The 55,777-nt window shown below is 42.4% G+C and carries 69 protein-coding genes and 9 pseudogenes (2 of these 78 only partly in view); 64 read left to right on the top strand and 14 right to left on the bottom strand.

All coding sequences use genetic code 11. From position 1 onward, the window contains the following. A protein-coding gene (locus M2444_RS24220; protein WP_094869058.1) for a D-alanyl-D-alanine carboxypeptidase family protein crosses the window boundary here: on the top strand, nt 1-816 show its 3' portion. It extends 504 nt beyond the left edge of the window; only the last 816 of its 1,320 coding nucleotides appear in the window; its start codon lies beyond the left edge, outside the window; its stop codon occupies nt 814-816. 188 nt (nt 817-1,004) lie between these two features. Beyond that, on the top strand, nt 1,005-2,873 hold the full coding sequence (gene asnB / locus M2444_RS24225) for an asparagine synthase (glutamine-hydrolyzing) (protein ID WP_094869059.1): 1,869 nt from the start codon (nt 1,005-1,007) through the stop codon (nt 2,871-2,873). A gap of 12 nt (nt 2,874-2,885) precedes the next feature. On the opposite strand, the gene M2444_RS24230 is transcribed toward asnB, so the two are convergent. Next, nucleotides 2,886-4,289 (bottom strand): sensor histidine kinase, encoded by a 1,404-nt coding sequence (locus M2444_RS24230; RefSeq protein ID WP_094869060.1) that lies wholly within the window; start codon nt 4,287-4,289, stop codon nt 2,886-2,888. Then, complete coding sequence (locus tag M2444_RS24235) at nt 4,276-5,034, bottom strand: response regulator transcription factor (RefSeq protein ID WP_256989722.1); 759 nt, start codon at nt 5,032-5,034, stop codon at nt 4,276-4,278. Before M2444_RS24235 ends, M2444_RS24230 begins: the two co-directional genes overlap by 14 nt. Before the next feature lie 211 nt (nt 5,035-5,245). Between M2444_RS24235 and M2444_RS24240 the strand changes: the two genes are divergently transcribed. The 19 genes and pseudogenes from M2444_RS24240 to M2444_RS24330 all read left to right on the top strand — a co-directional run bounded on the left by M2444_RS24240 (nt 5,246) and on the right by M2444_RS24330 (nt 18,076). Further along, nucleotides 5,246-6,610: an MATE family efflux transporter gene (locus M2444_RS24240; protein ID WP_256989732.1), complete on the top strand. Its 1,365-nt coding sequence runs from the start codon at nt 5,246-5,248 to the stop codon at nt 6,608-6,610. A 28-nt stretch (nt 6,611-6,638) separates the two neighbouring features. Then, nucleotides 6,639-7,283, top strand: coding sequence for a TVP38/TMEM64 family protein (locus tag M2444_RS24245; RefSeq protein WP_179281523.1), 645 nt, complete (start codon nt 6,639-6,641; stop codon nt 7,281-7,283). Between the two features lie 57 nt (nt 7,284-7,340). Continuing rightward, entirely contained in the window at nt 7,341-8,339 is a 999-nt protein-coding gene (locus M2444_RS24250; RefSeq protein WP_280788248.1) for a tagatose 1,6-diphosphate aldolase, read from the top strand. A gap of 121 nt (nt 8,340-8,460) precedes the next feature. Beyond that, nucleotides 8,461-8,811 (top strand): TraX family protein, encoded by a 351-nt coding sequence (locus tag M2444_RS24255; protein ID WP_218832583.1) that lies wholly within the window; start codon nt 8,461-8,463, stop codon nt 8,809-8,811. Further along, the gene (locus M2444_RS24260) at nt 8,726-9,181 is read left to right on the top strand and encodes a conjugal transfer protein TraX (protein ID WP_256989723.1); all 456 of its coding nucleotides are present in this window, start codon (nt 8,726-8,728) and stop codon (nt 9,179-9,181) included. Before M2444_RS24255 ends, M2444_RS24260 begins: the two co-directional genes overlap by 86 nt. Nucleotides 9,182-9,290: 109 nt before the next feature. Further along, entirely contained in the window at nt 9,291-10,388 is a 1,098-nt protein-coding gene (locus M2444_RS24265) for a M15 family metallopeptidase domain-containing protein (protein WP_094869063.1), read from the top strand. 119 nt (nt 10,389-10,507) lie between these two features. Next, nucleotides 10,508-10,819: a metal-sensing transcriptional repressor gene (locus M2444_RS24270; RefSeq protein ID WP_094869064.1), complete on the top strand. Its 312-nt coding sequence runs from the start codon at nt 10,508-10,510 to the stop codon at nt 10,817-10,819. 221 nt (nt 10,820-11,040) lie between these two features. Beyond that, a pseudogene (locus tag M2444_RS24275) lies at nt 11,041-11,382 on the top strand (tyrosine-type recombinase/integrase); the annotation flags it as partial. Nucleotides 11,383-11,873: 491 nt separating this feature from the next. Continuing rightward, nucleotides 11,874-12,299: a hypothetical protein gene (locus M2444_RS24280; protein ID WP_280788239.1), complete on the top strand. Its 426-nt coding sequence runs from the start codon at nt 11,874-11,876 to the stop codon at nt 12,297-12,299. 30 nt (nt 12,300-12,329) lie between these two features. Next, the gene (locus M2444_RS24285; protein WP_280788240.1) at nt 12,330-12,497 is read left to right on the top strand and encodes a hypothetical protein; all 168 of its coding nucleotides are present in this window, start codon (nt 12,330-12,332) and stop codon (nt 12,495-12,497) included. 29 nt (nt 12,498-12,526) lie between these two features. Further along, the gene (locus M2444_RS24290; RefSeq protein ID WP_094875854.1) at nt 12,527-12,769 is read left to right on the top strand and encodes a hypothetical protein; all 243 of its coding nucleotides are present in this window, start codon (nt 12,527-12,529) and stop codon (nt 12,767-12,769) included. Between the two features lie 54 nt (nt 12,770-12,823). After that, a complete protein-coding gene (locus M2444_RS24295) occupies nt 12,824-13,276 on the top strand; it encodes a hypothetical protein (RefSeq protein WP_280788241.1) in 453 nt (150 codons plus the stop codon). A 430-nt stretch (nt 13,277-13,706) separates the two neighbouring features. Then, entirely contained in the window at nt 13,707-14,141 is a 435-nt protein-coding gene (locus tag M2444_RS24300; RefSeq protein WP_280788242.1) for a hypothetical protein, read from the top strand. Between the two features lie 654 nt (nt 14,142-14,795). After that, nucleotides 14,796-15,059, top strand: coding sequence for a hypothetical protein (locus tag M2444_RS24305; RefSeq protein WP_038696131.1), 264 nt, complete (start codon nt 14,796-14,798; stop codon nt 15,057-15,059). 66 nt (nt 15,060-15,125) lie between these two features. Further along, complete coding sequence (locus tag M2444_RS24310; RefSeq protein ID WP_038696133.1) at nt 15,126-15,833, top strand: response regulator transcription factor; 708 nt, start codon at nt 15,126-15,128, stop codon at nt 15,831-15,833. A 7-nt stretch (nt 15,834-15,840) separates the two neighbouring features. Further along, nucleotides 15,841-17,175 (top strand): sensor histidine kinase, encoded by a 1,335-nt coding sequence (locus M2444_RS24315; protein WP_232380837.1) that lies wholly within the window; start codon nt 15,841-15,843, stop codon nt 17,173-17,175. Nucleotides 17,176-17,189: 14 nt separating this feature from the next. Further along, nucleotides 17,190-17,408 carry an SHOCT domain-containing protein gene (locus M2444_RS24320; protein ID WP_038696135.1) on the top strand — a complete coding sequence of 73 codons (219 nt, stop codon included), beginning with the start codon at nt 17,190-17,192 and terminating at the stop codon, nt 17,406-17,408. Nucleotides 17,409-17,571: 163 nt separating this feature from the next. Further along, on the top strand, nt 17,572-17,793 hold the full coding sequence (locus tag M2444_RS24325; RefSeq protein ID WP_038696137.1) for a hypothetical protein: 222 nt from the start codon (nt 17,572-17,574) through the stop codon (nt 17,791-17,793). Nucleotides 17,794-17,875: 82 nt separating this feature from the next. Next, nucleotides 17,876-18,076, top strand: a complete 201-nt coding sequence (locus M2444_RS24330) for a hypothetical protein (RefSeq protein WP_038696140.1) — start codon at nt 17,876-17,878, stop codon at nt 18,074-18,076. Between the two features lie 518 nt (nt 18,077-18,594). Here M2444_RS24330 and M2444_RS24335 read toward each other — a convergent pair. After that, nucleotides 18,595-19,068, bottom strand: a complete 474-nt coding sequence (locus M2444_RS24335; protein WP_038696142.1) for a ferritin-like domain-containing protein — start codon at nt 19,066-19,068, stop codon at nt 18,595-18,597. Between the two features lie 172 nt (nt 19,069-19,240). Between M2444_RS24335 and M2444_RS24340 the strand changes: the two genes are divergently transcribed. The 7 genes and pseudogenes from M2444_RS24340 to gshAB all read left to right on the top strand — a co-directional run bounded on the left by M2444_RS24340 (nt 19,241) and on the right by gshAB (nt 25,935). Beyond that, nucleotides 19,241-19,363, top strand: coding sequence for a hypothetical protein (locus M2444_RS24340; protein WP_280788243.1), 123 nt, complete (start codon nt 19,241-19,243; stop codon nt 19,361-19,363). A gap of 771 nt (nt 19,364-20,134) precedes the next feature. After that, on the top strand, nt 20,135-20,494 hold the full coding sequence (locus M2444_RS24345; RefSeq protein ID WP_038696144.1) for an ArsR/SmtB family transcription factor: 360 nt from the start codon (nt 20,135-20,137) through the stop codon (nt 20,492-20,494). 130 nt (nt 20,495-20,624) lie between these two features. Continuing rightward, complete coding sequence (locus M2444_RS24350; protein WP_218917545.1) at nt 20,625-21,062, top strand: permease; 438 nt, start codon at nt 20,625-20,627, stop codon at nt 21,060-21,062. Nucleotides 21,063-21,080: 18 nt separating this feature from the next. Then, nucleotides 21,081-21,299, top strand: a pseudogene (locus M2444_RS24355) (glutamate synthase); the annotation flags it as partial. A 63-nt stretch (nt 21,300-21,362) separates the two neighbouring features. Further along, a pseudogene (locus M2444_RS24360) lies at nt 21,363-22,078 on the top strand (NAD(P)/FAD-dependent oxidoreductase). A gap of 160 nt (nt 22,079-22,238) precedes the next feature. Further along, nucleotides 22,239-23,582 (top strand): MATE family efflux transporter, encoded by a 1,344-nt coding sequence (locus M2444_RS24365; RefSeq protein ID WP_038696148.1) that lies wholly within the window; start codon nt 22,239-22,241, stop codon nt 23,580-23,582. 25 nt (nt 23,583-23,607) lie between these two features. After that, complete coding sequence (gshAB, locus tag M2444_RS24370) at nt 23,608-25,935, top strand: bifunctional glutamate--cysteine ligase GshA/glutathione synthetase GshB (RefSeq protein ID WP_038696150.1); 2,328 nt, start codon at nt 23,608-23,610, stop codon at nt 25,933-25,935. A 178-nt stretch (nt 25,936-26,113) separates the two neighbouring features. Here the strand turns inward: gshAB and M2444_RS24375 are convergent. Next, a pseudogene (locus M2444_RS24375) lies at nt 26,114-26,224 on the bottom strand (N-acetyltransferase family protein); the annotation flags it as partial. On the opposite strand from M2444_RS24375, the pseudogene pstB reads away from it, so the two are divergent. The 6 genes and pseudogenes from pstB to M2444_RS24405 all read left to right on the top strand — a co-directional run. Further along, nucleotides 26,222-26,419, top strand: a pseudogene (gene pstB / locus M2444_RS33635) (phosphate ABC transporter ATP-binding protein); the annotation flags it as partial. The pseudogenes M2444_RS24375 and pstB overlap by 3 nt on opposite strands. Nucleotides 26,420-26,511: 92 nt before the next feature. Then, nucleotides 26,512-26,775 carry a hypothetical protein gene (locus tag M2444_RS24385; protein WP_038696152.1) on the top strand — a complete coding sequence of 88 codons (264 nt, stop codon included), beginning with the start codon at nt 26,512-26,514 and terminating at the stop codon, nt 26,773-26,775. 67 nt (nt 26,776-26,842) lie between these two features. Then, entirely contained in the window at nt 26,843-27,550 is a 708-nt protein-coding gene (locus tag M2444_RS24390; RefSeq protein WP_054940680.1) for a response regulator transcription factor, read from the top strand. Then, nucleotides 27,540-28,892, top strand: coding sequence for a sensor histidine kinase (locus M2444_RS24395; protein ID WP_038696154.1), 1,353 nt, complete (start codon nt 27,540-27,542; stop codon nt 28,890-28,892). Before M2444_RS24390 ends, M2444_RS24395 begins: the two co-directional genes overlap by 11 nt. Before the next feature lie 14 nt (nt 28,893-28,906). Next, nucleotides 28,907-29,125, top strand: a complete 219-nt coding sequence (locus M2444_RS24400) for an SHOCT domain-containing protein (RefSeq protein ID WP_052098472.1) — start codon at nt 28,907-28,909, stop codon at nt 29,123-29,125. Nucleotides 29,126-29,292: 167 nt separating this feature from the next. Next, nucleotides 29,293-29,484 (top strand): hypothetical protein, encoded by a 192-nt coding sequence (locus M2444_RS24405; RefSeq protein WP_038696158.1) that lies wholly within the window; start codon nt 29,293-29,295, stop codon nt 29,482-29,484. Nucleotides 29,485-29,663: 179 nt separating this feature from the next. On the opposite strand, the pseudogene M2444_RS24410 reads toward M2444_RS24405, so the two are convergent. Continuing rightward, nucleotides 29,664-31,586: pseudogene (locus tag M2444_RS24410) on the bottom strand (FAD-dependent oxidoreductase); the annotation flags it as partial. 2 nt (nt 31,587-31,588) lie between these two features. Then, entirely contained in the window at nt 31,589-31,870 is a 282-nt protein-coding gene (locus M2444_RS24415) for an ArsR/SmtB family transcription factor (RefSeq protein ID WP_038696160.1), read from the bottom strand. A gap of 320 nt (nt 31,871-32,190) precedes the next feature. Between M2444_RS24415 and M2444_RS24420 the strand changes: the two are divergent. Further along, nucleotides 32,191-32,292, top strand: a pseudogene (locus M2444_RS24420) (sulfurtransferase TusA family protein); the annotation flags it as partial. 369 nt (nt 32,293-32,661) lie between these two features. Here the strand turns inward: M2444_RS24420 and M2444_RS24425 are convergent. Further along, the gene (locus M2444_RS24425; protein ID WP_052098476.1) at nt 32,662-32,940 is read right to left on the bottom strand and encodes a ferritin family protein; all 279 of its coding nucleotides are present in this window, start codon (nt 32,938-32,940) and stop codon (nt 32,662-32,664) included. 465 nt (nt 32,941-33,405) lie between these two features. Between M2444_RS24425 and M2444_RS24430 the strand changes: the two genes are divergently transcribed. From M2444_RS24430 to M2444_RS24490, 13 genes are all read left to right on the top strand, one after another. Further along, nucleotides 33,406-33,963 (top strand): sulfurtransferase TusA family protein, encoded by a 558-nt coding sequence (locus M2444_RS24430; RefSeq protein ID WP_038700920.1) that lies wholly within the window; start codon nt 33,406-33,408, stop codon nt 33,961-33,963. Nucleotides 33,964-34,010: 47 nt separating this feature from the next. Further along, a complete protein-coding gene (locus tag M2444_RS24435) occupies nt 34,011-34,406 on the top strand; it encodes a DsrE/DsrF/DrsH-like family protein (RefSeq protein WP_038696162.1) in 396 nt (131 codons plus the stop codon). 19 nt (nt 34,407-34,425) lie between these two features. After that, nucleotides 34,426-35,574 (top strand): MBL fold metallo-hydrolase, encoded by a 1,149-nt coding sequence (locus tag M2444_RS24440; RefSeq protein WP_038696164.1) that lies wholly within the window; start codon nt 34,426-34,428, stop codon nt 35,572-35,574. Nucleotides 35,575-35,590: 16 nt separating this feature from the next. After that, on the top strand, nt 35,591-35,818 hold the full coding sequence (locus M2444_RS24445; RefSeq protein WP_038696166.1) for a sulfurtransferase TusA family protein: 228 nt from the start codon (nt 35,591-35,593) through the stop codon (nt 35,816-35,818). A gap of 302 nt (nt 35,819-36,120) precedes the next feature. After that, entirely contained in the window at nt 36,121-36,909 is a 789-nt protein-coding gene (locus M2444_RS24450; RefSeq protein ID WP_038696168.1) for a sulfite exporter TauE/SafE family protein, read from the top strand. Nucleotides 36,910-37,001: 92 nt separating this feature from the next. Then, nucleotides 37,002-37,475: a DsrE/DsrF/DrsH-like family protein gene (locus M2444_RS24455; RefSeq protein ID WP_038696170.1), complete on the top strand. Its 474-nt coding sequence runs from the start codon at nt 37,002-37,004 to the stop codon at nt 37,473-37,475. Nucleotides 37,476-37,546: 71 nt separating this feature from the next. Continuing rightward, nucleotides 37,547-37,816 (top strand): metal-sensitive transcriptional regulator, encoded by a 270-nt coding sequence (locus tag M2444_RS24460; protein WP_038696171.1) that lies wholly within the window; start codon nt 37,547-37,549, stop codon nt 37,814-37,816. Nucleotides 37,817-37,863: 47 nt separating this feature from the next. Then, nucleotides 37,864-38,172: a rhodanese-like domain-containing protein gene (locus M2444_RS24465; protein WP_038696172.1), complete on the top strand. Its 309-nt coding sequence runs from the start codon at nt 37,864-37,866 to the stop codon at nt 38,170-38,172. A 206-nt stretch (nt 38,173-38,378) separates the two neighbouring features. Continuing rightward, the gene (locus M2444_RS24470) at nt 38,379-38,696 is read left to right on the top strand and encodes a rhodanese-like domain-containing protein (RefSeq protein ID WP_038696173.1); all 318 of its coding nucleotides are present in this window, start codon (nt 38,379-38,381) and stop codon (nt 38,694-38,696) included. A gap of 30 nt (nt 38,697-38,726) precedes the next feature. After that, entirely contained in the window at nt 38,727-39,122 is a 396-nt protein-coding gene (locus tag M2444_RS24475) for a rhodanese-like domain-containing protein (RefSeq protein WP_052098478.1), read from the top strand. A gap of 10 nt (nt 39,123-39,132) precedes the next feature. Then, nucleotides 39,133-39,504 carry a rhodanese-like domain-containing protein gene (locus tag M2444_RS24480; protein ID WP_038696174.1) on the top strand — a complete coding sequence of 124 codons (372 nt, stop codon included), beginning with the start codon at nt 39,133-39,135 and terminating at the stop codon, nt 39,502-39,504. Nucleotides 39,505-39,621: 117 nt separating this feature from the next. After that, entirely contained in the window at nt 39,622-40,311 is a 690-nt protein-coding gene (locus M2444_RS24485; RefSeq protein WP_232380839.1) for a response regulator transcription factor, read from the top strand. Continuing rightward, complete coding sequence (locus tag M2444_RS24490; RefSeq protein ID WP_052098479.1) at nt 40,298-41,377, top strand: sensor histidine kinase; 1,080 nt, start codon at nt 40,298-40,300, stop codon at nt 41,375-41,377. The genes M2444_RS24485 and M2444_RS24490 overlap by 14 nt, the downstream gene beginning before the upstream one ends. Nucleotides 41,378-41,476: 99 nt before the next feature. Here M2444_RS24490 and M2444_RS24495 read toward each other — a convergent pair whose 3' ends face one another. After that, nucleotides 41,477-42,916, bottom strand: a complete 1,440-nt coding sequence (locus M2444_RS24495) for a bifunctional metallophosphatase/5'-nucleotidase (protein ID WP_038696179.1) — start codon at nt 42,914-42,916, stop codon at nt 41,477-41,479. Nucleotides 42,917-43,254: 338 nt separating this feature from the next. Between M2444_RS24495 and M2444_RS24500 the strand changes: the two genes are divergently transcribed. Continuing rightward, nucleotides 43,255-43,614: a TlpA disulfide reductase family protein gene (locus M2444_RS24500; protein ID WP_052098480.1), complete on the top strand. Its 360-nt coding sequence runs from the start codon at nt 43,255-43,257 to the stop codon at nt 43,612-43,614. Between the two features lie 256 nt (nt 43,615-43,870). Here M2444_RS24500 and M2444_RS24505 read toward each other — a convergent pair whose 3' ends face one another. From M2444_RS24505 to M2444_RS24515, 3 genes are read right to left on the bottom strand one after another with little or no spacing between them, the layout of a single operon-like run. Then, complete coding sequence (locus tag M2444_RS24505; protein ID WP_082451808.1) at nt 43,871-44,101, bottom strand: 5'-nucleotidase C-terminal domain-containing protein; 231 nt, start codon at nt 44,099-44,101, stop codon at nt 43,871-43,873. A 45-nt stretch (nt 44,102-44,146) separates the two neighbouring features. Continuing rightward, nucleotides 44,147-44,917 carry a bifunctional metallophosphatase/5'-nucleotidase gene (locus M2444_RS24510; RefSeq protein WP_052098482.1) on the bottom strand — a complete coding sequence of 257 codons (771 nt, stop codon included), beginning with the start codon at nt 44,915-44,917 and terminating at the stop codon, nt 44,147-44,149. Beyond that, a complete protein-coding gene (locus M2444_RS24515; protein ID WP_280788244.1) occupies nt 44,872-45,084 on the bottom strand; it encodes a hypothetical protein in 213 nt (70 codons plus the stop codon). The genes M2444_RS24510 and M2444_RS24515 overlap by 46 nt, the downstream gene beginning before the upstream one ends. Nucleotides 45,085-45,291: 207 nt before the next feature. On the opposite strand from M2444_RS24515, the gene M2444_RS24520 reads away from it, so the two are divergent. The 15 genes and pseudogenes from M2444_RS24520 to M2444_RS24585 all read left to right on the top strand — a co-directional run bounded on the left by M2444_RS24520 (nt 45,292) and on the right by M2444_RS24585 (nt 54,202). Next, on the top strand, nt 45,292-46,962 hold the full coding sequence (locus M2444_RS24520; protein ID WP_052098483.1) for an FAD-dependent oxidoreductase: 1,671 nt from the start codon (nt 45,292-45,294) through the stop codon (nt 46,960-46,962). 111 nt (nt 46,963-47,073) lie between these two features. After that, complete coding sequence (locus M2444_RS24525) at nt 47,074-47,739, top strand: hypothetical protein (protein WP_038696181.1); 666 nt, start codon at nt 47,074-47,076, stop codon at nt 47,737-47,739. Next, nucleotides 47,740-48,465: a cytochrome c biogenesis CcdA family protein gene (locus M2444_RS24530; RefSeq protein WP_082451809.1), complete on the top strand. Its 726-nt coding sequence runs from the start codon at nt 47,740-47,742 to the stop codon at nt 48,463-48,465. 15 nt (nt 48,466-48,480) lie between these two features. Beyond that, nucleotides 48,481-49,035, top strand: coding sequence for a TlpA family protein disulfide reductase (locus tag M2444_RS24535; RefSeq protein ID WP_038696183.1), 555 nt, complete (start codon nt 48,481-48,483; stop codon nt 49,033-49,035). Nucleotides 49,036-49,052: 17 nt separating this feature from the next. Further along, nucleotides 49,053-49,328, top strand: coding sequence for a thioredoxin domain-containing protein (locus M2444_RS24540; protein ID WP_038696185.1), 276 nt, complete (start codon nt 49,053-49,055; stop codon nt 49,326-49,328). A 99-nt stretch (nt 49,329-49,427) separates the two neighbouring features. Beyond that, nucleotides 49,428-49,700: a GerMN domain-containing protein gene (locus M2444_RS24545; RefSeq protein WP_038696187.1), complete on the top strand. Its 273-nt coding sequence runs from the start codon at nt 49,428-49,430 to the stop codon at nt 49,698-49,700. A gap of 87 nt (nt 49,701-49,787) precedes the next feature. Continuing rightward, nucleotides 49,788-50,111 carry a thioredoxin gene (trxA, locus tag M2444_RS24550; RefSeq protein ID WP_038696189.1) on the top strand — a complete coding sequence of 108 codons (324 nt, stop codon included), beginning with the start codon at nt 49,788-49,790 and terminating at the stop codon, nt 50,109-50,111. Between the two features lie 165 nt (nt 50,112-50,276). Then, nucleotides 50,277-50,642 (top strand): annotated as a pseudogene (locus tag M2444_RS24555) (sulfite exporter TauE/SafE family protein); the annotation flags it as partial. Nucleotides 50,643-50,740: 98 nt separating this feature from the next. Then, nucleotides 50,741-51,010 carry a metal-sensitive transcriptional regulator gene (locus tag M2444_RS24560; protein WP_038696191.1) on the top strand — a complete coding sequence of 90 codons (270 nt, stop codon included), beginning with the start codon at nt 50,741-50,743 and terminating at the stop codon, nt 51,008-51,010. A gap of 171 nt (nt 51,011-51,181) precedes the next feature. Further along, nucleotides 51,182-52,534 carry an IS4 family transposase gene (locus M2444_RS24565; RefSeq protein ID WP_038696193.1) on the top strand — a complete coding sequence of 451 codons (1,353 nt, stop codon included), beginning with the start codon at nt 51,182-51,184 and terminating at the stop codon, nt 52,532-52,534. Between the two features lie 33 nt (nt 52,535-52,567). Beyond that, a complete protein-coding gene (locus tag M2444_RS24570; RefSeq protein ID WP_038696195.1) occupies nt 52,568-52,885 on the top strand; it encodes a rhodanese-like domain-containing protein in 318 nt (105 codons plus the stop codon). Beyond that, nucleotides 52,878-53,072, top strand: coding sequence for a hypothetical protein (locus M2444_RS24575; protein WP_280788245.1), 195 nt, complete (start codon nt 52,878-52,880; stop codon nt 53,070-53,072). Before M2444_RS24570 ends, M2444_RS24575 begins: the two co-directional genes overlap by 8 nt. Continuing rightward, a complete protein-coding gene (locus tag M2444_RS33640; RefSeq protein WP_481857530.1) occupies nt 52,993-53,382 on the top strand; it encodes a rhodanese-like domain-containing protein in 390 nt (129 codons plus the stop codon). The genes M2444_RS24575 and M2444_RS33640 overlap by 80 nt, the downstream gene beginning before the upstream one ends. After that, nucleotides 53,360-53,746 (top strand): rhodanese-like domain-containing protein, encoded by a 387-nt coding sequence (locus M2444_RS24580; protein WP_038700931.1) that lies wholly within the window; start codon nt 53,360-53,362, stop codon nt 53,744-53,746. The genes M2444_RS33640 and M2444_RS24580 overlap by 23 nt, the downstream gene beginning before the upstream one ends. A gap of 72 nt (nt 53,747-53,818) precedes the next feature. Beyond that, nucleotides 53,819-54,202, top strand: a complete 384-nt coding sequence (locus tag M2444_RS24585; RefSeq protein ID WP_038696197.1) for a DUF302 domain-containing protein — start codon at nt 53,819-53,821, stop codon at nt 54,200-54,202. 450 nt (nt 54,203-54,652) lie between these two features. Here M2444_RS24585 and M2444_RS24590 read toward each other — a convergent pair whose 3' ends face one another. The 3 genes and pseudogenes from M2444_RS24590 to M2444_RS24600 all read right to left on the bottom strand — a co-directional run. Beyond that, nucleotides 54,653-54,949, bottom strand: coding sequence for an ArsR/SmtB family transcription factor (locus M2444_RS24590; protein ID WP_156995875.1), 297 nt, complete (start codon nt 54,947-54,949; stop codon nt 54,653-54,655). A gap of 223 nt (nt 54,950-55,172) precedes the next feature. Continuing rightward, nucleotides 55,173-55,412, bottom strand: coding sequence for a thioredoxin family protein (locus M2444_RS24595; RefSeq protein WP_038696201.1), 240 nt, complete (start codon nt 55,410-55,412; stop codon nt 55,173-55,175). Continuing rightward, nucleotides 55,394-55,777, bottom strand: a pseudogene (locus tag M2444_RS24600) (permease) (its annotated part continues 321 nt past the right edge of the window); the annotation flags it as partial. The gene M2444_RS24595 and the pseudogene M2444_RS24600, both read right to left, overlap by 19 nt.

Raw genomic sequence — 55,777 nt, forward strand, 5'->3', positions numbered from 1 at the left:
AATGCCCACTTTATTAATGCCACCGGTTTAGGCAGGGGGGATATGAGCGAAGAATACCGTCCCACAGAAATTGAAGGTGAGACCGTGATGTCCGCACGTGATGCCGCCTATCTGGCATTGGCCATACAGCGCGAGCATCCCGATTTTTTCGAAATCTCCAGCCTTCCTTCATACCAGTTCAAGGCACGTGATGCCCAGCCGATCATTAACTACAACTGGATGCTGGAGGGGAATTCTTCCATAACCTCACTTAAAAACTATGCTTACGAGGGTCTGGACGGTATGAAGACAGGTTACACAGATCAAGCGGGTTATTGTTTTACGGGCACCGCCGAGCGGAATGGTATGCGGCTAATTAGCGTTGTCATGGGAACAGCTTCTGAGTCCATGCGTTTTGTTCAGACTCGGAAACTGCTCGATTATGGATTTGGCCAGTTCGAACGAAAGACGATTCTTGCAGAGAGAACGGTTCTGGAAGGGTTAGAAACCGTAAAAGTATTTAAAGCCAAGGAAAAAGAAGTAGGTCTGGAGACAGAGGAGGACCTAACTCTGATGACCATTAAAGGAACAAACCCTAAATTAACAATAACTGCCGAATTCGTAGATGAAATTGTAAGAACAGCTCCTATTCCAGATGGAACAGTTCTTGGGAAAGCAACAATTACGTATATAGATGAAACAGGTCAAGAGATCAAGTCAGAGATGAATTTGTTGTCTAAAAACCAAGTGGATAAAGCAAGCTGGTTCACTTTGATACTCCGTTCAATCGGAAATTTCTTCAATAACCTAAAGGATTCTTTAATGAATTTATTCTAAATCGGTGTTGTATTCAATAAGAGGATTTCAGCTCTCATTACGTGGTGCTGGAGATCCTCTTTTTTTTATGTCCCGTCCGTGAAGAAATTGTGGAGAATCGTAAGCACAAATGTAATCAAACCATCACGGTTTGTTCAAATACACTCCCTAAAATAAAGAAGAGATAACAAGTTAAGGAGTGCTAATTTATGTGTGGAATTACCGCTGTATATAATCGAAATCAAGTGCCTGTACAAGCCCAGATGCTCAGGCAGATGATAGAAATCATCAATCACCGCGGGCCTAACGACTCCGGTATTCATTTAAATGGGCACGTAGGTCTTGGTTTTCGAAGACTAAGCATCCTTGACCTGGAGCACGGCGCACAGCCGATGCACAATGAACCGGGCGAAATATCCCTTATTTTTAACGGAGAAATTTACAACTACCGGGAGCTGCGTGAATCACTACAGAGAGAGGGACATCACTTTCATACAGAGAGCGATACCGAGGTTATTCTCAGGCTGTATGAAGCCGAGGGTGAACACTTCGTCAAGCGGCTGCGAGGAATGTTTGGACTGGTCATCTGGGATCAGAGACAGCAAATGTTGCTGGTAGCCCGTGACCCTTTCGGAATCAAACCTATTTATTATTCTGAAACACCCAGTGGGTTCATGATTTCCTCAGAAATCAAATCCCTCCTGGCATCAGGTAAGATCGACAGAGAAGTGGATGGGCAAGCCTTCTCCCATTATCTGACCTTTCAGTACGTTCCGGAACCGGCCACTATGTTTAAAGGCATTAATAAGTTGATGGCTGGAAATATGCTTGTTATTAAGCAAGATCAAATATTCATAAAACCTTATTTCAAGGCATCATTTTATGCAGAGGATATTGTTACTTTTCCGGAGTTGGTAGAGGAGACGCGCGCTGTGCTGATGGATTCTGTTCAGATTCACCGGAACAGCGATGTGCCCAGAGGTGCCTTTCTGTCAGGAGGTATTGACTCCAGCAGCTTGGTGGGGATGCTCCAGCGTCTGGAGCCTACCCGAACCTTCTCCGTAGGTTTTGATGTTCCTGGATATAGTGAACTGGAGCTTGCCCGTAAGACGGCAGCGCATCTGGGTACAGAACATTATGAAGTATCGGTAAGCGCTCAAAGCTACCTTGAGGCGCTTCCGCGTATGATTTGGCATATGGATGAACCGGTTGCCGATCCTTCAGCGGCGGGTATTTACTTTGTTTCCGAGCTGGCCAGCAGGTATGTCAAAGTGGTTTTTTCCGGCGAAGGAGCAGACGAATTTTTCGGCGGCTACAATATCTACCGGGAGCCGTTATCCCTTAGAATGTTTAACTATATGCCAGCCGCAATGCGAAAGCTTGCCGGTGCAATTTCGAAGGGAATGCCGGCAGGAATGAAAGGAAAGAGCTTTTTAGAGAGGGGAAGTTTGGAGCTGCAGGAACGCTTCTATGGTAATGCAAAAATATTCCACGATGCTGAAAAGGGAGCAATAATGCCCGATAATCTAGCAAGAACTTTCCAGCGTGCACAAGAAGTGACCTTGCCGCTATATGAAGCTGCTGCTCATTATGACGACATTACTAAGATGCAGCATATTGATATTCATACCTGGCTGCGGGGAAATATCTTAATGAAAGCAGATAAGATGTCGATGGCACATTCTATTGAGCTTCGGGTTCCCTTTGTGGATCCTCGGGTTTTTGATCTCGCATCCCGTATCCCAAGCAAATACAAAGTGAATAAAACAACTACCAAGCTGCTTCTACGGGAAGCAATGAAGGATTTCGTACCTCCGGATGTGCAGAGCCGTAAGAAACTAGGCTTTCCGGTTCCCATCCGCATTTGGCTCAAAAATGAATGGTACCCTTGGGCTAAAGAGGTTATCGGCTCTGCTGATGATATTCCATGGATAACTACAAAACAAGCGTTGGGTATGCTCGAAGATCATCGGGCAGGCAAAGTGGATGCCAGCCGCAAGCTATGGACAATTTTGGTGTTCATCTTATGGCATCAGATGTATATTACTGCTCCAACGACTGTACCTGCTCTGCACTAAAAGAGGTCCGTTTCACGAAATAAGCGGGATGAGCACCTTAAAAGTGGTCCCTGATCCTTCTGTGCTATCCACAGTAATTTGTCCCTGATGCAGCATTACAATTTCTCGTGAGATAGCCAGACCCAGTCCTGTACCACCGGTCGTTCGCGATCTTGATTTTTCAACACGATAAAGGCGTTGCCAAATATGTGGTAGTTCATCCGCAGGAATTCCGATGCCTGTATCCTTGACCATAATAACAGCCTGACCATTACTGGTGCTAGTAGAAACCGTGATTCGCCCGCCGGAAGGGGTATACTTTCGCGCATTTTCAAGCAAGTTAATCACGACTTGCTGAAGGCGCCGTTCATCTCCCTTTACATAGACAGGTGATGAGGAGGGCTGATAATCAAGTTCTATTCCATGCTGTTGTATGGAATCCGACATAAGTTCCAAAGCATTTTGCATGACTTTGTCTACGGACGTTCGATCAATAACCAGTTTAAATGATCCTTGTTCCATGTTTGCTAGTTCGAATAAGTCCTGAACGAGTCTTTGTAACTGAATACTCTGGGTGTAGAGAAGCTGTAAGTACCGCTCCTGATCCTCCTGGTTCTGTACCAATCCATTCTTCAACACCTCTGAGTAGCCTTTCATATACGTTAGCGGTGTGCGAAGCTCATGGGAGATATCTGCTAAAAATTGTCTTCGCTGCTGTTCATAGTGTTGAATATTAGAGGACATCCGATTAATAGCATGGGATAATTGTGCAATTTCATCAGAACCACGAGGCTCCAGTTTCCAATCATAGATGCCTTCAGAAATCCGTTTTGTTATTTTGATCATTCTCAGCAACGGCTGCACCAGCTTCCGGGATACCAGAAGGATAATCAATGCCGATAGGACAAGCACAACTGCAGCGACGCCTATAAATGTATTGTTTAATGTCTTAATCGCTGTTTGAATGGGGACGGTAGGACTGAACATAAAGACTCTGCCAATCGTCTCTCCACTGGAAACAATGTCTGCTTCGGTCACAAAGTTAGGCTCATTCTTCCAATCAGAGTTTAACACCGGGCCATGAAAATCAGCACTCGTGCCATGGATGATGATTCCTTGCAAGTACTCAGGGGGGAGAGAGGCAGTCCCCTCCGAAGAGCCCAGTAAAGCGTTATCCCGGTCCAGTATCAGCAGGAGATTGTCCGTCTTGCTTTCTGTGAGCAGCACATGGTTAATTGTCGTCATATCAAAATGCTCACTTAACACAGCAGCATAACTTTGATTTCGGTGGATCTGTTCGTTCAGCACATCATCTGTGTAGAAGCGGATAAATAACATATAGAGCACACTTTCAATGCAAAAGAGCAGTACCATAAACATTATGACAAGTACAGAGCCAAGTTTCAGAGGAATGCTATTTAATTTAATTTTTCTCATTACAAATATATCCCGTACCCCAGATGGTCTTGATGACGTCATGCCCGGGGATTCCGGCCTGAGATAGCTTCTCCCTTAAATTTTTGATGTGCGTATCGACGGTCCGATCGTCGTTGATGGATCTCGTCTTCCACAGCAGCTCGAGGATATCTTCCCGCTGAAAGATTCGTTCTTTATGGCTCAGAAACAGCTTTAGGATCGAGTATTCCTTTGGGGTCAAAGCAATCTCCATGTCTTGATAGAACACCTGGTGAGTCTTCAAATTCATCTTCAGATCACGGAAGGTTAACTCTGATTTGGCGGGTAAAGTGGAGATTGACTGTACAGGCTTGACTATCATGTGATTCTGCTGCTGTACAAATTCCTGTCTGCGGAAAATAGATTCCATACGGGCGATAAGCTCTTGATGCTCAAAGGGCTTGGTTAAATAATCATCGGCACCGATTTTCAGGCCGACGACTTTATCTACCGTCTCTTCGCGGGCGGTTAGCATGATAATAGGAACGGTTGAAATTTGGCGGATTGCCTTGCATACATCAAACCCATCCATAATCGGCATCATGAGGTCCAGGATCACCAGATCGAAATCTGCTACAGTAATTCGTGACAATGCTTCTTTACCGCCGGCTGCGGATTCGGTGGAATAACCTTCAGCATGCAGATAAAGCTGCAGTAGCTCACGCATAGGAGCTTCATCGTCGATAATTAGTATTTTTTTATGATTTTTGCGGATAAATACGGACACGGCTTGAACCTCCTTTGTTTCTAGTGTACCCTGCATTTTCGAAGAATTTGTGAAGATAATCCTTGTAATCATCATATTTAGTTTTTTTAGAAGCACAAATAATCTAAATATTGTACCACATCACCTTTTGAAAGAATTTCTCTTGACAACAACCCCCCCGGGGGGTTAGTTTTTTGGTATGTATTTATTCCAGAGAGCTTAGAAAGGAACGATTGATGTGGCTAGGATAATAGAAATAACAGACACTACACCAAAAGAAAAAATTAAAATCATTTTGGCGCTCGGTGTACCTGCGATGATTGAAAATCTGCTTCAAACGGTGGTGGGATTTGTGGATACATTGTTTGTATCCAGAATCGGGCTAAATGAGGTTACGGCTGTCGGCGTTTCCAACACGATTTTGAATGTTTACATTGCTATTTTTCTCGCCATCGGTGTCGGAACTTCCTCCATGATAGCCAAACGTGTTGGCGCCGGGAAGATGAAAGAAGCTAAACAAGTTGCTCGTCAATCTACGTGGCTAGCTGTGTATGCCGGAATTTCATTTGGAATTATAACCTTATTTTTCGCTGAGCCGCTACTACGCATTATGGGAGCCGAGCCAGAAGTACTCAACAGCGGCGTCACTTATTTTCGTATTGTTGCCGTACCTTCCATATTTATTTCCTTAATGACTGTGTTCGGCAGTATCTTGCGTTCAGCTGGTGATACCAAAACCCCGATGAAGGTGGGGATCTGGGTAAATGTAATCCACATCGCTCTTGATTACATCCTGATCTTCGGACTAGCCGGCATTCCGGGGATGGGGATTGCCGGAGCGGCGTTAGCCACAGTTCTGGTTCGGATTCTTGGTTCCATTGCACTGTTCCATTACATCCGGAAGTCACAGCTGTCTTTCTCGCTGTTCAAAAAAGACCACAACGAGTTCACTAAACCGCTTCTCAAACTCTCAGGACCAGCAGCTGCAGAACGTCTCATCATGCGTCTGGGACAAGTTTTATACATGGGCCTTATCGTCAGAATCGGAACTGAGGTTTATGCTGCACATACCATTGCCGGTAATATCGAAGTTTTTTCATATATGCCGGGCTATGGGCTGGCCATTGCAGCCACCACCTTAGTTGGACAATACCTGGGAGCAAACCGACACCGGGATGCCTACCAGTTTGGTATATATACTACCGCTGTTGCCGTGGTATTTATGAGCTTCGTCGGTGTTCTCCTGTTTGTATTTGCCCCCTTTGCGGCAGCGTGGTTTACCGGGGATCAATCTGTCATTGAAATGGTGACAACCGCACTTCGAATCGATGCCTTCGCGCAGCCGTTCCTGGCTGTCGGACTCGTCCTTGCAGGTGCACTGCAGGGTGCGGGTGACACCAAGAGCCCCATGTATAGCACCGCCATCGGCATGTGGCTGATCCGGGTCATCGGAGTATACATCTTAGGCATTCAGCTGGATTTGGGCATTGCAGGCATCTGGTTGTCAATCGCTATTGATTTGGCGATTCGTGCAGTATTTTTATTTTTCCGTTTCCGGAAAAAGATTGCTGCGTTTGAAAATGAGGCCGCACATTAAAGCGAGGAGGGGAGGAAGAAAGGAGCGAATGTTTACCCGAAAGATGGCTGCCGTGATCTTCTATCTGGCCTTGCTCGGTTTGATTTACGTCCTGAGGGATGAGCTGCTTCCTTGGCTGGAAAATCTGGATTCTGGAAGCTGGCCCATCATCCTGTTCATCTGTGCAGTGCTCGGAATGGTTCCCGTCATCCCCTTTGCGCTGGTATCTGGCATCCTAGGCATCAAATACGGGCTATGGGGAGGAAGCGGGATGAGTGTGGCAGCATCGACTCTGGCTGCTGTTATTACCTATTGGATTTTTGCCAAAGGAGGTGGGGGGTATCAAAGCCAAAGTTCCAAAACCAAATTGAAGATATGGAATGAGCATATCCAGCAGCGCGCTTTTCTGTTCGTTCTTATCGGGCGGATGCTGCCTTTCATCCCAGCTGCGCTTATCAACGGATATGCAGGCTGGTTTAAACTTCCGTTCGTTCCGTATGTAACCGCAACTGTCCTGGGCAAAATCCCAACGATGCTTGTTTTCGCCTATGTTGGCGTTTCTGCGGTCTCGGGTTCGCAGTATTGGTCACCCGTGCTGCTGATATATGCTGTTTTTTTAGGTGTCGTGTATCTGATATATAGCCGATTATTTCCGAATGCCACGAGCGTTCAACGCTTAGAAAACGAGCAATAAGGTATGTAAATTTAATGCAATCAAAATTTCAAAATCGATGGAGGAACAATCATAACAATTAAGCTTTCAAAAGGTGAATTTGACCGTTTGCTCAAACTCTCCAACGACAATGGATATATTGCTGCTACCGCTATTGATCAAAGAGGCTCCTTATCCAAATCTTTAAGCAAAGCATTGGGAAAGGAAGCATCCTATGAGCAGGTCGCCGAGTTCAAACAGCTGGTTTCCGAAGAGCTTACACCTTATTCGACTGCTATTTTGCTGGACCCTGAGTTTGGCTGGCCAGCAGCAGAAGCCCGTGATGCAGACTGCGGGCTTCTGCTCGCTTATGAGGAAACCGGATATGATGTGACACAAATGGGCCAACTGCCAGATTTATTGCCCCGATCTTCAGCTCTGCGGTATGTCGAGAAGGGAGTAGATGCCGTTAAAATCCTGATGTATTACGATCCGGATGATCTAGAGGAAATCAACGACATTAAACATGTCTTCATCGAACGTGTCGGTGCGGAATGTGCCGCAAATGACATTCCCTTCTTTTTTGAAGCCGTAACATACAGTGACAGCATACCGGACTCAGGAAGCGCCGAGTTTGCCAAAGTCAAACCGGATAAAGTTAAGAAGTATATGCAGGAATTCTCCAAACCGCGTTATAAAATTGATGTGCTGAAGGTTGAAGTTCCGGTAAATATGAAATATGTATCCGGCACGGCAGCCAATACCGGCCATGAGCATGAAGCGGTATATACAAGGCAAGAAGCACTACAGCACTTTAAAGATACAGCAACAATTTCACCTATTCCGTTTATTTATCTAAGTGCGGGAGTCACGAATGAAATATTTCTAGAGACCTTGAAATTTGCCGGGGAAGCGGAAGTCCCTTTTTCAGGAGTACTGTGCGGTCGGGCTACATGGCAGGACGGTATAGAAATATACGGCAAGGAGGGGGTTGAAGCATTACGCAAATGGCTTCAAGAGGAAGGCAAACAGCGAATGATCAAGCTTGATAATATTCTGCGGCAAGTGACCACACCATGGTGGCAGAAACATCCTTGATTGATTTTACCGTCACCCATTAATCTGCTTTGAACCCCGGCAGGTCGTGCAGCAGGCATAGCCTTTCCGCCTGCCGGGTATTATATGGCTTCACGAAACAAGGGAAATGGAGCAGCAAATCATGCAGACAGCAGATGTCTCAGCTATTAAAGTTGTAAATTCGAATACACTTAAGATTATTGCTATATTATCCATGTTCATCGATCACCTATCGGTATGGCTGGTTCCCTCAGGAACCTCACTGGATATTCTGCTTCACACTATTGGCAGACTTGCCGCCCCCATTATTTGTTACCTGATTGCAGAGGGCTTCGCGCATACTTCCAACTTAAAGAAAATTTATGATACGGCTTTTTCTTTTTTCCTTAGTCTCTCATTTTCCATTTGTGCTCTTCTTCGGTCTATCCTGGTGGCAAGGGACCAGTGTGATCTGGGATTTGCTCATGGGGCTGATTGCACTGTCTATCTGTAAAAATCCCAAGATCCCCTTATGGGGACAGATCTCTTCGGTTGCGGTATGCTGCCTGCTCGCATGGACGGCAGATTGGAATTACATCGGAGTCTTATGGGTCGTGTGTTTTGGTTTGTTCAGAACACGCTTCAGTCTGCAAATGTTTGGCTTTGCACTAATTGGAACTTCCCTTTACATTATTCCAGGCCTTTCGGCATCAGGTTCAACGAGCATCTTCCGTTTCGGCATTCTGCTGGCGATTCCGCTCTTTGCTTTGTACAACGGAACCCGCGGCCGAAAATCCAATCTGATCAAGTATGGATTCTATATATTTTACCCGCTCCATCTAATAGTGCTGTATCTGTTTCGTTATATTTTATTTGAATCATAGATTAAGGAGAACGCTGCATGAAGTGGCTTAGAATAATTAATCATAGGTTCCTAACCTTGACTATATTTACAGCTGTAGTGCTGTAACGCTATCCGCTTGTACCGGCAAGATGAACCCGAATCCGCAAGTAGTAAATAGTCCTGCGCCCACGTTATCTGAGCAAGAAGTCCTGCCTGAACAGCCGCAAGCAACGAGAAGCGAAGAACCCTCGACAGGACTAGTGTACGACGGTAATTTGGAGCTGCCTGTAATTGGTGCTACAGGGTATGCCTCAGTAAGAATGGAGTTGAAAAATTCAGCCGACGTTAATTCCATTACGGTAGCAATAATTGAACCTAGAAGTGCCTTCCAGATTTTAAAGGAAGAGGGGGCATGGTGGCTGGTACAACATCAGGATGTTACCGGCTGGCTGCCGCATGTTTACTGTTTCATTAATCTTCCCGATGTTATTCCGTCTATGATTTATGACAACACCAATACGTATGCTTCACAGTTCAAATCTTCCGGAAAAGCGATTCCCGGTATCACCGATCAGAAACTGTATTCCGGGAAAAGTTACAATAATCGGCTGGCAAAAGAGGAGTTCATCGATCCTGTTCTGTATCAAATGTCAAAAAAAATATACTCCGCACAGCGCATGGCTTTATCTGATGGAAACTCGCTGAAAATTTATGAGGTTTTCCGCCCATATACTGTACAGAAAGATGTTGCCTCTGCATTAAAAGCTCTGGCTGAATCAGATCCTGAAGTGATGGAGGGGATCAATACGCCACCGTGGGGAATAACCTGGTTTATTGTTGATGGAGTATCCAATCACCAAATGGGGTACGGAATGGACGTGAGTTTAGTAGAAATCCAATCAGAGGAGCAAGTAAGGATCGGTGACTACCTTTCCTTGCAAGTTACGGATTATATTGAGTACGTCATGCCAACCTACATACATGAGTTGAGTGGAAGCTCAGCTATATTCACTGCTGCAGTGACTTCAAAAACGCCGGACGCTTGGAGAGGATCGACTTATGCCGATACGATGACAGACCCTGCTAAACAGCTGCAGAAATATTGCACGTCCGCGGGTTTGACTCCGTTGGCCTCGGAATGGTGGCACTTTAACGATCTTGAGGCCAGGGACAGTATCGCAGATCAAAGCGGCGATGGGGAATTTATTATAACGGATATTTACAGTACAGCACCTTTTGCGGAATAATTTGTTGTTGCCCCTCTGGATGATTGGACAGCCAGCCTAGACAGCGGTACTATTAAATTGTGTCATATGTATAGGGAGAGGTTCATTCAAAAAGGATTTAGCTAGGGAGGTAAGTACGCATGTCTGATGAGCATATTAACCATGGGAATAGTCATGAACATAATCATGAGCATAAGTACCGGAAAGATATTATTAACCGTTTGGCAAAAGTCGAGGGGCATTTGCGGTCAGTTAAAGAAATGGCGATCAATGGACGCCAGTGTCCCGATATCCTGCTGCAGATTGCGGCCGTGCAAAAAGCACTGGATGGAGCAGCAAAGCTGCTCTTAAAAGACCATCTGGAGAATTGTGTGGTTGATGCCGTGCATCATGGCGACGAAGCACAGGTGATTGCAGAACTGAATGCTGCGATAAATAGTTACATCCGGTAAAGCTTGTTGATGCCCCTTCTTGTGCCAGTATAGAAGGGGCTTTTTAATAATGTGTAATGGAGTGTATCCCATAAATATTAAATGGTTAATAAAATTTTAAATTATAGATATAAGGTGCATAGAGTGCTCAAATCAACCAAAAAAAAGTCAAGGTTGTTTTTAAAACTTCTGATTATAAGAACTTGTTAATTAGAAATGATCATCGGAATTAAAAAATGAATGATTTAAACAATTATCTTGCAATTAGAGAATCACGGTATAAACCAGATAAATCAGCTCCATTCCTATTTATAGCTGCACCAGTTGGACGGAAGGGTACTAATCGCCGCTTAAATCAAAGATCTATTGAAAAGCTTGTTGAAAAATATGCAATTGCCTTTGGAAAGCCGGCTCTATCGGTGCATGCATTAAGACACTCATTTGCAACTCGATATCATAAGGAGAATAATGATGTACCTAGATTAAAGAATCAACTGGGGCATTCATCTATTCAAACTACTATGATTTACACTCATTTAACTGATGAAGAGATGCGAATTGCAGTTAATAAAATGGATCAATAACAAATATTAAAAGGTGTTATGGATAACTAGCTGTATAAATAATGACACAAATGTGCCTACTTGCTTGGAGTAAATGACACTAAACCACCTACTTGTTTGGTGGGGTGACACAAAACCGCCTACTTACTTGGAGGAATGACACAAAATCATCTACTTGCTTGGTGGAGCTGACAAAATAGATTGATCAAATCATATTTGATTTTATTAACCTCCAAACTTTTTAACTAAAAGAGCTTAAAGTAGGGGGTTTTGTGTCAAAAAGGTAGGGAGTTTTGTGTCGCATTAGATCAACATATTGAAGATCAGTCTTTCTTAGTTATATGATAAAAAGGAGGGTGATCTCATGGACAACGGTACATATTCTTGTCATTCATCGGTACACATTCTTGTCATCCGTCAACATCCGAGAGGACTCAGAATTTTTGAACTGAATATTTGAACTGGATAAATGAACACCGACTGAATATTAAGTTGTATAGGAGGAAGTAATAATGGTCATGTCATTTCTGGAGACTGTAAATAAGGTTGTTCCATTGACCGGTTCACTAGCAGAAACGGTTGAGGACCGAAATCGTTTGATATATCTATCAGAAAAATATTCGTCGGAGTTATCTATTCAAGAGCTACTTAAACTTTGTAATGAATCCATAGAAGAAAAAGAGCAACTGATTACGAAAGCAGAGGAAAAGTATCCGGAGTGTACATCACGGAATTTGCGTGGAGTCATTTTTCAGATTTTAAACGATGAAGGAATACGTAAAGAGGAATTTGCACAAAAACTAGGTGTAACTTTAAATGACATTGATTTAGTTCTTAAAGGAATGGGATTGGATAATCCTAATCACTCTAATCTATATAAAATGATGTGTGAGTATTTCAAACTTGATCCTCAATACTACCTTCACACCCGGGATTGAATATTAAGTATCTTTTAGGAAGGTTCATGTATGAATGAAAAATTCCAAGTAGTTATTGAAAAACATAACGAGCAACTCTTTGTCTTTGGAGACGATGAAATGATTCAAAGCATTTTGGAAGAGAAAGAAATCTTAATCGAGGTGCTGCCTCATCTTGCAACTTATCTGGATCAGGAATATAAACTCGAGATATATTGAATAATTCGGTTTATGAAAGGAAGTCCTCAATGTTAATCAAAATTGAAGATTTGAAAAGTGTTATTGATGAATTAGTAGAAGATACTTTAAGCCAACTTAACGGTGATTTGTCTCCAAAAATTGATGAACGTGTAGCAATATTAAAATTAGGTCAGATCTCAGCTCTGTGTATCATTTTAAGAGACAAGGTAGAAGATGCCGAATTAAAAGATCAAATATGGAACTTAAAGAAAGAATCTGATAAACATCTAGAGCAATTATTTAATAAGTGAAATGATACATAATGAATAGATTCGATCATTCGGACGGTTAGGAGCTGATTGTTGATGGGGGCATTGGCGGTGAAATTTAAGAACTACTTCGATAAACGAGAAAGATCGATTGAATACTCACGTATTACGCAGAGTGGATTAATGTTGGCCAAAGTGGCAGACGTAAGGGGAAGGAAGCGTGTATTTAAACCCTCTGAATTTGAAATACATGAAATCATTGAAACAACAAAGATGGGTATCAAAAGTGTTTTAAATTATTTCAAAGACAAGGAAGTTGAAAGCTCTATTCAGGATGCATTAAGTGATTTGGCAGCATTAGAAATTAAATCACTGTATGATGTCAAGATTGCGGGAAATACCATTTTCACAATAGGAAGTCGCTATGAGACTTCGAGGCGTGACAATTTCTTGATTCTTAATTTTGGCGGCACCCACGTTACCATAAGCGAACTGCTTGGGATAGCTGTCGTTGTTGCCCTGGTAATGAGTATTATTCGTATAACTTGAAGCAATTCTTGCGCAATGAACTTCGATAAATAGAAAGTGTGAAAAAGATGTATGAAGTCATGTTAACGGAAAAGTCATTCTGCCCGATCTGTGAAAAGCCATTACACTTACTGCAAGACAGAAGTGATAATAATCCAAAGTTCTATATTTGCCATCCTCGGAATTTCGTAGGACAGGTAGGAGTTGGGCCAGTAACTCCTTTACCAGATAAGAGAATATTGACAGGGTTGAAAATGACATTTGTAAGTCCGCTATCTTGTCGAATGACACCAATCAACCTACATAATTATCGGCACGATCAACGAAATTTAGCATTTGAAGTGGGAACATAAGTGACGCAGAAAAATACTCAACAACCCTACATTGTAGTGGAATGACACAAATTTCCCTACTGTATGAATAGGGAAGAAGAATTATAAGGGGTGTAAAGATGATGTGGGATGATAGAAATCCTGATAGTCTGCTCGTACCAGGACATCCTAATAGAGTTGGAATGATTGGACAAGTTAAGAGGTGGATGTTTTCCAAACTTTCGATTGATTCCTTACTTGCCCAGCTCAGGGCTTCATACTCTAAAAATGACTGGGCTGGTGAAAGTGGAATAAGTGAGGAACAACTACAGGCTTATCAACAATTTACGAAGTATATGTCAATAGAAGAAAAACGGAATCCTCAACGGCTTTCTAAAATTAGAGTTGAGGAACTATCTCAAATGAGTAGAATCAATTCTTTCCAAATCAGAACATTATTCGAGATTTTCTATATGAGATACAGAATGTCAGGGTTTAGAGACAAATCTTTGGAGAGGACTTTTCTAAAGAGTTTACATCGAAATCCTCTTGGAGTCAGGAATATCAGAAAATGAAGTATGTAGGCGAATTGGTGTCAATTATCTGCAGCTGATAGAAACCAAGTTGAGAGAGAACTGGGTCTTTCTGATGTAACATAATGAATAATTCCGTTCGTGAAAGGTGGAATACTATATGCCTCCATTAGTCTGGATCATATTAATAGGAACAACTATTATTGTAACAATTTTATGTAATATAGTTGATCCTTCAAGAGATAGTTATTTTGATGTGCCGTTATTACGATGGATAAGGACATTTTGGATTGTAGGATTCATAATTTTCTTTCTTTACTGTAAGAGGACAAGAACATATATTCATTGAACCCCGCGCTGGTCGCGGTTTTTTTGATTTAAGGATACATGTTCTTGTCCCAAGCAAAGGACAAGAACATGTATCTATTGCCGAATATGGACAAGAACATGGTACTATTGCCGATTCACAATTATCGAATAGAGCAACTTATTTGAAGAAACCAAATTGTCAAACATGTACGCAATGTGCCAACATTAGTCTCATCTTACTTAAATGAGCCTTTCACCGGACAAAGTTGAGTGAAAGGCTTCTTTCTCGTGTTCATATCCTTTTGCTATCTTCATAACTTCTTCACAAGCTGCAAATTGGTTCTTCATAACTCTCTTATATAGTGTAACTATAAGGAGGAGATACAAATGAAGAAACTTTGGATTGGATTATCGGCATTGGTACTGGTTATGGGGATTGGCACCTCTGGGGCTTACGCTACGACAGCTAACAATGATAATAATGGCAGCAGTTTTTTCGAAAAAATGCTACCCTTTGCCAAACAAATACACCCCAACCTGTCAGAGGAACAAATCAAGCAAATGTATGACAATTGCAACACTTCAAACGGTAAGGGAATGTCAGGAATGATGCAAAATTCTCAATATAGCAGGGGTATGATGAACTTCTAATCCGATCATGATAAGATAGGACCTCATTGATATGAGGTCTGTCTCATTTTAACAACAAAGTAGGTGATGAAGTTCGTGAAAATTTTAGTGGTGGATGATGAAGAAAATATCTTGCAGGTTATTAAGGCTTATTTGGAAAAGAATAAATATATTGTGTACGAAGCCGATACAGGACGAGGCGCGATTCATCTTTTTGAAACCTTAAAGCCCGATCTGATCGTGCTGGATTTGATGCTTCCAGACATGACTGGAGAGGAAGTATGCAGAATGGTACGCAAATCATCGAACGTTCCGATCCTCATGCTGACTGCAAAAAGCAGTGAAGACGATATGGTGAATGGGCTCATGATTGGAGCCGATGATTATATTACTAAACCATTCAGCCCAAGAGAGCTGCTCGCTCGGGTGATTAGCCTATTAAGAAGAACCATTCAGCCGCAATTGGGGAATATGTCACTGCTGTCTTATGCCCAAGGCGATTTAACTATGGATTTGGAACGTTATGAGGTAAGAATTCACGAGGAGCCAGTATCTTTTACCCTTATGGAGTTCAAGCTACTTGAAATTTTAGCGAAGCATCCGAAGAGAGTGTTCTCACGACTTGAACTTGTTAACCTTACTCAGGGTGATACCTATGAAGGATTCGAGCGGACCATCGATGTTCATATTAAGAATATTAGACAAAAAATTGGCGATGATCCTAAACACCCTGTTTTTATTGGCACTGTATTTGGAGTGGGGTATAAATTCTTGGTGAGTCATGATGTCTATTAGAGGCGGATTGAGCAGAAAGCTTCTTATTTCCCATGTCGGTGTGGCCCTTGCTGCGCTTCTATCTATTGTCTTGCTTGTGAACTTGGTAATGAACATCTCGTTTAACCAATATCAGAAGAACCAGCAGCAGACAGAAATACAAAGTTTACTGGACGATTTAGAAGACGCTTATAATGTGTCTACCGGCCACTGGAATACAAACGTTTGGATGACCATTTCGCACCAAGCGATGATTAGTGATTATATGGTTCGTGTTTATGATCAAGACCGTCGCTTGATTTGGGATACTAGTCAAATGGGCAGGCAGATACAAGTGAATTCCCAGTCTGCGCAAGACACCATTAAAAAAACAATCGTAAAAGGAAATCAGCAGGTAGGAACATTGGAATTTCTACCAGTGAAAGAAACGACGCAAAGTCTGAATCAGAAATTTCTGAGAATGTTTAATACCTTATTATGGGCCGCAATGATACTCGTAATTGTCGGGACGTATCTGTTCAGCCGGTACATGGCCAAAAGCATTAGCCAACCTCTCCTAGAGATTAAAGATATCGCTTCGAAAATGAGGGAGGGGGATCTCAGCTCCCGGGTTGAAATGTTAAATCAGAATACAGAAATTGATGACGTGGGGCGTACACTCAATCATTTGGCTGATGGATTGGAGAAGCAAGATCAATTAAGGAAATCACTGACCACTGATGTGGCACATGAGTTGCGAACACCCTTAACAACAATTCAAAGCCATTTGGAAGCCTTTCAGGATGGCATTTGGGAACCGACGCCGGATAAACTACAAGTGTGCCATGATCAAGTCCTGCGACTTGTCAGGCTCTTCAGTGATTTGGAAAATCTGGCTGCTGTAGAGAATCCAATGGTTCAGCTTATGACGGAGATCGTCTCACTTAACGAAATCGTTGGTGAGTCTTTAAATATGGTATCCAGCCAGTTTGGGCAGGAAAGACTTTCAGCTGACCTGATAAGTAAAAGTGACGTTTGGATCACAGGGGACCGTTCGCGGCTCCTTCAGGTTTTTGTAAATCTGATAAGCAATGCTTTCAAATACACGAGTTCTGGAAGTGTTCATATTGAAGTGTTAAAAGAGAAAGCAGAAGGCGTCGTTATCGTTTCCGATACCGGAATGGGAATATCTAAAGATGAACTCCCCTATATCTTTGAACGTTTTTACCGCGGAGAGAAATCAAGGAACCGGAAAACTGGCGGAGCCGGAATAGGACTTGCGGTTGTTAAAGTCATAGTGGATGCTCATGCCGGATCTATTCATGTTGAAAGTGAGATAGAGAAAGGAACTACCGTTCTTGTTCGTCTTCCATTAATTCGATGAAAGGATGAGAGAAAATGATGATGGGTTATGGCTCTGGATTTGGAATATTTGGATTAGTCATCAATTTTTTACTGATCGTAGGTGTAATCTATTTGGTGATAAAATGGGTTAGGGGAGATGGGAATTCACGATTTATTGACAATACTCCAGAGAGAATCTTGGATGAACGCTTTGCAAGAGGTGAAATCACGGAAGAAGAATATTACCGGATGAAGAGCATTTTGCGGGATTAAAAATCTTAATGGAGATACGGAAACAAGGAGCCCTTCACTCTGTGAACGGCTCTTTTGTTATTTATGATTCTAGCTTGCCTTATTTAATACCTCATTTGATTCATCCCCTTCCTGGTTTGTTTATAATTCTAAAAAGATCATCTTTTGAGGAGACGAGAAATATTTGCTCAGAAAGAAACTTATCCATCAAGCAATTCTAAACCGGATACCTGTAAATGTTCATTTGATCAGTGGTGAAACTTATTGTGGTGTATGTAAGGAGCATGAGAAGCCTGAGATGTTTATCATCATTATGGGGACAGCATCCGTAGCTGTTTTTTATTGGGCCATTAAGCGTGTTACATTTACAAATAAGATCGAACAGACGGAAAGGAGCTGTACTTAATCAGATTGTCTCAATTCAGCGTATCTATTTAATCTTTAAAGCATATCACAAAGAAAGAATCTGCTACAGAAGTGGCATGGGGATGGGTGTTACACTAAGTGGGATGTTATACCAAATGTCGCTTAGGTTACTACCAGCTACAAGCAAACCATCCAATATTACGGCGTATAGAATTTCTTTTGTGCTTATTGGATTATTAAGCGCTGCTGCACTATTTATAGCGCTTTTCCAGAAGAAATCATGGCATAAGTACAGCGAGGAGTTCATTGAGTACTATATTTAGTAAAGCTGATTATTCAGTCTGATTTTTGGAGTTAATCCCTACATTCAAGGAATAATTTACCAATATATTAAATCGATAAAGTTCGCTTTAACTGCCGAAAGGCTGATGACTCCTACCAGAGAGGTTACATTTCCCTGGTAGGAGTCTCTTTTTTTGCTCAATTGTAGAGCGGAGAGAAGTTAATAATGAAACACTTAAAACAACCTTGGAACTATAGGGTCCAAAAATGGGTCATGCTGACTACATAGGAACATTGCCTTTAACATGTCCAGAAGCGGTTACTACGCCTATCTGAAGCGAAAGGGGAGGGGAAACGGCGTGACGCCAAAGCCAAACAACAAATTCGTAAAGAACTATAAACGTTACGAAGGAAAGTACGGGCACCGGTAGTTCAATTGTTCTTGTGGCAGAATGACGGCAATTGGATGAACTATAAGAAGGTACTAAGCCTCATGCAAAAGCTCGGACTAGATTCGTGTGTATTTATGAATGGCAGATGGCAGTCCAAGTAATTACTACTAATTTCCAGGTAAGTTCTGTATCAATAAATTATTATACTTTGCCGCATGTTTTTGCTCATCGAGAATAATGCCATACAAAGTATCCTTATAAACGCCATAAGGAAGGCCGAACCATATCTTTCGATACTTTTCAACTGCTGACAATTCACCTTGGAAGGCTTTTTGCAACCCGGCAATATACGAATTAACATGTTCAGGAACTTCGTTACTAACTCCTGTCACTTCATGTCCAGTTAATTCTCTGTACATTTGTCGGAACATTTGATTATGCCCTCGTTCATCATTCCGAATAGAGGTAATAACTTCAGCTTGTTTCTGGCTAGGAGTAAGATGAATGAGTTGGTCATAAAAAAGTTCATCATTCCGTTCCCCTTGGACTGAAGTCCTCATTAATTCAAGCGCGTCTTGAGTTGAAGTTGCCCAAATGGGAACGAATTGTGATCTGATCCAATAGGGATAAACCATATTCATGAGCGTAGCCCTCCGTTAATGTAAGTAATTTCACTCTCAATTATATGCACATGAGCCTAGTGTGTGATTAATTCTGAGTTTCGGTTAAATTATACAAAGGTTGCTTATAGGGGGGCTACAGGGTGCCAAGTAAATGAGCAGTGGATACAAGTGAGAGGTTGTTGGAGGAAGTATGGATGAGATTAAAATTGAATCCGAGTGGGATTCCAATATTGATCTGAACCACAAATATGTTTCCACTTTAGTTAGTATGCTCCGATTGAATGGAGTGGATTTCATATTAACTACTGCTTAGTACCAGTCGGTAAAGCGAGCTTTTACCATTTAGTTGAAGACTGTTCGATCTAGAGTGAGGATCAGTTTTATTGTTGAAATTGATCCTTTTCGCCAAAGATCTTTAATGATAATAACAATGTAGGTAAGTTTGTGTCCTTTATGTAGGCAACTTTGTGTCACTTGTCGGATGACAAGAATGTGTTCCGCATGGAACCCGCATAAATTGCGGGTTTTTCTTTTTTCACGGTACAGATTCTTGTCAAAAGCTAATGACAAGAATCTGTACCGACTTCCGAATTAGGCCAAGAATGTGTTCCGTTAACCGAGAATTATTATAGTCATGTCCTAATCAAGATAATTCAAAGAGATCCCCCCCTTCCCAGAAAGAAGTCAGGAAAACAAATTTTTTCAGCACAGGAGTAAGTATTTCAAGGGTTAGGGCTCCCAGGTGCTGGCTACGTGGGAACGTTGCTGAAGTGGATATTACTTGGAAGTTAAGCTGATTGAAACGATCATCACACATTCATTCGGGGTGGTGTGCAGGCAGAGAAGGCACGTACGGCTAGTTATATTGGAAACACCTATACAGTATGTACTCGTGGTTACTTAGGACTAGGTATCTACCAGTGATATTTTCCTGGTATGAGTCTGTTTATGATGGTGAAATACTTTGTTTGGGATAAAATAAGTTCACATTATCGTCAGGCAACATGGATATCACGTATTTCAAAACTATAAAATTAGTTATATAATAATTATAAGTAAACAAACTCAAATGGAGGTACTCTTAATGAATCACGTAAAAACCGATTGGCTACCCAAAAACGACAATGAAATGAATGATGTTATCAAACAATCGCTTACTGTTCTCCCGGTATTAAACAATGAAGAGGGACTGCGAAAAAAAGCTCTTTTATTAAAAGCATTGGGTGATGAAACCAGATTGAGAATTATCGGCATATTGAAAGTTCAGGACTCATGTCTTTGTGAATTAGTATCTGGATTAGTCATTCCAGCTTCTACATTGACGCATCACTTGCAGATCCTGGAGCGTGGAGGCGTTATCCAATCGAGAAAGGAAAAAAAATTCACCATTTTTTCCCTTGTTCATGATAAGAATTTAGACCTTTATATTTCACAAAATTCATAATAGGAAGTGTCATCAGGAGTAATTGATTACGAGGCAATAAATTGTCAAAATTGACAGGGTGAAAAAAATCCATCATGTCGTAGTAATGACCATTTTGTATTTGTTGAACCTAAATGCCGGTACGAATGCTATGCAAATATCAGCATTCAGCCTGAAAGAGATGCTTCTTGTCATTCCCCCCATCTTTATTCTGTTGGGAATTCTGGATACTTGGGTACCCAAGGAGGTCATGATGAAATACATGGGGGAAAAATCGGGATGGAAGGGAATCGTGCTCGCCTTTCTGATTGGTTCAGCGGCTGCAGGTCCCCTGTATGGAGCTTTTCCGGTTGCCGCAGTTTTGATGAAAAAGGGCGTCAAATTCAGCAATATTCTAATCTTCATCGGGGCATGGTCCACTACGAAGATTCCAATGCTCCTGTTCGAAATGTCCGCTTTGGGAACGACTTTTGCCATTACCCGGCTTCTGATTGATATTCCGGGCATCCTGATCATCGCCTACCTGCTAGAAGCGATGATCTCGAACGAGTATAGAACAGAACTATACAAAAAAGCTGAATATCTTTAAGTCTGATTCAAACTCCTAGAACCAAACTTTTACCTCGTTGGAATGAAGAGTTATGGTCGGGCACCAACATTTCTTATGGCTACTGGATACGAACAGGGCAGATCAATTGTAGCCTACCTGGATGGCGATCTAGAAGCCGCGCTGAAGGTTGAATTAGAGTTGCCAGAGACGGGTGTATGTAGCATTAGCAGTGCACCCAATATAAACGATTGCTGCATGCCGATCTCATCAGTGTAATTAATGATTTGAGAAGGTAGAATCCAGTTTCCGCCTTTAAATCAAACGAAGGAGTGAGAAGTCATGTACAAGTCAATAATTATAGGAACAGGTCCCGCAGGGTTGACTGCAGCTATTTATTTAGCTAGAGCTAACCTGAATCCGCTTGTTACTGAAGGACCACAACCGGGGGGGCCAATTAACATTAACTACAGAAGTAGATAATTTCCCAGGATTTGTTGATGGAATAATGGGTCCCGAACTCATGGATAACATGAGAAAACAAGCGGTTCGGTGCCGAGTTTATGAATGGCTGGGTCAATGATGTTGATTTTTCGTCTCGTCCATTTGTAGTGAAGGTAGAAGGACTTGGTCAATTGCAAGCTGAATCCAGTATTCTCTCTACAGGTGCGTCGGCGAATTTGCTCGGTGGCATACCTGGCGAAAAAGAGAATATTGGCCGTGGTGTAAGTACGTGTGCAACGTGCGATGGGTTCTTTTTCCGTAACAAAGAAGTAGTTGTTGTGGGTGGGGGAGATTCCGCAATGGAAGAAGCAAATTTTCTTACCAAGTTCGCTTCCAAAGTGACGATTGTTCACCGGCGGATGAACTGCGAGCTTCGAAGTTCATGACAGATCGATCTCGATCCTGTTGGATATATTCGTGTGAAACCCGGAACAACCGAAACGAACATCCCTGGCGTATTTGCTTGCGGAGACGTACAAGATCCGAAGTACCGTCAGGCGATTACTGCAGCAGGTACAGGGTGTATGGCTGCTCTAGACAGCGGAAAGTTTTAGAAGAAGATGCCGCTTATACAAAATCAGTCACATATTCTGGATAATATATAAGTTTATGCTTATGAATGTATTGATTTTGACTAAAAAAGACATCACTTTTTATTCGAACGACACTTGTGGTCGGTTTTCATATTACATTAGGAGCAAGAAGGAGTAGCAGATGAAGGGCACAAATGATTTAACCCAAGGTCCAATAATGTCTACTTTAATGAAATTGACACTCCCCATCATTGCTACCAATTTCATATCTACAACCTATGGTCTTGTCGATATGATCTGGGTTGGAGGGCTAGGAAGTGGTCCGGTTGCTGCAATTGGTACAGCAAGCTTCTTTATTAATTTAGCGATTGCTTTATCGACCATGATAACAATTGGTACAGGAATCAAGGTTTCACATTGTATGGGATCCGGTAAGATAGAACAAGCTTATTCATATGTAAAGAACGGATTTGTAATGTCTGTTGTATTAGGACTGCTCTATATGGTTTTTATTATTTCGACCCAGGACCAGCTTATAGGCTTCTTCGATCTTGGAAATGAAGTTGAGTTAATGGCGAAGCAATTTCTAATGATTTCGATCGTGGGGGCCGTCTTTTCAATACTTAATACCTTATATGCAACCGTTATGAATGCGATGGGGAACAGTAAGCAACCATTTTATATTTTTTCAATGGGTCTCATTTTAAATATCATTCTTGATCCATTGTTAATATATGGAGTAGGCAGTTTAGAAGGTTGGGGAGTTGCAGGTGCAGCTATTGCTACACTAACGGCCAATTTATTAGTGACCTTGCTGTTTATCATAAAAACAAAAAAATTAGACCTTATCTCTAAACAGTCGGTAAGGAATAGCCGTCTCATGATAGAAGTCATTCGATTGGGAATTCCGATTTCGATTCAACGGATCACCTTTACGATCATATCGATCATTATGGCCAAGATCATAGTCGGTTGGGGGGCTGAGGCCATTGCTGTTCAAAAGGTAGGTATTCAAATAGAATCAATCTCCTATATGACGATCGGTGGTCTGCAAGGGGCTATTGCAGCTTTTTTTGGACAAAATTATGGAGCACGTCGATTGGATCGAATACAGCAGGGCTATCGAAAGGCGTTGCTGATGACCACAATATTCGGTGCTTTCATTTCGTTCATATTTATCTTATTTCCTCAGCAGCTCTTCTCGGTATTTCTAACTGATGAAACGAGCATGAAGCTCGGAACAGATTACATGCGAATTATCGGTTTTTCTCAGTTGTTTATGTGCATGGAACTGATGACAGTTGGAGCATTTAACGGTATTGGTAAAACATATATTCCGCCAATATTCAGCATTTTATTTACTGTATTAAGAATACCCGTGGCTTTGCTCTTATCGGAACCGTTTGGATTAAATGGGGTGTGGATGTCGATTGCGCTAAGTAGTGTTTTTAAGGGTATTATTTTGGTCATCTGGTTTAGAAAGTCTTTGCGTAGCATTCATAAATCGCTTGCAGTTTCTGAATAAACATAGAAAAAGGACGGTCATAAATATGAACTGGTTGAATCGTGAACTTGTACAGATTGTTATAGACAATGCACTTCAAGATGATCTAATTCGAGGTCGATTTGGTTTAGAAAAAGAAAATGTACGGGTCGACCAAGAGGGGAAACTTGCCCTTACGCCCCACCCTAAAGCTTTTGGGAGTAAAACAGAAAATCCTTATATTCAAACGGATTTCTCAGAGAGTCAAATTGAAATGATCACTCCTGCCTTAGACTCGATTGAGGAGACGTATCATTTCATGGAAGCCTTGCAAGACATTGTTTCTTTAGAATTGGAAGGGGAGTTTTTGTGGCCAAGCAGTAACCCTCCTATGCTACCCGAAGAAGAAGAAATTCCTATTGCCAAAATGAGCGATCCTGTTGCGGACGATTATCGAAAGGAATTGGCGGATAAATATGGTCGTAAAAGACAATTGTTAAGCGGAATACATTATAATTTCTCATTTGATGAGAAACTCCTTGTGAGGTTATACGAAACTCAGGGACACTACAAAGACTTCAAGGAGTTCAAAGATACGGTTTATTTTAAAGTAGCCCGTAATTTGTTAAGATACCGGTGGTTGCTCATTTACCTAACAGGGGCAAGCCCTGTTTTTGATAATACGTATATTGAGAAATGTGTTAACTTAGCGGACTCACTTGATAAAAAAAGTTATTATTTCCCAATGATGAATTCACTTCGGAACAGTATGTGTGGCTATCGAAATGAAAAATTGTATTATGTCTCTTTTAATTCAGCCACAGAGTATGTTCATGATTTAAACAGATTGATTCAACAAAATGAACTATTAAGTGTAAAAGAATATTACAGCCCTGTCCGTATTAAAACCTCAAAGGGAACTAATCCAGTTCAAGACCTTGTAGAAGAGGGAGTGGCATATTTAGAACTTCGATTTATCGATATCAATCCACTTCACAAGATAGGAATAAGCATGGAAATGATGTCCTTTATCCATTTGTTTATTCTCTTTATGCTGCTTAAAGTAGATGAATCCTATAACAAGGAAGATCAAAGGATTGCTGCTGTTAACCAAGATCAAGTGATAATGGAAGGAATAAAGGGGTTTTTAAACGAGTCCGAATATTGTCAGCTCACCATGGAGGAAATGGCGCTTTCTTTTATCAATGAGATGAAAGAAATGGTGGAGCTTTTGTTTCCTGGAAACGAGGATTATCGTAAAATAATAGATGGTGAAAAGCAAAAGATTCTCCATTCCGAGCTAAATGCGGCATCTATAGTGAAGAAGGAAATACAAGAATCGTCCTTTTTGACGTACCATCTGGATAAAGCAAAAAAATACGCTGAAGAAAGTATTCATAATGGTTACCGATTTACAGGATATGAGGATCTCGAATTATCAACTCAACTACTCTTAAAGGCAGCAGTGAAGCGAGGAATACGATTTGAACTGATGGATCGGGAGGAGAATTTCGTACTGCTTTCACAAGGAGATCATAAAGAGTATGTGAAGCAGGCTACGAAAACTGCCTTGGACTCCTATAGTACTGTGCTAATTATGGAAAATAAGGTTGTTACAAAAGACATTCTTAATCAGCATGGAATCCGTGTACCCTCTGGAGAAACCTTTCAGAATTTAGATGAAGCAATGTCCAGTTACGATACGTATCGTAGCACTCCAATTGTAATTAAGCCTAAATCAACTAATTTTGGGTTAGGCATTACGATCTTCAATCGAGATTACTCAAGAGAAGATATGGAAAAAGCGTTTAAAATAGCTTTCACACACGATAAGACGGTCCTTCTTGAGGAATTCATAACAGGTAAGGAATATCGCTTTCTGATCATGGGAGACCAGGTCGTAGGAGTTCTACATCGTGTCCCTGCAAATGTCATTGGAGACGGAATCCACACGATCGAACAGCTTGTTCACGAGAAGAATAAAAACCCGCTTAGAGGTAAAGGATATAAGACTCCTTTGGAAAAAATTCAGTTAGGCGAAGCAGAAGAGATGTTTTTAAAGAACCATGCTATGAGTTGGAACGATATACCCCAATTAGGAGAAATCATCTATCTGAGAGAGAACTCGAATATTAGTACGGGAGGAGACAGTATCGATTTTACTGATGAAATACCGAACAGCTATAAAGATCTTGCCATTCAATCAGCTAAAGCTGCAGGAGCGACCATATGTGGTGTAGATATGATGATTGATTCTATAGAAGAAGCAGCGAACGATACCAATTACAGCATAATTGAACTAAACTTCAATCCAGCAATTCACATTCACTGTTACCCATATATCGGGAAGAATAGAAAGGCAGATGAAAAAATTCTGGATCTATTGTTCTGTTAGTTAAATACTTTCGAAGAGATATATCTTGCTCTAACCTTCCTGATGTTTATAGGGACTGTATTATCGGTAACGTACATGATCCTTAAACGGATCCAGTGTCCGATTACCTAAAATATCCAGTACTTGTAATATAAAAAAACGTGGAAAGAATCGGTTTCCTCCACGTTTTTTTTTCAATTTAAAGCAGTTTCTCCATAATCATCACATCAATGAATTCCCCATCCATAATACCTTCCTTCTCAAAAACACCAACCTGCCGGTATCCCATTTTCTGATATAATCCTATACCTTGCTGCGAACCATTAATCGAATGAATGACCAAATTCAGGATATGAGAGTGGAAGGGGATATTCAGATTTCAGGGTACTCCATATATGAAAAAGGGATACGAACAGAAATGCTGCGTAAGCGTGTGGGCATGGTGTTCCAATTGCCGAACCCGTTCCCCATGTCGATTTATGATAATATTGCCTATGGCCCCCGGTTTCCTTTTGCTATCTTCATAACTTCTTCACAAGCTGCAAATTGGTTCTTCATAACTCTCTTATATAGTGTAACTATAAGGAGGAGATACAAATGAAGAAACTTTGGATTGGATTATCGGCATTGGTACTGGTTATGGGGATTGGCACCGCTGGCGCTTACGCTGCAACAGCAAACAATGATAAGAACAACAGCGGCTTTTTCGAAAAAATGCTGCCCTTTGCCAAACAAATGCACCCCAACCTGTCAGAGGAACAAATCAAGCAAATGCATGAAAATTGCAGTACATCAAGCGGGAATGGAATGTCAGGAATGATGCAAAATTCCCAATATCGCAGGGGTATGATGAACTTCTAATCCGATCATGATAAGATAAGACCTCATAGAAATGAGGTCTGTCTCATTTTTAACTACAAAGTAGGTGATGAAGTTCGTGAAAATTTTAGTGGTGGATGATGAAGAGAATATCCTGCAGGTCATTAAGGCTTATTTGGAAAAGAATAATTATATTGTGTACGAAGCCGATACAGGAATAGGCGCGATTCATCTATTTGAAACCTTACAGCCCGATCTGATCGTACTGGATTTGATGCTTCCGGATATGACCGGAGAGGAAGTATGCAGAATGGTACGTAAATCATCGAACGTTCCGATTCTCATGCTGACTGCAAAAAGCAGTGAGGACGATATGGTAAATGGTCTCATGATTGGGGCCGATGATTATATAACCAAACCATTCAGCCCAAGAGAGCTGCTCGCTCGGGTGATTAGTCTTTTAAGAAGAACCAATCAGCGGGAACAAGGGAATATATCACTGCTGTCATATGCCCAAGGCTGTTTAACAATAGATTCGGAACGTTATGAGGTGAGAATTCACGAGGAACCCGTATCCCTCACCCCTATGGAGTTTAAGCTGCTGGAAATTTTAGCGAAGCATCCGAAGAGAGTGTTCTCACGACTAGAGCTGGTTAACCTTACCCAAGGTGACACCTATGAAGGATTCGAGCGAACCATCGATGTTCATATCAAGAATATTAGACAAAAAATTGGCGATGACCCTAAACACCCTGTTTTTATTGGTACAGTGTTTGGAGTGGGGTATAAATTCTTGGTGAGTTCGGATGAGAAATAGAGGCGGATTGAGCAGAAAGCTTCTTATATCCCATGCCGGTGTAGCTCTTGCTGCGCTTCTGTCTATTGTTCTGCTTGTCAACTTAGTAATGAACGTTTCGTTCAACCAATATCAGAAAAACCAGGAGCAGGCGGAAATACAAAGTCTACTGGACGATCTAAAAGACGCTTATCATGAGTCTACCGGCCAATGGAATACAAATGTATGGATGATCATTTCGCATCAGGCGATGGTAAGTGACTATATCGTTCGTGTATACGACAAAGACCACCAATTGATTTGGGACACTAGCCAAATGGGGATGCAAAGACAAGTTGATTCCCAGCCTATGCAAGACACCATTACAAAAACAATCGTAAAAGGCAATCAGCAGATCGGGACAATGGAATTTCAACCAGTGAACGAAACATCGCAAAGCCTAAATCAGCAGTTTCTACGAATGTTTAATACATTGTTATGGGCAGCAATGCTTCTTGTCATTGCCGGGACGTATCTGTTTAGCCGGTATTTGGCCAAAAGCATTAGCCAGCCTCTTTTAGAGATCAAAGATATCGCTTCGCGAATGAGGGAGGGAGATCTCACTTCCCGGGTTGTAGTTATCAATCAAAATACAGAGATCGATGACGTGGGGCGTGCGCTCAATCATTTGGCTGACGGGTTGGAGAAGCAAGATCAGTTAAGGAAATTACTGACTGCTGATGTGGCGCATGAGCTGCGAACACCCTTAACAACAATACAAAGCCATTTGGAAGCTTTTCAGGACGGCATTTGGGAACCGACGCCGGATAAACTACAAGTGTGCCATGATCAAGTCCTGCGGCTGGTCCGGCTCATCAGTGATTTGGAAAATCTGGCTGCCGTAGAGAATCCAATGGTTCAGCTGAAGACGGAAATCGTATCTCTTAACGATATTGTAGAGAAGTCGTTAAATACAGTATCCAGCCAGTTTAGGGATAAAGGACTTTCAGGTGACCTGATAAGTACAAATGACGTTTGGATCACAGGGGACCGTTCGCGGCTCGTTCAGGTATTCGTAAATCTGATAAGCAATGCATTCAAATATACGAGTTCTGGAAGTATTCATATTGAAGTGTTAAAAGAGAAAGCAGAGGGCGTAGTCATCGTATCCGATACCGGAATGGGAATACCTGAAGATGAACTTTCCTATATCTTTGAACGTTTTTACCGCGGAGAGAAATCAAGGAACCGGAAGACTGGCGGAGCCGGAATCGGACTTGCCGTTGTACAAGCGATTGTGAAGGCTCATGCCGGATCTATACATGTTGAAAGTGAGATCAATAAGGGGACAACTGTCCGAGTCCGTCTTCCATTAATTCGATGAAAGGAAGATACACAATGATGATGGGGTATGGTTTTGGGTTCGGTATGTTTGGATTGGTCATCAATTTTCTGTTGATCTTAGGTGTAATCTATTTGGTGATAAAATGGGTTAGGGGGGAAGGGAATTCACGTTTTAATGACAATACTCCAGAGAGAATCTTGGATGTACGATTTGCAAAAGGTGAAATCACGGAGGAAGAATATTTTCGGATGAAGAGCATTTTGCGGGATTGAAAACGTTAATGGAGATAAGGCAAAAGAACAAGGAGCCCTGCACTCTGTGAACGGCTCTTTTGTTATTTATGATTCTAGCTTGCCTTATTTAATACCTCATTTGATTCATCCCCCTCCTGGTTGTTTATAATTCTAAAAAGATCATCTTTTGAGGAGACGAGAAATATTTGCTCAGAAAGAATCTTATCCATCAAGCAATTCTAAACCGGATGCCTGTAAATATTCATTTGATCAGCGGTGAAACGTATTGTGTTGTATGTATGGATTATGAGAAGCCTGAAATGTTTATCATCATTACGGGGACAGCATCCGTAGCTGTTTTTTATTGGGCCATTAAGCGTGGTTACATTTACAAATAAGATCGAACAGACGGAAAGGAGCTGTACTTAATCAGATTGTCTCAATTCAGCGTATCTATTTAATCTTTAAAGCATATCACAAAGAAAGAATCTGCTACAGAAGTGGCAGATTCTTTCTTTGTAAATGATTCTTTTTAAGTCGTCTGCTAGGACTTACTTATGCTCGCATCATTGATGTTTCCTTTGCGGAGGTAAGCTTCGATGGTACCGTCGGCAAGCTTCGTCAACTGAACAAGACTGTTGCGGGACAGCTTTGCCCATGACTTGATATCTTCGAAAAATCCTTGGTCAGAAGCTGTTACCTTTAAGAGTTGCCCGTCTTGCAGTCGGTCGATACTCTTTTTTACTTGAACGATCGGACCTGGACAGCAAAGGCCACAGGCGTCAATGACTGCATCAGCATTCAAATTGTCAGCTACAGATAATTTTTCATTTGAAGCCGTATTTTTATTTTGCGGAACATATTTGCTGATCTGATATGTTTTGTAACCACCTGTCAGATTCTTCACATTGAAACCCTTTTGTAATAAGATCCGGGAAGCAGTGTAGCCTCTCAAGCCAACCTGGCAATAGACCCATATTTCCTTGCTGGGATCAAGTTCATCCAGACGATTACGCAGCTCGTCGACAGGAAGGTTTATAGAACCCTCAATATGTCCGTTCGCATGCTCAAGTTCGCTTCGAACATCCACCAACATGGTACTGTCCAAATTCCGGCCGGCCAAATCCCCTGGTACAAATACTTCAGTCATTCCATTAATTACATTCTCAGCCGTGTAACCGGCCATGTTAACCGGATCTTTGGCTGAGGAATATGGGGGAGCATAAGAGAGCTCCAGTTCAGTTAAATCCGTAACCGTACCCTTAAAGCGGATCACAGTGGCAATATCGTCGATTCGTTTATCCACCCCGTCATAACCAACAGCTTGTGCACCCAAAACTTTGCCATCCTCGTTAAAAAGAAGTTTTAAGGATAGCGGAGTGGCTCCTGGATAATAGGAAGCATGGGAGTTTGGATGTACATAGACAACACGATACGGGATGCCGAGCCGCTGCAAAGTTTTCTCGTTATTCCCGGTGGATGCACCAGTCAGACCGAAGACCTTAATAATGGATGTGCCTTGGGTCCCTTTATAAGTGGTACCTAATCCGCTGACATTGTCCGCAGCAATGCGTCCTTGTTTATTGGCAGGTCCTGCCAATGGAACGGCTGCCTTATGTCCGTTAACAAAATCCACGATCTCAACAGCATCTCCTACTGCGTAAACATCATTTAGATTCGTTTCCATTCTTTCGTTAACCAAAATATGCCCTCTAGGTCCGAATTCAAGGCCGCTATCTTTCAGGAAAGACGTATCCGGCGCAACACCGATGGCCAGCAGGACTATCTCGCTTCGTAGAACCGTACCGCTTGCAAGATGGACCTGTATTTGCTCTCCAGACTCCTCGAAGCTCTGCACCATGTCGGAGAAAATTAGATTTACTCCATGATCTTCCAGCTCTTTGGACAATATGGCTGACATTTCGGAATCGAAGGGAGCCAACAGTTGAGGGCCAGCCTCGATTAGTGTTACTTCTAACCCGGCTTCCTTCAGATTTTCCGCCATTTCTACTCCGATAAATCCGCCGCCGATTACCACTGCTGAACGTGTTCCTTCTTCACTAACCTTAGTTTTGATTTTGTCTGTATCGGGAATGTTCCGTAATGTGTGAATTTTGGAACTCTCTATCCCGGGCAGAGAAGGTCGGATTGGTTTTGCACCTGGTGACAGAATCAGAGCATCATAGTTCTCCTCGTAAGAGCCTCGTTCTTTACTTTGTACAATAACTTTCTTACCAACAGGGTCAATAGAGATCACTTCACTCTGGATGCGAACATCAATATTGAAGCGCTTATGCATGGCTTCAGGCGTTTGTACTAGCAATTTGGAACGATCCTGTATAGAACCTCCAATATAGTAGGGAAGACCGCAGTTGGCAAAAGAAATATACGGGTCCCGTTCAAACATTACAATATGTGCTTCTTCATCCAATCTGCGCAAACGAGCTGCCGCTGAAGCGCCTCCTGCTACTCCGCCTACGATCAATACTTTTTTATTCATGTTTATTCTCCTCCTAATATTTGTATCAGATGTTTTATTCTTTCGTCTTTAACGGAATAAATGATCTTCAGTCCATTTTTCTCTGTCTCCACAATACCTAAAGATCTAAGCTTCTGGAGATGTTGGGAAACTGTTGATTGTGGAAGTTCCAAACATTCCTGCATGTAGGTCACATTGCAACTTCCATTATCGATGATTCCTTTTACAATACATAATCTAACCGGATGGGCTAGGGCCTTTAATAATTCAGCCGCCTGAGCATAGGCTTCAAATTGTTTTTCCATTGACTGAGAGATCACCTCGATTCATTAAAACGTTATATCGTAATATTATGATATAGAGATATAAAATACAATCCATCCATTGTGTCGAATATATGGCAGGTTGTGTGCATGGGTCAAAGTAGTTAATTTTCTAATCCATTGCTTCATCTATGAGCAAGATTATTCGTGTTTCTATTCTGCATTATCCAAATTAATAAAAAATCAGTTGCTTACAAACACTATTGACAAACGAGTTTATCACATTTATGATAAGTCCACACCAATACCCATACGGGTATATTTAATAGTTGAATTACTTCAAGGAAGTACTAAAATTGCCAATGATTAAAGCAGATCAATCACTGGATTGCAAAGGACTGGCATGTCCAATGCCAATCATGAAAACAAAAAAAGCGATGGACCAACTTGAAGCGGGTCAGGTCCAAAGTTTAAATATTTCATCTTTGAAAAAGTTCTTCTTACGAAACGGACATTATACATATATAAATGCTCCGCCTATTATGCTAGGTGGTAGGACGAAGTACCATTCCTGGTTCAATTCATGTCCTTACTCATAGCATGATGCTGACAGTTCATAAATTGCTAAGCATCAACTGAAACATTGAAGCGTGAGGCTGCTCGTCATGCATGGCATGCATAAAATGCATTTGAATCGGGCGATCGGTAGCTCTGTAGGCAATGTCTTGGTAGAACGCGGCCGCTTCTAATTCATCCTGAATTGCAGTTCTGACACCTTCTTGGAACGTCCTTGGCATTTTACCGGCGGGGATTTGCGGCGGTTGTCCTCCCAGTCAGCTCAGTATCATGGTGAACCAACGATAATGCTTAGCTTCGTCCCTTTGAATATGCAGAATGGTCTGTTTGGTCTGTTCATTCGGTGCTAATTCGGCCAGCTTTTCATAAAACCAATAGGCATGTGCCTCCCCGATAATGGCTTTGGAGATATCAGGAATAAGAATTGTATTTCTAAAAGCCATTCCTCCATGCATGCCCATTTCTCCGCCCATACCTCCTTGCCCCATTTGTCCCCCCATAGCTCTAAATCCATCTTGATAACCCATCTGATACATCAGCATTTCCTCCAGATCGTTAGTATAATGTAACGTATGCCGTGCCCATTTTATTTGAGTCTATTTACGTTGAAATTTACTAAAACCATGGAGGAATTGTAAGTAGATCGAGAATGTCGTCGCTTAATAAGATGCGCATTCTCTTTTTTATTTAGAAAATCTATAAAGAAAGTGAATGAGCTATATAAACAGAATGTCCACATAGAGTTTTAGTTTCTGGAGACCAAAGGAAAATTTTATTATCCGTATAAGCTCGAACAGATGTTGACAATAAACACTCAAGATCGTAGTATACTAATACGGGTATCGGTATTGTGATAAAAATCATATCATTACCGCGCATTCGTTGTTTTAAAAGTCGAAAGTTATCATCCGGTTTAGGACAGACTAACCGTGACTGCACTTAAATGTGTATCTATAACCCAATACAAGGAGGATCCTACATTGCCGGAAATTAAAACAAACATGACCCTTGATTGCAAAGGGCTCGCATGTCCAATGCCTATTGTAAAGACCAAAAAAGCGATTGATCAACTGGAGGCTGGTCAAGTCATTGAAGTCCAGGCCACAGATAAAGGATCTCTTGCTGACATTCAAGGTTGGGCTAAGAATACAGGCCATCATTATCTCGGTACTGTAGAAGAAGGGGATGTGTTTAGACACTTCATCCGTAAATCCAGACCAACTGAAGTAAAAGAAGAAAAAAAGCATCCTCATATCGTTTCCAATGAAGATTTATCCAAAAAACTGGCAGCGAACGATAAAATTACCGTTATTGATGTCCGGGAGCCTGCTGAATATTCGTTCAACCGAATCCCCGGAGCCATTTCAATTCCGCTCGGTGAGCTTGAGAATCGTATCCAGGAGTTGAACCTGGAAGATAATATCTATGTTGTCTGCCGGACGGGAAGCCGCAGCGATATGGCTTGCCGTATGCTCAGCGAAAAAGGATTCAAACAAGTGAAGAACGTCGAGCCAGGGATGTCGGGTTGGACGGGGCCTATGGAAAATGCAGAGAAGTAAATCATCTAATAAAGATCTACAAACTAAACTATACGGAGGTTATTAACATGAGTACAAAAGTAGCGATTATTGCAAGCAATGGTGGTTTGTTTGATGCCTATAAAGTCTTTAACATCGCAACGGCTTCTGCGGCAACCGATGCGGAAGTAGCGATCTTCTTCACTTTTGAAGGGCTGAACCTTATTCACAAGCAGGCGCATCATCAACTGCCGCTCCCGGCGGGAGCCGAACACTTCGCCGAGGGGTTCAAGAATGCCAATATTCCATCGATTCCCCAGCTTGTAGAGATGGCACAGGAGTTGGGTGTCAAGATCATTGCCTGTCAGATGACGATGGATGTTATGAACTTGAAGAAAGAGGACTTTATCGAAGGCATTGAAGTAGGCGGGGCCGTAACTTTCCTGGATTTTGCCAAAGATGCCAACGTAAGTCTGACATTCTAATCCAAAGGAGGATTCAAACATGAATGCAGCACCAAATATAAAAATCATGAATGCCAAAGAATTGACTCGAATCGTTCTGGCTAAAGAAGAATTGTTTATTTTGGATGTGCGTAACGAAAGTGATTTTAATGATTGGAAAATTGAAGGCGAGAGCGTGGATATCATCAATATCCCCTACTTTGATCTTCTGGATGGTGTAGACGAAGCTCTGGATCAAATTCCGGATGGCAAAAAACTGCTCGTTGTATGTGCAAAAGAGGGTTCTTCCAAGTTTGTTGCCGAGCAGATTGTAGAGGCCGGCCGGACGAATGTGCACTATCTGGAAGGCGGTATGAAAGCTTGGAGCGAACATTTGGAACCAGTGGAAATTGGTGAATTGAAAAATGGCGGCTCTTTGTATCAGTTTGTCCGGATTGGTAAAGGCTGCCTGTCTTACATGGTCGTATCCCAAGGGGAAGCTGCCATGATCGATACCCTTCGGATGACGGATGTATTTGAACAGTTTGCGAAAGAAAAGGGAGCGGTGATCAAACATACGCTTGATACGCATCTGCATGCTGACCACATTTCCGGCGGACGCAAACTCGCGGAACAAACTGGCGCCACGTATTGGCTGCCTCCTAAAGATGCAACAGAAGTCACCTTCGCTTATGAGAAACTTGAGGAAGGCCGTGATATTTCCGTAGGATCTACGACCATCCGGATTCAACCGGTATATTCGCCCGGTCATACGATCGGGAGCACCTCTTTTATTGTAGACGATCAATATTTGCTGACAGGCGATATCCTGTTCATCGAGTCGATCGGACGCCCCGATCTGGCCGGTAAAGCGGAAGACTGGGTCGGCGATCTGCACAATACGCTCTATAGCCGTTATAAAGAACTTTCGCAAGATCTTATAGTTCTGCCTGCACACTTTGGCAAGGTTACCGAACTGGGGGCAGGCGGCCGGGTGATGGCGAAACTGTCGGAGCTGTATCAGAATAACCCCGGCTTGAACATTCAGCACGAGGAAGAATTCCGCCGCACAGTCACCGAAAATCTGCCTCCGCAGCCAAATGCCTATCAGGAAATTCGTCAGACCAATATGGGGAAAATAACACCTAGCGAAGACGAGCAGCGGGAGATGGAAGTCGGTCCCAATCGCTGCGCGGTTCATGACAAATAAGAGGAGGAATATATAAATGAAAACAGACATTGTAGTTGATACTAAAGGAATGGCATGCCCGTTGCCTATTGTAAAGGCAAAGAAGGCTTTGGACGGATTGGAATCCGGGCAAGTTATGGAAGTTCAGTCGACAGATAAAGGCTCCATTAACGATTTCCAAGCATGGGTCAAGCAGACGAAACACGAACTTCTGAAGCATGAAGAAGACAACGGCATCTATAAATTTTTTGTAAAAAAGGTGTAGAGCAGGATAAGCGAACACGCCTGATGTGTTCGCTTATTTCAAGCCTTTATAGGTAACCCTCACTCCAAGTGTACAGTAGGCTTCTTCTCTATAATGACCTTGGGGACAGGATTTGGTAGCGCACGCGAAATTGCTTTCTGCCTGAAGTCTTTCCTGGCACACAGGGCATGTATCGGTGAACCATTTTTTTAATACCATCAGCATACTTTTATACCTCATTTCCTATGTGGTAACTATGTTTTAATTATAACCTGACTTTTGCGGATCGTATACAACAAATTCACACGATAAGGAGGCAGATTATGGATCCCTTGCTAATGATCATCATGGTTGCGCTTGGATTGATCGGCTCTTTCTTTTCAGGTTTACTTGGGATCGGAGGAGCAATTATTAACTATCCACTGCTGCTTTATGTGCCCTCTCTTCTCGGAGCGGCCCAATTTAATGCGCATGAAGTGTCATCGATCAGTATGTTCCAGGTCTTTTTTGCTTCATTAGCAGGAGTGTTGGCTTTCCGGAAAAAGAGTAAAACGGGGCCTTCTCTCGTGAACAAACGGCTCGTTTTATATATGGGCACCAGCATATTGGCTGGCAGTTTGATCGGAGGTTTTGTCTCAGGAATGCTTGAAGGGGACATCATTAACCTGATTTATGGCATCCTGGCTGTTCTAGCCGTGATCTTGATGCTGATACCGGGCAAAGGAACGGAAGAGAAGGGGAAGGATCTACAATTTAATACCTTCATTGCAATTGTATCTGCGTTTATAGTCGGAATTGTTTCAGGCATTGTCGGAGCTGGAGGAGCTTTTATTCTGATTCCGGTCATGCTCACTCTGCTCCACATTCCAGCCCGTACGACCATTGCGTCCTCACTGGCAATTGTCTTTATTTCAGCCATTGGCGGAGTGGTTGGTAAAATTACCGGAGGCGCTATTCCATTATGGCCGACACTATTTACTGTCATTGGCAGCTTGATCGGTGCACCGCTGGGTTCAAAAATAAGCGCCAAAATGAACGTAAAGCTGCTGAGATATGCTTTAATCATCCTTATCTCTTTAACCTCTGTTAAGATTTGGTCCTCTATCCTTTAGGAGGAACATGTATGAAAGATTATAAAATGTTCTTTATTCGTCATTATATACCCATAGGGGTAACTGTATATAAAAGGTGGGTCTAAATAAAAATGTCTGAACAATCTACAATTGTGCTCTTTAGCGGTGAACTCGATAAGGCGATTGCCGCTTTTATAATAGCTAACGGGGCTGCAGCTTATGATCATGAAGTGACGATTTTCTTTACCTTCTGGGGATTGAATGCCCTTCGCAAAGATGAGGTGATCCAAACCAATAAGAGCTTTCTTGAAAAAGCATTCGGCTGGATGATGCCGCGCGGCGCTAACAAGCTGGGTCTTTCTAAAATGAATTTCGGCGGGCTTGGACCCCAGATGATCAAGCATGTCATGAAGAAGCATAATGCATTGTCATTGCCACAATTGATTGAGCTTGCAAAGGAGCAAGGAGTCAAGCTTGTTGCCTGTACGATGACTATGGATCTTCTAGGTCTAAAACAGGAAGAACTGATGGACGGTATCGAATATGCAGGTGTTGCCGCTTATCTCGGCGATGCATCAAACGGAAAAGTCAACTTGTTTATATAGCGTGTATATTGAATGGTTTTGCTCTATACTATACCTATACAGGTATTGCTTATAAGAGGAGATGAACAGATATGGAATACAATTATCCCAATGAAATTAAAACCCGTTTGCGCAGAATCGAAGGACAGATTCGCGGCGTGCTGCGGTTAATGGATGAAGGTAAGTCCTGCAAAGAGGTCGTTTCACAGTTGTCTGCCATTCGCAACGCCTCCGATAGAGCGCTTGCTCAAATTGTGGCGGAGAATCTGCAGCAATGTATTTTGGAAGAACAAGCCAACGGTAATCCAGATCCGGGAAAAATGGTCAAAGAAGCTGTGGAATTGCTTGTTAAAAGCAGATGAGTGAGGAAAGACTACAGATAAACAAACACCAGGAGGATGAATACAGCATGGCTTATAAAGAAATGGCCCCTAGTGAACTAGCGAGCCGTCTTAACCAAGGTGAGTCGTTATCGGTACTCGATGTTCGTGAAGTCGAAGAATGGGAGGAAGGCCACGTTGCAGGCGCTAAGCATATTCCGCTCGGTGAACTGAATTTGAGACTGAACGAGCTTGACCCTGCACGTGAAACCATCGTGATCTGCCGCAGCGGGAATCGCAGCGGAATGGCTTGTGAGCTTCTAAACGATAAGGGATTTAAGGTTATCAATATGACCGGCGGTCTCCTTGCCTGGACTGACAAACTGGTTCGCGAATAAATACGAATATATTGATATTCAGCAGCAACTGAGGTTTCCAGCAGTTGCTGCGTTTCATTCATGGATGTGCAGAGTTCTGCATAACGAAAAAAATTGTTTACCAATAAGAAGCATTGAAAAAGTATCAATGGCAGGCTATAATACCCATAGGGGTATTAGTATTAAATTCAAATGCATTATCGATAATAAAAAGGAGAGAAAACCACATGGCATTTCAAATACCTAAAGCCGTCACACCACAAGAAGTAGCTGAACAAATACAAAAAGGAAAGTCGCTGAATGTATTGGATGTTCGCGAATTGGCGGAGTGGGTAGAGGGGCATGTTGAAGGTGCCAAACATATTCCGCTGGGCCAATTAATTGAACGGCACAAGGAATTAGATCGTGGCCAGGAGTTCATTATCATGTGCCGAAGCGGAAATCGCAGCGGTTTGGCTTGCGAGCTGCTGTATGAAAAGGGATATAAAGTAGTTAACATGACGGGTGGGTTAACCGTATGGAACAGCGTACTTGTCCGGGATTGATAAAAGAGTTTCATTAGAAGGGATATCCATATGATTATTTTCTATATAGCCAGTCTATTGGTGTTGTGGTGGATATTGATTCAGCTTTTGCCAGTTCCGTTCCTTACCTGTGTGAATCGCAAGGAATGGTCTCTATTGGAAGATCGGTGGTCCAAAGCGAAATTACTCGACGTTAGGGATACGAACGAGTACAGAGAGGGGCATATTCCCGGATCCATCAATATTTCTGTTGGCCGGCTGCCCGTTGTATGGAAAAAAGACCTTTCGGCAGAGGATGAAGTGATTATATTCTCGCACAACTGGCTGCAAAGAAAAAAAGCGGCGAGGATTCTGGCGAGAAGGGGATTTACCAGACTATACGCCGTTAAGGATTGTTTTCTTCCTCTGAATCGAGAGAGAGAATGTTATGAATATGATTGCAGGTAGGTGAAGGAAAATGAATAACTTTTTCTATATTATACTAGCGTTAGTTGTACTCTGGATTTTATACAAACAGTACGCGCCAGTGAAAGGTCTGCGTGCTCTTACACCGGAACAGTTTCAAAGCGAAGCCAAGGGAAACAAGGTGATCGACGTTCGGGAAATACATGAATATAAGCGGGGCCACATCAAAGGAGCCGTAAATATTCCCCTCAGCCAGCTTCAGCAGCATATAGACGAAATCCCAAAAGATTGTAAGGTTTTAGTGTATTGTCAGAGTGGGATTCGAAGCAAACAAGCCGCAAAGATACTTGTACGAAAAGGATTTTCCAGTGTAGCGGAACTACGTGGCGGGATGATGTCTTGGAAGGGTCCGACTCAAAAATAGACCTCAGTATACTTAACAAAACCAATGAGTTCGAACTCATTGGTTTTTCTTTATAGAAACTTAATAATGTTTCAATAATATATACTGTTAAGTCAAGTTCATATTAGGGAGGTTCTTGTGAAAGGTAAAACTGTGCTGGTTATAGAGGATGATGCTAAGATTCGAAAGTTGATCAGGCTTTATCTAGAAAATGAGGGTTACGAGGTATTTGAAGCAAAAGATGGAAGGGAGGGCAAGGAGGTATTTGAGAAACTGGATCCTTGCTTTGTAATTACTGATTTGATACTTCCTCACGTGAGTGGCGAGGAGATTTGTCAATGGATCCGATCCGATCAAAACAGTGATGTGCCGTTAATGATCCTAACTGCGAAGGTAGAAGAATCAGAACGGATTTGGGGATTACAAATGGGCGCGGACGATTATGTTACAAAACCCTTTAGCCCCAAAGAGGTCGTTGTCCGGGTTGAGACCATATTGAGAAGAACCGCAAACCGATGCAGCAAAATCAGTTATAGGGGGCTTACCTTGAAGCCGCTTCGGGGAGAAGCCAAATATGACGGAAAGATTGTTCCACTTACGAATCACGAGTTTCAATTATTGTATTTTTTCTTGCGCCATCCCAATCAAGTCTTGAACCGAAATCAAATTCTGCAAGAATTATATCCCTATGAGGAAAAACAGGTTATTGACCGGACAATAGACGTTCATGTCAGCAAGTTGCGCGAGAAACTTAATGGCGCAGGGGCATCGTCAGATATGATTGATACCATTCGTGGAATGGGGTATCGGTTCAATGGATATGAATAAATTATTCTTCTGGAAACGTCATCTGTCATGGAAACTAATGTTTGTGAACGGAATTGTCGTACTAATCGTGATCTGGCTTGCTGGTTTCTCCCTCAAAGACTTCGCGTGTGTCACTGTAGGACAATTCGAGACCGTTGGTTTAGAAACAACTCGAAGCTTTAATCAGGTCATGCAATTTTACTTATGGAGAGCGAGCTTCTTAGCCATCGTAGTTGGAGGCCTTGTTCACTTTTTCTTCGTGCGAAAACTGTTAACTCCTCTGAATATACTAACCCATTCGATACAGTCAGTAATGAAGGGAGAGCAGACTGAACCGATTACCCAGCAGGGCGAAGACGAATTAGGAAGGCTTATTCATCATTTTAATCATATGTCAGCGGTGCTGCATCGCGAAGAGCAGCATCGCAAACGGTGGATGAGTAACATTTCGCATGAGCTTCGGACACCTATAAGCAATTTAAATGGATATTTGGAAGCTCTTACAGAGGGGGTGATTGTGGGTGATCCGGTATTATACCGTTCACTATATGAAGAATCGCAGCATTTGTCTCGACTAGTGGATCAACTCCATTCCCTTTCTGTTTGGGAAGCGAAACAATTGACGGAACAGGAGAAGATGAATATCCAAATTGAAAAACTATGTAACCAGGTAGTCCAAAGTTTTTGTTTGGACGCTTCTAAGAAAGGTATTCACTTTCACAACGATATTGAACCCTACGAAATAAGAATAAACCCGCAAGGGATCAAACAAGTTATCACTAATTTGGTAGCTAACGCAGTCCTTTATGACATAGGGAAGGAAATATGGATACAAGGATCGGTTGCAAACGGAATTTACAAATTTTCAATTGCAAATTATGGGAGACCTATTTCGGAAGAGGCACAACCATTCCTTTTTGAACGTTTTGTGAAAGGCGATCCTTTTAGACCGCGTAAGGGTGATATCACAGGAACCGGGCTCGGTCTCGCAATTGTTAAGGAAATTGTTGAGCAGCACAATGGGGAAGTTGGCCTACAAAGTGACAATAGCAAATATACCTTCTGGTTTACTTTGCCGATATCCTAATAACTTTTATCATCACTGAGAGCGAATTTTCTTGTTTATTAGTTCAAAAGGGCATTTGCAAGGCAGGATGATTACTTCCTGCCTTTGTAATGCTTTCAATTATATAGAGATAATAAAGGGGCTATCATTAATTGTAATCTCTCCTTTGCGGGCAAAGTATTCTTTCAGGACATCATGAGCATGAACATTTTGCATTTTACGACTGACAGAATGTTTCATAAATAATTGTTCACCTGCACCGGCAATGCGGTATATTCGATCTCCTTGAACTAATTTTCCTTTTATCTCCATATGTTGTATCCGATGTCCCTGTGGATTGTATGGTTTATAGGCCATCATGAGGTTCGAGGAGCGTAAAATATAACCACCTTTCTGTTGGTAGGGATCGGCAGCGAATACTTGCTCCAAATTTCGTTCCAATGCTGAAAAAAGGGATGCACCATCCATCTCCAGAATAAAGAGTTCAGGATTCGTGGGAATCATATTGTATAAATCATTCATTGTTACGATCCCTGGTAATACAGGCGCCCCATATCTCCATCCGTGGGAGAAGGATACGTCGGCGTCCATGTGGGCTAAATACGCGTCGGTGATAAGGCGGTCCATAGGTGCTTCCTGAAGCGTCATTCTATGCAGCGGAGTACGGATTGTTCCAACCGCTTCTGATAACTGGTCTCGAAATGGAAATAATGATTCATCGATCATGAACTTCATTTCAGCGTCTTCTTCGTAACGATCCGCATAAATAGGAATAAGTTCATGCTTATAGTCCGTTAGTTTTCCTTGTTCAATGCTTACTACAAGCTTTCCAAGAAATGAACCGCTTGCCCCCGACTGAATAATGATGCAGCCTTTATGGATGATAGGCTGGCTAAGCCGATCATGACTATGACCGCTTAATATAATATCTATGCCAGGAACCTGAGAGGCTAACTTCACATCCAAGGGCAAGCCCAAATGGCTAACGACAATAATCAGATCCACTCGTTCTTCTTTTTTTAGTTTCTGAATCACTGCAGGCAAGTCCTCTGTTCCTAAAGAAAATGATAAATGACCAGAAAAGGAGGGGGGCATTGTTTCATGCACGTATGGGTATGTTAGCCCGATAATACCAAGTCGCAAGGAATCCGTTTCCTTTATGATATAAGGCTTAAACACATAACTATTATTATCTTTGTGTTTCAGATTGAAAGCAATCATTGGAAAGGCCAATCGTTGCTGAAGTTGCAGGAGCCGTTCGGAACCATATGCAAAATCCCAATTTCCAGGTACTGCTGCATCAATCTCCAATGCGTTGAGTAGAGGCACAATGGTGCTGCCTCGCGTAAGTACAGAAGGGCCCGTTCCATGAAGAAAATCTCCACTATCAACGAATAATACATTTGAATTGTTTTTTCTGATTTCTTTTACAATTCGGGCAATCCGAGCAAAACCCCCGGCTTGACGATATTCAGGAGCATCTCCTTTCCAAAAAAACTCCTCATGGGATTCTATATACCCATGCGTATCGTTTTGCTGAATAATGGTTAGTTGAGTCATTTTTTGAACCTCCCTTTTCTGAACAGTTATACATAAGATGTTCAAATCGCGGCACTTTATGTATAGTGTCTGGAGTGTAACTCATATCTCAAACAGCTATACAAATTTAACATTATACTTCATATACCCTGCGGGGTATGAAATGACTCAATAAGAAGGGTGACTATAATGAAAGAGAAAGTGCTGATTGTTGGCGGTGTTGCAGACGGAGCTTCGGCAGCTGCCCGGCTTAGACGCTTGGATGAAGAGGCGGAAATTTAATCTCGATGTTCGTATTCATAGTGAGGTATCGGGAATTAATGTGAACGAGAAAACCGTTACCGTAAATAGCAAAGAAAATGGTGTATACACAGAGGGTGGCTATCGAAGCTATTCAATTTCAAAATTCACTACGGCAGATAATAAGTGTTTTTAGAATTAGAACCAAACAGTTTTACGAAGACTTCCAGAAAGATACGGTCATTTTAGGGGTTAATTTGACATCAACCGAAGAGAAGATCGAAGATATTAGGCCATTTATCGAAGAGTTCGGATTAACCTTCACTATTGTATTGGACGAAGAAGGAGACACAATGATGGACTATGGTGTTATAGCCTATCCCACTACCTATTTCATCAATGAACAAGGGGTTATTCGTGAGATATTCCGTGGAGCAATTAACTACGAGATCATGCAAAATACCATTGGGGCTCTTTAGAGAGAAGGCAAGGTTTTGTCCTGAAGGATATCCTCTTTCCTTCCGAACAGTATTACATGATCATTGCTCGTCAGTCGAAGTAACTTCAAAAAGACAGGGGGGGACTGTCTTTTTTGATGTTCGAATTATATAGAAATGATGGATGAGGTTGATTCATGACCATAACTTCACCTTTTCGGTCAAAATAGGATTTAAGAACCTCGTGTTCGTCAACGCTTAGCATCTTTCGACCGCTTATATGTTTCATAAACAACTGTTAGCCATCCCCGGCAATGCGGTAAATTTGATCTTCTTGAATGGATTTTCCTCTGATTTCCGCATGCTGAATACGGTGACCTGATGGATTGTAAGGTTTATAAGCCATCATAAGGTTCGAGGAGCGTAAAATATAACCTCCTTTTTGTTTATAGGGATCGGCAGCGAATACTTGCTCTAAGTTGCGTTCCAAGGCCGATAGAAGGGAATCCCCTCCATTTCTAGGATAAATAGTTCAGGATTCGTTGGAATGGTATTGTATAAACGTTCATAGTTACTACTCCGGGTAATACAGGAGCTCCGTACCTCCATCATGGGAGAAGGAAAAATCGGCGTCCGTATAGGCTAAATAGGCGTCGGTGATAAGGCGGTCGATCCGTGCTTCCTGAAGTGTCATACTGTGAAGTAGAGTCCGGATCGTTCCATTCGGTACCGTTAACTGGTCTCGATAGGGAAGTAATAATTCATCAATCATGCTTTTAATTTCAGCATCTTCTTCGTAAATTTCCGAATAAAGAGGGATAAGCTCGTGTGAGAAATTTGTAACTTCCCCTTGTTTAACGGTTAAGTCAAGCTTTCCAAGGAATGAAGAGCTCGCCCCGGATTGCATAATGATACAGGCGTTCTGGATGATCAGACGGCTAATTCGATCATGACTATGACCGCTAAGTAGAATATCGATACCGTGAATTTGAGATGCCAGCTTCACATCCAGAGGTAAACCCATATGACTGACGACGACAATAAGATCTGCTCGCTCTTCATCTTTCAGTTTCTGAATCACTGTCGACAATTCCTCTGTTCCTAAAGAGAACGAACGGTTTTGGGAGAAGGAAGACGGCATGGTTTCCTGTACGTAGGGATAGATTGAGCCGATAATACCAAGGCGCAAGGAATCAATCTCTTTGATGATGTAAGGATTGAATACATACTGATGATTTCTTGTATCTTTCAGATTAAGAGAAGTAATCGGAAATGTGAACCGTTCTTGGAGTTTCGTGATTAATTCATACCTATAAGCAAATTCCCAGTTTCCAGGTACGGCCATGCATTTAGAAGGGGAATGATAACGCTGCCTTGTGAAAGTACAGCGAGACCCGTTCCATGCATAAAATCACCTCCGTCCACGAACAATACATTCGGGTTGTTCTTTCTTATTTTCTTTACAGCATGGGCAATACGAGCGAACCCGACAGTTTGACGATATTCAGGCATTCCAGCTTTCCAGAAATACTCTGCATGAGACTAAGTGTCGTTTTGCTGAATAATGGTGAGTTGGGTCATGTTCAATTTCCTTTCTAGAACGTTTTTATTTAAGATGCTCTAGAACATGGAAAATTATGTATAATTGTTTGACATGTGATTGACATCACGTATACCATACTGGGTATGGCTTATGATTAATTAGAAAGGTGGACCCTAATGAAAAAGAAAGTGCTCATTGTTGGCGGAGTAGCAGGCGGAGCGTCGGCCGCTGCTCGACTTAGACGATTGGACGAAAATGCGGAAATCATCATGTTTGAGCGGGATGCACACATTTCTTTCGCCAATTGCGGCCTTCCGTATTATGTGGGTGAAACGATACAAGATCGCTCGAAGCTGATGGTACAAACTCCCGAGAGCATGAAAGCCCGGTTTAATCTCGATGTTCGCATTCATAGTGAGGTCACCGGAATCGATACGAATGAAAAGACGGTTACTGTTTACAGCAAAGAAAAGGGCATTTACAAAGAGAGCTATGATTATTTAATCCTGTCTCCCGGTGCAAAACCGCTCAAGCCGCCGATTCCAGGGATTGAAAGCAACTTGATATATACGCTTAGAACTATTCCGGATACGGATCGAATTAAAGCTCATGTCGATCGGGAAGGGATCCAAAGTGCGATTGTCATCGGTGGTGGTTATATCGGTGTCGAAATGGCCGAAAATCTTAGACACCGGGGTCTGGAAGTGACTTTAGTTGAAGCAGCACCGCATATCTTGGCGCCATTCGATTCTGACATGGTGACGTTCGCTGAGAAGGAGCTTGAGGACAACGGAGTGCGATTGCTGCTTGGAGACGGGGTTCAATCTTTCGAAGAGAAGGACGGGAAAATTTCCGTTACCTTGCAGAGTGGAAGAAAAGTCTGTGCAAACTTGGTGATTCTAGCCATTGGTGTTGCTCCAGATACCGGTTTCTTGAAGGATTCAGGCATTAAATTTGGAGCTAGAGGCCATATCCTGGTAAACGAATCGATGCAAACCAACTGCGACGGCGTATACGCTGTAGGGGATGCGGTTGAAATCTCGGACTTTGTATCCGGACAACAAGCGGCAGTCCCTTTAGCAGGACCGGCAAACAAACAGGGACGAATAGCAGCCGATCACATTTGCGGACTGCCATCAGTTTACAAGGGGTCTCAAGGCACCGCTATTATCAAGATCTTCGGTTTGACCGGTGCAAGTACGGGAAGTAACGAGCGGATGCTCACAAAATTGAATACACCTTATCGAACGGTCTATGTTCATCCAAGTTCCCATGCCACGTATTATCCTGGAGCGAAGCCAATTGCCCTGAAACTGCTATTTAATGATAAAGGCACTATCCTTGGCGCGCAAGCATTCGGGGAGGAAGGTGTAGATAAACGGATTGATGTGATCGCTACCGTCCTTCGATTGAAGGGAACTGTGAACGATCTTGCCGAGTTAGAACTGACGTATGCGCCTCCGTTCTCTTCTGCGAAGGATCCGGTTAATATGGCAGGATACCTGGCACAAAATGTATTAGCTGGACGGACTGAGGTGGCGACGTTAAATGAGGTAGAGAACATCAATCCGGAAGACCAAATCCTGCTGGATGTAAGAACAAAGGCAGAATATGATCAAGGACATATTGAAGGAGCACTGCATATCCCGGTCGATGAATTGCGGGCAAGAAGCAACGAACTTGATCCAAATAAAGAGATCTTTGCTTACTGCGCCGTTGGGATGAGAGGATACATCGCTTCACGAATCCTGAACCAAAAGGGCTTCCAAGTGAAGAACGTGACAGGCGGTTATCGCAGCTATTCCATGTCGAAATTCACACCAGCTGATCATCAAGAAATTTTATAGGGTGTATAAGAGAGAACGAAAGGGACCTTAAGTCCTTTCGTTCTATTTTTTTCTTTATCATTTCTTAACATAGGATCGATAATATGACCGTTAAAGCGAGGAGGGGACACTTTGTATACGATTCAGGTTGGATCATTCGTATTGAATGGGCAAATATTGCTGTTTTTCGCTTTTGGTATGGCAGGATGGGCTGCTCTGCGGAGTTATGAGCGAAAAATGAAATGGAAATATGAACTGGGGGCCATTTCTTTTCAAGCGTTCCTGATCTGGTTGTTGGTTTGGAAAGGAAGTCTCCTATTATGGGAGCCAGCGTCGGTGATCCAGCAACCTTTATCGTTAGTTTATTTTGACGGTGGAGTCAAGGGACGGTGGGCTGCGTCTTTATCCGTTATAGGATATCTTTTTTATCACCTGATCAAGAGGAAAATGTCTTTTCTTATGGTTGCAGAAGCAGCTACGATTTATCTGTTGGGCGGGTTAACGGTTTACGATCTTGGATTGTCATGGTTTGTACCGGAGCAAAAACTGACACTCCTGGCCACTTCTGCCTTGTCCATCTTGATCGTGCTCTCCTTCCTATTAGCTGAAGGACAGATTCTTTGGACGGGATTAGTAGAGAGAGGGTTATGGCTGTGTATCGGTTTAGTAGCGATTGGATTCCTGAATTCCAACAGAGTATCCGTATTCCTGTCCTTCGACTTCCTCCAAATCGCAGGGATTGCCGCTGCAGGAGGGCTATATCTTATTTTATCGTTATTGAAAAGGAGGGACCTCTAAGTGGATCTGTTGACGATGTTTATCGCTCTCGCAGCAGGAGCCTTATCCTTTCTCTCGCCCTGCGTGTTTCCACTCATTCCAGCTTATATCTCCCATATCACCGGGTCATCTATTCAGAATAACAAAATGGAGGTTAACCGAAAGCTTTTGTTGGTTCGCTCCATCAGTTTCATCATCGGTTTCAGTGTTGTCTTTATCGCGATGGGAGCGTCGGCGAGTATGGTTGGTCGGATTTTTGCGGAACAGAGGGAACTGATACAAAAGGTGAGCGGGCTTCTAATCATCTTGTTCGGGATGCAGATGATCGGATGGCTGCAGCTTCGTTGGTTTATGTCGAATAAGTCCTGGGATACAGGAAAGATTCGATCGAATGGCGGCATGGTGCGATCCTTCCTAACGGGACTAGCCTTTGGTTCCGGCTGGACCCCCTGCGTTGGACTCGCTTTGTCTTCCATACTTCTGATGGCCGGTTCGTCGGAAACGCTCGGAATAGGGATATGGATGCTGGCTATTTATTCTTTAGGACTTGGCATCCCGTTCCTTATTATCTCATGGGTGCTGACTTATTCAACCGGCATTATGAAGAAAATGAATAAGTATGTTCCTGTGCTTTCCAAAATCAACGGCTTAATATTCCTGGGGCTTGGCTTGCTGCTATTTACGGGTCAACTTCAGAAGATCAGCGCATGGCTCGCCAAATACACACTATTCGATATTACACTATAAAGAGGGGATAAGTGGATGAAGAAAAACTGGTTGGCACTCCTTGTTCTAATTGGACTTGTTGGTTATGGGGTTTATGACTACGTAACCGGGACTACGAAAGAATCAAAAAAGGAGCAAACGTCGGCTTCGAACGAAAATCAACCTATTGGAATTGAAAAAGGACAACGGGCACCGAATTTTACATTAAACGACTTAAACGGGAATCCGATTCAATTGGCAGATTACCGCGGGAAAAAGGTCCTGATTAACTTCTGGGCTACATGGTGTCCGCCGTGCCGTGCAGAGATGCCGCATATGCAACAGTTTTATGAAGACTACCAGAAAGACACCGTCATTTTAGGAGTTAATTTGACAGCCACCGAAGATAGCCCCAAAGACGTTAAACCGTTTATCGAAGAGTTTGGATTAACCTTCCCCATCGTTATGGATGAAGAAGGGACTCTTATGACAGACTATATGGTGATAGCCTATCCCACCACCTATGTCCTCGATGAACAAGGCGTTATTCGTGAAGTATTCCGTGGAGCTATCAATTACGAGATCATGCAAAAGACGGTTGATGCTTTTTAGAAGGAAGTGAAATCAGGATGAGACAGTCTGATCGTAATTTACTCCTGTACACTGTGACGGCTTGCCCAATGGGGAGATCTATGAAGACGGTGGTTCAAGAGGTCGTAAACCAGATGGAGAGGATGGAATATAAGCTGGTGTATGCTGATGTCCAGGAAGAAATCACGAATCAATATGGTGTCACTCATAATCCGACTCTTGTTTTCTTGGATGAACAGGAGAGGGAGTGTTATCGGGTGGAAGGCTTTAAAGAGACGCAAAAAATCATCGATTTCATTCAACGTATTGATTAGGGAGAGTTAACTGCAACACATAATATACCGAACGCGCTAGTAAGGCAGGAAAGATATACGGTTTATCTGTTTAAAGGAAACAAACCTGTTCCGGTCGAAATGACATATACCAATAAGACGGCAGTGGTTGCACCAAGAATTACAGCGATACGTCAATTGCTGGCCGCAAAGAAGGAGGGACTAGAGAATCCTTTTCCTCCAAAATCAGAGTTACTGGAAATTGACTTCGCAGATCACAAGGCAACTATAAAAATTCAAGTGCACAGCTCTGGTTCATCGATGGCAGTCGAGAAAATGCAACTAGCGGTGTTATACACTTTAGTACACTTCGGAATCCAGAAAGTAAATCTTCAGTTTATCCGCACACTATGAAGTTAAAATTGGCAATTGACAAAGAGCTCCGGTGATCATAATATATACCTATAGGGGTATATGTTTAAAATAAAGGAGGAGAACCGCATGGCAACAATGAAAGTGACTGACGGTACAATGGAACAGGTTATTCAGAATAACAATCTGGTTCTAGTTGATTTTTGGGCACCTTGGTGTGGACCGTGCCGAATGATTGCACCCATATTGGAGAATTTAGCCGAAAAGGTTGGAGATCAAGCCATTATTGCGAAGCTGAACGTGGATGAGAATCCGGTTGGAGCAACGAAGTATAGAATCCAGGGGATCCCGACCTTAAAGCTGTTTCATAACGGAACCGAAGTTGAAACCTTCGTCGGGGTACAACCGCTAGAACGGTTTACGGCAGCTATTACGAAATATGCAGGGCACTAAACAATATCAACGAGAGGCTAATCAGTTTAAGACTGATTGGCCTTTTCTTATGCAGTCCATTGCATTTTCCGTCATAACCGATCTTTTTTTCCATAAATTAAAAGCAAATCCTAATGAAAAGACGGTGGGTTATATGAAGTCAGTCTCGAAGAACAGTCGGATCATCTAACATTCAATAAAGTCATTGCAATAGGCGCGGCTATATTAGTAGGGATCGTTTCAGGAATCGTAGGAGCAGGCGGCGCATTTATTCTTATTCCTATTATGCTTACTGTTCTCAAAATACTCACTCGTACAACCATAGCCTCCTCGCTTGCTATCGTCTTTATATCAGCAATCGGTGGGTTAATCGGTAAAATCTCGGCTGGGGGTATTCCTCTGGAACCTACAATCTATACAGTAATCGGGAGTCTGCTGGGTGCACCACTTGGATCCAGGATAAGCTCCAATATTAACGTTAATGTGCTGCGGTACGGATTAGTTGTCTTAATTGCCCTCACGGCAGTAAAGGTATGGTCTTCCATTTTATAGTATTCAGTGAATTTCCTTAAAGAGTGTTGTTTTAATGATTTTTCGCGTTATAATACCTATAGGGGTATAAGTATCAAATTAGAAGGGTGATCTTAATAATGGATTACAATTATCTGAATGAAATGAAATCACGTTTACGCAGAATCGAGGGCCAGGTTCGGGGTGTGCTGCGAATGATGGAAGAAGGAAAGTCGTGCAAAGAAGTTGTCGCTCAATTGTCTGCCGTACGCAATGCATCCGATAAAGCTATTGCCCAAATCGTCGCGGAGAATCTGCATCAATGTATTTTAGCTAAACAAGCTGAGGGTAACCAAAATACCGAGAAAATGGTCAAGGAAGCCATCGCGCTTTTAGTCAAAAGTCATTAACGGATAGCTTTAACATTAATAACTCAACTTTCGCAGCTAGAAAATCGGCTTAAACCCTTGAGGCTGTAAGAAGAATTCGCTATATTTAGCCAAGTTGACAAAAAACACCTCGCTTGTTTGGTATCATGGAAGTGTCGAGCTCACATGCCAACAAGAAAGGTGCGCAACCCTATGTTACAACAACATTCCCTGTCTGAACAGTCTCGCTTTTCCAAACTTTTTGCCAATCTTCAAATCGGGAAAACCTTACGACAAGCAGGTATTTCCAAATCGTTCGGTCTTTCGAGCCTAGCAATTTTTCAAATCGTGTTCTCCCTGGTCTTCGAAGGGAAGAATTGGTTTCGCCTTCTGGAAAGTGACCGTGCTGCAGATCTTCCCGGCAAAGATGTTATTTATCGGTTTTTGAATCAAGCTTCTTTTGCGTGGCGTCGCTTTTTACAAGCCTTAAGTCTTCGGAACGTGCGCCATTTCGAATCGCTCATTTCTACTCAGCGCGTACGTGTGTTCATTATCGACGATTCCGTTTTGAGTCGAAACCGGAGCAAAAAAGCAGAGTTGTTAGCACGGGTTTTTGACCATTCCACCGGCAAATTCACCAAAGGCTACACGATGCTAACCCTAGGTTGGTCGGACGGTTTTAGCTTTGCTCCGCTTGATTTTGTCATGCTCTCTTCTGCCAAAATCACCAATCGGTTGTGTGAAATGGCTTCGAATCTGTCCAAACGAAGTCACGGCTACAAGCGCCGGTTGGAGGCCTTTTCCCGGAAGCCGGATGCTGTCGTAGCCTTGCTAGAACGGGCTTTACGTGCAGGATTCACCGCCGACTACGTGCTTATGGACAGCTGGTTTACGCAAGCTCCACTCCTTCGTGAGCTTGCCGCTAAAGGGCTTCCTGTGATTGGTATGGTAAAGGAAATGAAACAACGCTACCTAGTTCACGGTAAGCGAATGACACTCCGCGAGGTCTTTCAAAGCCTGCCCGCATCGAATGCCAAAGACATTAAAGGCTCGCTCATCGTGCATACCGCCTGCGGTCTGCAGGTGAAGCTTGTGTTTGTCCGCAACCGGAATAAAAAACGGGAGTGGTTGGCTATTTTAAGTACCGATGTGACGCTGGATGCAGCTGAAATCGTACGGATTTACGGCATGCGCTGGAGTATAGAGACCTTTTTCAAAGTCACCAAAAGTTATTTGAAATTGGGCACTGAATTTCAGGGCCGTTCGTTTGACGGGCTGATTAGCCATACGACGATTGTATTTAGCCGATATTTAGCGATGGAATACGAACGGCGTCAATCAAGTGACGACCGGACACTTGGAGGACTCTTCTTTCTCTTTACCGACGAAGTCCGCGACTTGGACTACCAGACCGCGCTTCAGCAGCTTATGAGTTTATTTCTCGAAATGTCCCAGGCGAAAACCAAGAAGAATACAACAGCTATTTTTTGTCAACTACAGGAATGGATCTCCGGTTTACCCAGCTATATCAAGGGTTTGTTTGGAGATTTGAGCTGCGAAAGTTGAGTTAATAATAAAAAGAATAAAGGAGAGATTAACATGGCATTCAAAATTTCAAAAGAAATCACACCCCAGAAGGTAGCAGCGCAGCTCAAGAAAGGGGAGTCCCTTATTATGCTGGATGTTCGCGAACTAGGAGAATGGGCAGAGGGACACATCGCCGCTGCCAAGCATATTCCGCTTGGACAGCTTTTGGAACGGCAACAGGAGCTGGATCCTGCACAAGAAACCATTGTCATCTGTCGAAGCGGAAGCCGGAGCGGTCTGGCTTGCGAACTGCTAAATGAAAAAGGATATAATGTCGTGAATATGACCGGTGGGCTTAATGCCTGGACGGATGTATTGGTTTGTGAATAAAGCCTTACAGGACAGTACTGCAGTAACTGGAGGCATAATCAGCAGCTGCAGCGCTATTGAAAGGACAGGACAACATGATAACACTTTTGTACTTTTTGACTGGAGCAGTGATCTTATGGTTATTGCGCCAGTTGTGGCCCGTTCGTTCACTTTCCTATATAAATGTTCACCACTGGGTCCAAGCTAAGGAAAGTTTAAATTTGAAAATGCTCGATGTCAGGGATGCTTCGGATTATTTGGAAGGACATATTTCCGGGTCGATAAATATATCTTTAGGGCGTCTTCTTTATGTATGGCAACAAGATCTATTTCCTGATGATAATGTACTAATTCTGTCCAACAATTGGTACCAAAACAACAAAGCAGCAAGAATCCTCCGTAAGCATGGATTCCGTAGTCTATATGCAATACAAGGTGATGTTTTGTCTACACAAGCATGCTTTCAAAAAACACCCTCAAAAGGAGGAAGGCATTGTGAACACAGGTTCAATCATTAATATAGCAGTGATTATATTGTTGCTCTGGTTTGTCTATTCCCGTGTAAGACCGGCCAAAGGATTAAAGGCACTGGGCACTAACGATTTCCAAAATGTGCTGGAGAGCACTGAGAAACGGATGCTCATAGATGTACGGGAGCCGGGAGAGTATAAGACTGGATATATCAGCGGGGCGAAGAACATCCCATTATCCCAACTGTCGGGTCGCTTAGGGGAAATCCCTAAGGAAAAAGATGTTTTTCTATACTGCCGTAGTGGGATAAGAAGCAAGAATGCGGCAAGAATTCTACTGAAAAACGGCTATACAGGCCTTGTTCATCTGCAAGGTGGCTTGAGCGCCTGGAGCGGTAAACTGAAACGCTGATAAGGGATTCATCCGTTTAGGACCTCACTATGTTCTGATCGTATAAAAATGACAACAGGAGGATGAAGTATCATGTTCCATTATACTGTTGAAACCACCAAAACACCTGAACAAGCAATCTTAGCGCTTACAGAAAACCTGAAAGCAGAGAAGTTCGGCGTTCTTTGGCAAATGGATATGAAGGAGAAACTTCAGGAAAAAGGGGTCGAACTTGAGATGACCTATCATATCCTGGAGGTTTGTAATCCGGTTGAAGCGAAGCGCGTGTTGTCCGAAAATGCTCTAGTTGGTTATTTTCTTCCATGCAAGCTTGTGGTGTATGAAGAAAACGGTACTACCAAGATCGGGTTGCCGAAACCAACAAGTCTTATCGGGCTAATAGAAAATGACAAGTTAATGTCTATCGCGTCCGATATCGAGAAGCGCCTTATCTCATGTGTAGATAAAAGTCAGTAATATAATTTCTATTTTGTTATAAAGCTCTGATTGAATGGAGTGGATTTCATATTAACTACTGTCCAGTACCAGTCGGTACTAGGATTGTTTTATTTGGATGTGCTGAACGGCTGCTTGCCCACATGTAAGCTGCTCGAAAATTGGCGGTAATTGTATGCAGTGCACATACTGCTTGGATGGATGACCCTAATAGTTATTGTAGCTCACGGCATCTTTTTTCGATTACCAAACAGGAGGATAACAGTATTTACACCGGTCTCGCGGGTTTCGTCATTTTGCTAATGATCGTCGGGTACGGTTTCTTTATCATTTCGTAACAAGTGGAGTTCAGTCCATCGTTCGCTTGTATTGCTCTGGGTTCTCGTACTGCTACTGCATGCTGGCGGCTCGGGCAGTCTCCAACATAAATTAACTTAAAGGAAATAAGAGGTTAGTGGTGATGAGTAATTTTTATTCAACCACTTCCATGAACTGTATTTGCGGAAATAAAACTTTAATCAGCTCCGCAGCCTGCGGATCCTTGATTTGGTAGATAACTTCTAGTCCTTTTCTGGACCCTTCAATGATACCGGCACCACGCAGCTTCTGTAAGTGCATGGACAGGGTGGATTGAGGAAGCTCCAAGCAGTTTTGTATTTCGGTCACATTACAGCTATTTTTCTCGATCAACCCTTGAATAATACAAAGGCGAACAGGATGCGCGATAATTTTAAGCCATTCCGCTTTTCTAATATAGTGTTCTTCCACAGAGTTCACTTCCTTATTGGTTTAATCTTACATTAAAACATCATGATATTGAGATATAAATACTATACAATATTACAATGATTATCCTCGGAAGCCTGGGGGTTGAATGCTCTACAGGAAACTAATAAATCCAACCCTAAATTATACTGGAGTTGGATTTTTTTATGCGTACATTACAAAAAGCAATCTCAATTACGGGAAGGTTATCGAATAATGTGATAGTTTATGCTTTTATAGCCAAAAGCTTTTTCAGTTCTTCCACAGACGGTAATCTACCCATGACCTTCACTTGATTATCAATCACTAAAGCGGGGGTTTTCATAACACCATAGGATACAATTTCTTTGTAATCCTGTACTTTCACAAATGTGGCTTCCTTTTTCAGTTGCTTAACAGCGTCACGGGCACGTTCCTCTAACTTCTTACAATTTGAACATCCGCTTCCTAAGATCTTGATTTCCATTCTAATTCCTCCCTGGGTTTATATGATAAAATTGAAGACATAACAAGAACAAATGCTCCAATTAATTTGGGTTTAATGACTTTACGCAGCAATATCATTTCAGGCAAAGATAAAGCCGTGACAGCCATCATAAATGCCAGTGCAGTTCCCATACCAACGCCTTTGTTAATTAATGCTTCTGCAATCGGGATAGTACCCAGAGCATTTGAATATAAAGGAATTCCAAGTATAACGGCGATGACGACCGCAAACGGATTGCCCGGTCCAGCATATTTAGCAAGCATTTCCGAGGGAGCCCAACCATGAATAAATGCGCCCACTCCAATCCCGACAAGCAAGTAGATCCATACCCGTCTGATAATATC

Source organism: Paenibacillus sp. PastF-3 (genome assembly GCF_029893135.1).
Lineage (GTDB): Bacteria > Bacillota > Bacilli > Paenibacillales > Paenibacillaceae > Paenibacillus_AQ > Paenibacillus_AQ nitricinens.

Excerpts from the sequence above, each read along its gene's own strand:
- asnB (WP_094869059.1), top strand. The coding sequence starts at position 1,005 with ATGTGTGGAATTACCGCTGTATATAATCGAAATCAAGTGCCTGTACAA.
- M2444_RS24230 (WP_094869060.1), bottom strand. The coding sequence starts at position 4,289 with ATGAGAAAAATTAAATTAAATAGCATTCCTCTGAAACTTGGCTCTGTA.
- M2444_RS24245 (WP_179281523.1), top strand. The coding sequence starts at position 6,639 with ATGTTTACCCGAAAGATGGCTGCCGTGATCTTCTATCTGGCCTTGCTC.
- M2444_RS24255 (WP_218832583.1), top strand. The coding sequence starts at position 8,461 with ATGCAGACAGCAGATGTCTCAGCTATTAAAGTTGTAAATTCGAATACA.
- M2444_RS24265 (WP_094869063.1), top strand. The coding sequence starts at position 9,291 with ATGAACCCGAATCCGCAAGTAGTAAATAGTCCTGCGCCCACGTTATCT.
- M2444_RS24270 (WP_094869064.1), top strand. The coding sequence starts at position 10,508 with ATGTCTGATGAGCATATTAACCATGGGAATAGTCATGAACATAATCAT.
- M2444_RS24280 (WP_280788239.1), top strand. The coding sequence starts at position 11,874 with ATGGTCATGTCATTTCTGGAGACTGTAAATAAGGTTGTTCCATTGACC.
- M2444_RS24285 (WP_280788240.1), top strand. The coding sequence starts at position 12,330 with ATGAATGAAAAATTCCAAGTAGTTATTGAAAAACATAACGAGCAACTC.
- M2444_RS24290 (WP_094875854.1), top strand. The coding sequence starts at position 12,527 with ATGTTAATCAAAATTGAAGATTTGAAAAGTGTTATTGATGAATTAGTA.
- M2444_RS24295 (WP_280788241.1), top strand. The coding sequence starts at position 12,824 with ATGGGGGCATTGGCGGTGAAATTTAAGAACTACTTCGATAAACGAGAA.
- M2444_RS24300 (WP_280788242.1), top strand. The coding sequence starts at position 13,707 with ATGATGTGGGATGATAGAAATCCTGATAGTCTGCTCGTACCAGGACAT.
- M2444_RS24305 (WP_038696131.1), top strand. The coding sequence starts at position 14,796 with ATGAAGAAACTTTGGATTGGATTATCGGCATTGGTACTGGTTATGGGG.
- M2444_RS24310 (WP_038696133.1), top strand. The coding sequence starts at position 15,126 with ATGAAGTTCGTGAAAATTTTAGTGGTGGATGATGAAGAAAATATCTTG.
- M2444_RS24320 (WP_038696135.1), top strand. The coding sequence starts at position 17,190 with ATGATGATGGGTTATGGCTCTGGATTTGGAATATTTGGATTAGTCATC.
- M2444_RS24330 (WP_038696140.1), top strand. The coding sequence starts at position 17,876 with ATGGGTGTTACACTAAGTGGGATGTTATACCAAATGTCGCTTAGGTTA.
- M2444_RS24335 (WP_038696142.1), bottom strand. The coding sequence starts at position 19,068 with ATGAATATGGTTTATCCCTATTGGATCAGATCACAATTCGTTCCCATT.
- M2444_RS24340 (WP_280788243.1), top strand. The coding sequence starts at position 19,241 with ATGGATGAGATTAAAATTGAATCCGAGTGGGATTCCAATATTGATCTG.
- M2444_RS24345 (WP_038696144.1), top strand. The coding sequence starts at position 20,135 with ATGAATCACGTAAAAACCGATTGGCTACCCAAAAACGACAATGAAATG.
- M2444_RS24350 (WP_218917545.1), top strand. The coding sequence starts at position 20,625 with ATGCAAATATCAGCATTCAGCCTGAAAGAGATGCTTCTTGTCATTCCC.
- M2444_RS24365 (WP_038696148.1), top strand. The coding sequence starts at position 22,239 with ATGAAGGGCACAAATGATTTAACCCAAGGTCCAATAATGTCTACTTTA.
- gshAB (WP_038696150.1), top strand. The coding sequence starts at position 23,608 with ATGAACTGGTTGAATCGTGAACTTGTACAGATTGTTATAGACAATGCA.
- M2444_RS24385 (WP_038696152.1), top strand. The coding sequence starts at position 26,512 with ATGAAGAAACTTTGGATTGGATTATCGGCATTGGTACTGGTTATGGGG.
- M2444_RS24390 (WP_054940680.1), top strand. The coding sequence starts at position 26,843 with ATGAAGTTCGTGAAAATTTTAGTGGTGGATGATGAAGAGAATATCCTG.
- M2444_RS24395 (WP_038696154.1), top strand. The coding sequence starts at position 27,540 with ATGAGAAATAGAGGCGGATTGAGCAGAAAGCTTCTTATATCCCATGCC.
- M2444_RS24400 (WP_052098472.1), top strand. The coding sequence starts at position 28,907 with ATGATGATGGGGTATGGTTTTGGGTTCGGTATGTTTGGATTGGTCATC.
- M2444_RS24415 (WP_038696160.1), bottom strand. The coding sequence starts at position 31,870 with ATGGAAAAACAATTTGAAGCCTATGCTCAGGCGGCTGAATTATTAAAG.
- M2444_RS24425 (WP_052098476.1), bottom strand. The coding sequence starts at position 32,940 with ATGTATCAGATGGGTTATCAAGATGGATTTAGAGCTATGGGGGGACAA.
- M2444_RS24430 (WP_038700920.1), top strand. The coding sequence starts at position 33,406 with ATGACCCTTGATTGCAAAGGGCTCGCATGTCCAATGCCTATTGTAAAG.
- M2444_RS24435 (WP_038696162.1), top strand. The coding sequence starts at position 34,011 with ATGAGTACAAAAGTAGCGATTATTGCAAGCAATGGTGGTTTGTTTGAT.
- M2444_RS24440 (WP_038696164.1), top strand. The coding sequence starts at position 34,426 with ATGAATGCAGCACCAAATATAAAAATCATGAATGCCAAAGAATTGACT.
- M2444_RS24445 (WP_038696166.1), top strand. The coding sequence starts at position 35,591 with ATGAAAACAGACATTGTAGTTGATACTAAAGGAATGGCATGCCCGTTG.
- M2444_RS24450 (WP_038696168.1), top strand. The coding sequence starts at position 36,121 with ATGGATCCCTTGCTAATGATCATCATGGTTGCGCTTGGATTGATCGGC.
- M2444_RS24455 (WP_038696170.1), top strand. The coding sequence starts at position 37,002 with ATGTCTGAACAATCTACAATTGTGCTCTTTAGCGGTGAACTCGATAAG.
- M2444_RS24460 (WP_038696171.1), top strand. The coding sequence starts at position 37,547 with ATGGAATACAATTATCCCAATGAAATTAAAACCCGTTTGCGCAGAATC.
- M2444_RS24465 (WP_038696172.1), top strand. The coding sequence starts at position 37,864 with ATGGCTTATAAAGAAATGGCCCCTAGTGAACTAGCGAGCCGTCTTAAC.
- M2444_RS24470 (WP_038696173.1), top strand. The coding sequence starts at position 38,379 with ATGGCATTTCAAATACCTAAAGCCGTCACACCACAAGAAGTAGCTGAA.
- M2444_RS24475 (WP_052098478.1), top strand. The coding sequence starts at position 38,727 with ATGATTATTTTCTATATAGCCAGTCTATTGGTGTTGTGGTGGATATTG.
- M2444_RS24480 (WP_038696174.1), top strand. The coding sequence starts at position 39,133 with ATGAATAACTTTTTCTATATTATACTAGCGTTAGTTGTACTCTGGATT.
- M2444_RS24490 (WP_052098479.1), top strand. The coding sequence starts at position 40,298 with ATGGATATGAATAAATTATTCTTCTGGAAACGTCATCTGTCATGGAAA.
- M2444_RS24495 (WP_038696179.1), bottom strand. The coding sequence starts at position 42,916 with ATGACTCAACTAACCATTATTCAGCAAAACGATACGCATGGGTATATA.
- M2444_RS24500 (WP_052098480.1), top strand. The coding sequence starts at position 43,255 with ATGGTGTATACACAGAGGGTGGCTATCGAAGCTATTCAATTTCAAAAT.
- M2444_RS24510 (WP_052098482.1), bottom strand. The coding sequence starts at position 44,917 with ATGGCCGTACCTGGAAACTGGGAATTTGCTTATAGGTATGAATTAATC.
- M2444_RS24515 (WP_280788244.1), bottom strand. The coding sequence starts at position 45,084 with ATGCCTGAATATCGTCAAACTGTCGGGTTCGCTCGTATTGCCCATGCT.
- M2444_RS24520 (WP_052098483.1), top strand. The coding sequence starts at position 45,292 with ATGAAAAAGAAAGTGCTCATTGTTGGCGGAGTAGCAGGCGGAGCGTCG.
- M2444_RS24535 (WP_038696183.1), top strand. The coding sequence starts at position 48,481 with ATGAAGAAAAACTGGTTGGCACTCCTTGTTCTAATTGGACTTGTTGGT.
- M2444_RS24540 (WP_038696185.1), top strand. The coding sequence starts at position 49,053 with ATGAGACAGTCTGATCGTAATTTACTCCTGTACACTGTGACGGCTTGC.
- M2444_RS24545 (WP_038696187.1), top strand. The coding sequence starts at position 49,428 with ATGACATATACCAATAAGACGGCAGTGGTTGCACCAAGAATTACAGCG.
- trxA (WP_038696189.1), top strand. The coding sequence starts at position 49,788 with ATGGCAACAATGAAAGTGACTGACGGTACAATGGAACAGGTTATTCAG.
- M2444_RS24560 (WP_038696191.1), top strand. The coding sequence starts at position 50,741 with ATGGATTACAATTATCTGAATGAAATGAAATCACGTTTACGCAGAATC.
- M2444_RS24565 (WP_038696193.1), top strand. The coding sequence starts at position 51,182 with ATGTTACAACAACATTCCCTGTCTGAACAGTCTCGCTTTTCCAAACTT.
- M2444_RS24570 (WP_038696195.1), top strand. The coding sequence starts at position 52,568 with ATGGCATTCAAAATTTCAAAAGAAATCACACCCCAGAAGGTAGCAGCG.
- M2444_RS24585 (WP_038696197.1), top strand. The coding sequence starts at position 53,819 with ATGTTCCATTATACTGTTGAAACCACCAAAACACCTGAACAAGCAATC.
- M2444_RS24595 (WP_038696201.1), bottom strand. The coding sequence starts at position 55,412 with ATGGAAATCAAGATCTTAGGAAGCGGATGTTCAAATTGTAAGAAGTTA.